Annotated in this window: 17 protein-coding genes (1 of these 17 running past the window's edge); 11 read left to right on the forward strand and 6 right to left on the reverse strand. The window is 74.0% G+C overall.

What is annotated here, in order from left to right:
• Positions 1-124: 124 nt before the first annotated feature.
• From ACGF4C_RS09295 to ACGF4C_RS09315, 5 genes are all read right to left on the reverse strand, one after another.
• On the reverse strand, positions 125-328 hold the full coding sequence (locus tag ACGF4C_RS09295; protein ID WP_030411649.1) for an MbtH family NRPS accessory protein: 204 nt from the start codon (positions 326-328) through the stop codon (positions 125-127).
• A gap of 73 nt (positions 329-401) precedes the next feature.
• Complete coding sequence (locus tag ACGF4C_RS09300) at positions 402-20,471, reverse strand: non-ribosomal peptide synthase/polyketide synthase (protein ID WP_393564659.1); 20,070 nt, start codon at positions 20,469-20,471, stop codon at positions 402-404.
• 11 nt (positions 20,472-20,482) lie between these two features.
• Positions 20,483-39,103, reverse strand: a complete 18,621-nt coding sequence (locus ACGF4C_RS09305) for a non-ribosomal peptide synthase/polyketide synthase (RefSeq protein ID WP_393564661.1) — start codon at positions 39,101-39,103, stop codon at positions 20,483-20,485.
• Between the two features lie 146 nt (positions 39,104-39,249).
• On the reverse strand, positions 39,250-40,599 hold the full coding sequence (locus ACGF4C_RS09310) for a serine hydrolase domain-containing protein (RefSeq protein WP_393564663.1): 1,350 nt from the start codon (positions 40,597-40,599) through the stop codon (positions 39,250-39,252).
• Positions 40,600-40,662: 63 nt separating this feature from the next.
• A complete protein-coding gene (locus tag ACGF4C_RS09315; protein WP_393564665.1) occupies positions 40,663-41,871 on the reverse strand; it encodes a cytochrome P450 in 1,209 nt (402 codons plus the stop codon).
• A 1,214-nt stretch (positions 41,872-43,085) separates the two neighbouring features.
• Between ACGF4C_RS09315 and ACGF4C_RS09320 the strand changes: the two genes are divergently transcribed.
• The 3 genes from ACGF4C_RS09320 to ACGF4C_RS09330 all read left to right on the forward strand — a co-directional run bounded on the left by ACGF4C_RS09320 (position 43,086) and on the right by ACGF4C_RS09330 (position 46,848).
• The gene (locus ACGF4C_RS09320; RefSeq protein ID WP_393564667.1) at positions 43,086-43,586 is read left to right on the forward strand and encodes a peptidylprolyl isomerase; all 501 of its coding nucleotides are present in this window, start codon (positions 43,086-43,088) and stop codon (positions 43,584-43,586) included.
• A gap of 154 nt (positions 43,587-43,740) precedes the next feature.
• Positions 43,741-44,700, forward strand: coding sequence for a LysR family transcriptional regulator (locus ACGF4C_RS09325; protein ID WP_393564668.1), 960 nt, complete (start codon positions 43,741-43,743; stop codon positions 44,698-44,700).
• Between the two features lie 183 nt (positions 44,701-44,883).
• Positions 44,884-46,848 carry a collagenase gene (locus ACGF4C_RS09330; RefSeq protein ID WP_393564669.1) on the forward strand — a complete coding sequence of 655 codons (1,965 nt, stop codon included), beginning with the start codon at positions 44,884-44,886 and terminating at the stop codon, positions 46,846-46,848.
• Between the two features lie 115 nt (positions 46,849-46,963).
• On the opposite strand, the gene rox is transcribed toward ACGF4C_RS09330, so the two are convergent.
• Entirely contained in the window at positions 46,964-48,391 is a 1,428-nt protein-coding gene (rox, locus tag ACGF4C_RS09335) for a rifampin monooxygenase (RefSeq protein ID WP_393564671.1), read from the reverse strand.
• Positions 48,392-48,780: 389 nt separating this feature from the next.
• Between rox and ACGF4C_RS09340 the strand changes: the two genes are divergently transcribed.
• The 8 genes from ACGF4C_RS09340 to ACGF4C_RS09375 form a co-directional block, all read left to right on the forward strand.
• Positions 48,781-50,136: an MFS transporter gene (locus ACGF4C_RS09340; RefSeq protein ID WP_393564673.1), complete on the forward strand. Its 1,356-nt coding sequence runs from the start codon at positions 48,781-48,783 to the stop codon at positions 50,134-50,136.
• Entirely contained in the window at positions 50,133-52,016 is a 1,884-nt protein-coding gene (locus ACGF4C_RS09345) for a S9 family peptidase (protein WP_393564675.1), read from the forward strand. Before ACGF4C_RS09340 ends, ACGF4C_RS09345 begins: the two co-directional genes overlap by 4 nt.
• Before the next feature lie 246 nt (positions 52,017-52,262).
• Positions 52,263-54,194 carry a RiPP maturation radical SAM C-methyltransferase gene (locus tag ACGF4C_RS09350; RefSeq protein ID WP_393564677.1) on the forward strand — a complete coding sequence of 644 codons (1,932 nt, stop codon included), beginning with the start codon at positions 52,263-52,265 and terminating at the stop codon, positions 54,192-54,194.
• 113 nt (positions 54,195-54,307) lie between these two features.
• Positions 54,308-54,985, forward strand: coding sequence for a DUF5825 family protein (locus ACGF4C_RS09355; protein ID WP_393564679.1), 678 nt, complete (start codon positions 54,308-54,310; stop codon positions 54,983-54,985).
• Between the two features lie 287 nt (positions 54,986-55,272).
• Positions 55,273-55,752 (forward strand): hypothetical protein, encoded by a 480-nt coding sequence (locus tag ACGF4C_RS09360; RefSeq protein WP_393564681.1) that lies wholly within the window; start codon positions 55,273-55,275, stop codon positions 55,750-55,752.
• 182 nt (positions 55,753-55,934) lie between these two features.
• Positions 55,935-56,594, forward strand: coding sequence for a class F sortase (locus ACGF4C_RS09365; protein ID WP_393564682.1), 660 nt, complete (start codon positions 55,935-55,937; stop codon positions 56,592-56,594).
• Between the two features lie 314 nt (positions 56,595-56,908).
• Positions 56,909-57,373 (forward strand): fluoride efflux transporter CrcB, encoded by a 465-nt coding sequence (crcB, locus tag ACGF4C_RS09370; protein ID WP_393565007.1) that lies wholly within the window; start codon positions 56,909-56,911, stop codon positions 57,371-57,373.
• Positions 57,370-57,671 carry the 5' portion of a DUF190 domain-containing protein gene (locus ACGF4C_RS09375; protein ID WP_393564684.1) on the forward strand. 52 nt of this gene lie beyond the right edge of the window, so 302 of the gene's 354 nt are visible here — the first part of the coding sequence; it begins with the start codon at positions 57,370-57,372; its stop codon lies beyond the right edge, outside the window. Before crcB ends, ACGF4C_RS09375 begins: the two co-directional genes overlap by 4 nt.

The following is a 57,671-nucleotide window of genomic DNA, read 5'->3' on the forward strand; positions in this document are numbered from 1 at the left end:
GGGGGGGGGGGGGGGCGGGGGGCGCGGCTGCGGCGGGGGGGGGGGGGGGGGGGGGGGGGGGGGGGGGGGGGGGGGGGGGGGGGGGGGGGGGGGGCCCCCCCCCCCACGGTGCCGGTGACGAGCGTCAGGCGTCGGCGCTCTCCATGCGCTCGCGGAGGCTGCGGGGGCGCATGTCGGTCCAGACCTCGTCGACGTAGGCGGAGCACTCGTCCTGGGTGCCCTCCTTGCCGACGGCGTGCCAGCCGGCGGGGATCTCCAGGTCGGCGAGCCAGAGCGAGTACTGGTCCTCGTCGTTGCGCAGGACCTGGTAGCGGGCGTTCTCGTCCATGTCGATTCTCCTTGAGTGAGGGTGGGTTGGGTGGTTGGGGTTGAGTGAGTGTGTGGTGGGTCGGGTGGGTGGTTCAGGGGCTGTTACGGGCGGCGTGCCTGGCTATCTGGTGGAGGGCCTCGGTGAAGTCCTCGGCGACGGCGCGGACGGTGGTCTCCTCGTGGGTGTCGGGGCGGTAGTGCCAGGTGAAGGTGAGGCGGCCGTTCTGGACGGCACCGACCGCCTCCAGGAGGTGGGAGCCGGGGTCGCGCGGGTCGTGGTCCTGGCCGAAGCTGCCGTGTTCGGTGCGGATCAGGCCGCCGTCGGTGTCGGTGCCGGTGCCCGTGCGGCGGGAGTCCCATTGGCCAAGGTAGTTGAAGACGAGTTGGCCGTGGCCGGTGCGCTCCAGGCGTTGGCGGATGTCCGGGCTGCCGTAGGTGCGCAGGGCGCCGAAGCCGAGGCCGTTGCCGGGGACGGTGCGGAGTTGCCGTCGGACGGACTTGACCAGGGCGCGCCAGTCCCGGGTGGGGCCGAGGTCGGTGCGGTCGGGGATGTGCAGGCCGACCGGGTGGACGGTGGTGAACCAGCCGACGGTCCGGGAGAGGTCGACACCGTCCAGGACGTCCTCGCGACCGTGCCCTTCAAGGTCCACGGAGACCCGGTCGCGGTCGGTCCAGCGGGCCAGCGCGAGGGCGAGGGCGGCGAGCAGGACGTCGTTGATGCGGGTGCGGTAGGCGGTGGGGGCGGCCCGGAGGAGTGCGGTGGTGTCGGGTTCGTCCAGGCCGATGGTCAGGGTCCTGGTTTCGGCGGCGGTCGCGGGCTCCGGGGTGTGGTCCACGGGGAGCGGGGCGGAGGCCAACGCCTCTTCCCAGTACGGGAGTTCGTGGTCCAAGGCGCCCGCGGCGACGTGTGCGGCGAGGCCGCGTGCCCAGTCGCGGAAGGAGGTGGTGCGGGCGCCGAGCGTGACCGGGTGGCCCTGGGCGGCCTGGTGGTAGGCGGTGTCCAGGTCGTCCAGGAGGATCCGCCAGGCCACCGCGTCGATGACGAGGTGGTGGGCCACCAGGAGCAGGTAGCTGGGCCGGTCCTGGCCGCCGGTGAAGAGCGCGGCGCGGAGCAGCGGGCCCCGGCCGATGTCGAAGCCGGTGTGCAGGGTGTCGGCGGTCGTGCGGAGGGCGGTGTCGGTCTGGTCGGGGGTGAGGCCGGTCAGGTCACGGTGGGAGAGGACGCGGTCCGGGGTGGCGGGCGGGGGCGGGTTGTGCTGGTGCCAGCGGCCGTCCTGTTCGGTGAAGCGCAGCCGGAGGGCGTCGTGGTGGGTGAGGAGGGCGGTGAGTGCCGCTTCCAGTGCGGTGGGGTCGGGTGCGCCGGCGAGTTCGAGCAGTGCGGACTGGTTGAAGTGGTGGTGGTTGGCGCGGGGGGTGGTCAGGAACCAGTGCTGGATGGGGGTGAGGGGCAGGTCGCCGGTGACCGGGCCGTCGTCGGTCCGGTGGGGTCCGGTGGTCACCACGGTGGCCAGTTCGGCGACCGTTTGATGGGTGAACAGGTCCTTGGTGGCGAGGTGCAGTCCGGTGCGGCGCAGTCGTGAGACGACCTGCATGCTGAGGATGGAGTCGCCACCGAGGGCGAAGAAGTTGTCGTCGGCGCCCACGGTGTCGAGGCCGAGGACCTCGGCCCAGATCTGGGCGATGCGGCGTTCGGTGTCCGTGCGCGGGGCGACGTGGTGGGCGCTGGGGGCGGTGGACGGGGCGGGTGCGGGCAGGGCCCGGCGGTCGGTCTTGCCGTTGGGGGTGAGGGGCAGCTCTGTCAGTGGGACGAACACCGACGGCACCATGTGGGACGGGAGGGTGTGGGCGAGGTCGGTGCGCAGTTCCTGCACATCCAGGGCCTCCGGTGGCCCGTCGGCGGGGACGACGTAGGCGACCAGCCGGCCGGGGGCGGCGGGCCCGGCGCCTGACTCGGCGCCTGAGGTGCCGGTGGTGCGGACCACGACGGCGGCGTCCCGGACCTGCGGGGCGCGCCGCAGTGCGCTCTCGATCTCGCCGGGTTCGATGCGGTAGCCGCGGACCTTGACCTGGTCGTCGGCGCGTCCGGCGTAGCGCAGTTGGCCGTCGGCGCCCCACCGCACCAGGTCTCCGGTGCGGTACATCCGGCTGCCGGGCGGGCCGTACGGGTCGGCCGCGAAGCGGGTGGCGGTCAGTCCGGGGCGGGCCAGGTAGCCGCGGGCGAGTCCGGCTCCGGCCACGTACAGCTCGCCGGTGACGCCGACCGGTACGGGGCGCAGGGCGCCGTCCAGGACGTAGGCGCGGGTGCCGGCGACGGGGTGGCCGATGGGCGGGGCGCCCGCTCCGGGGGTGAGTGGTCCGGTCCAGGTGGCCACCACGGTGGCTTCGGTCGGGCCGTAGGAGTTGATCATGCGGCGGCCCGGGGCCCAGTGGTCGACGAGGTCGGCCGGGCAGGCCTCGGCGCCGACGATGAGGGTGCGCAGGTCCGGGAGGGTGCGGGCGGTTCCGGGCGGGACGGTGGCGAGTGCGGCGGGCGGGATCAGGGTGTGGGTGATCCGCCGGTCGGCGAGCACCTGGGCGAGCCGGTCGCCGACCAGCGGTCCCTCCTCCCCCGCGATCAGGGTGGCGCCGGCGAGCAGGGAGATGCACAGCTCCAGGACGGAGGCGTCGAAGCTGGGCGAGGCGAACTGGAGGACCCGGTCGCCGGGGTGTACGTCGTAGCGGTCGGCGGCGGCCGCGGCGAAGCCGGCGAGGCCGGTGTGCGGGACGACCACGGCCTTGGGGGTGCCGGTGGAGCCGGAGGTGTAGATGACGTAGGCGGGGTGGCCGGTGGTGAGGGGGGCGAGGCGGTCCGCGTCGGTGGGGGAGGTCGCGGGGCCGTCGGGGCACCACACGTCCGCCGGGTCGTCGAGGACCAGGGCCGCCGCGGAGTCGCGGACCATGAACTCCCGTCGTTCGGCCGGGTAGGCGGGGTCGACGGGCAGGAACGCGCCGCCGGCCTTCGCCACCGCCAGTTGCGCCACGACCATGTCGGCGCCGCGCGGCAGCGCCAGTGCGACCAGGCGCTCGGGGCCGACCCCGCGGGAGATCAGCCGGTGGGCCAGGCGGTTGGCGGCGGTGTCCAGCTCGGCGTAGGTCAGCACGCGGTCGCCGTCGGCGACGGCGGGGGCGTCGGGGTGCTGAATGACCTGCCGTGCGAACAGCTCGGGCAGGGTGGCCGGCGGGACCTGGGGGGCGTCGCCGTGCCGGTCGGTGAGCAGGCGCCGCAGTTCCTCGGCGGGCGCCAGCGGGAGCGCGCCGAGGGGGCGTTCGGGGTCGTCGGCGAGGGCGGTGAGCAGGGTGGTGAGCTGGTCGGCGATCCGGCGGGCGGTGTCCGCGTCGAACAGGTCGGTGTGGTAGGTGAGCAGCCCGTGCAGGGCGCCGGAGTCCGCCTCGGCGAACTCCAGGGTGAGGTCGAAGGGCGCCTCTTCACGCTCGGGCTCGATGTCGCTGACCTGGAGGCCGGGCAGGTCCATCGGCGCGCCGGGGGCGTTCTGCAGCACCACCATGGCCTGGAAGAGCGGGGTGCGGCTGGTGTCGCGGTCCGGCTGGACCTCGTCCACCACCCGCTCGAACGGCACGTCCTGGTGGGCGAAGGCGTCCAGCACGGTGTCGCGGACGTCGGCGAGGAAGTCCGGGAAGGACCGCTCCGGTTCGACGGTGGAGCGCAGTACCAGGGTGTTGACGAAGAAGCCGATCAGCCGCTGGGTCTCCGGGCGTTCGCGGCCCGAGGTGACCGTGCCGACGGCGATGTCCCGCTGTCCGGAGAGCCGGGCGAGGAGCGTCTGGACCGCGGCGACCAGGGTCATGAACAGGGTGGTCTGCCGGGTCCGGCCGAACTCGGTGAGCCGGCGGGCGGTTTCCGGCGGCAGGACGAGCCCGGTCGTGGCGCCGTGCCGGGTGCGGACCGGCGGCCGGGGCCGGTCGGTGGGCAGTTGGAGCGGTTCGATGCCGGTCAGCCGGTCCTTCCACCAGCGCAGTTGGTCCTCGGCGGCCGGGCCGGTGAGCGCGGTGCGCTGCCACTGGGCGACGTCGGCGTACTGCACGGGCAGCGGCGGCAGGGTGGCCGGGGTGCCGGTCAGCGCGGCGCGGTAGAGGTGGGCCAGGTCGCCGGTGAGGATCCCGGTCGACCAGCCGTCGGTGACGATGTGGTGCAGGGTCAGGGTCAGCACGTGGTGGTCGTCCGCGAGCCGGATCAGCCCGGCCCGCAGCAGGGGCCCGCGGCGCAGGTCGAAGGGGCGGGTGCGCTCGTCGGCGAGCAGCTGCGCCAGCCGCGCCGGGCGGTCGGCGGGCGGCAGTTCCGTCAGGTCGTGCAGCGGCAGCGGGACGTCCTGCGGCGGGTGGACGATCTGGACGCCCTGGCCGTCGACGGAGTCGAAGGTGGTGCGCAGCGACTCGTGCCGGGCCACCAGTGCGGTCAGGGCGGCGGTGAGCGCGGTGGTGTCCAGCCGGCCGCGCAGCCGCAGGGCGAGCGGGGTGAGGTACTCGGTGCTCTCCGGCGCGAACGAGTCCAGGAACCACAGGCGTTGCTGGGCGAAGGACTGCGGCAGCGGGGTGTCGCGGCCGACCGGGACCAGGGCGGTGCCCGGCCGGTCGGCGGGCTGTTCGGGCGCGGTGAGCAGGGCGGCGAGGGCGGCCGGTGTCGGGTGGGTGAACACCGCCCGCGGGGTCAGCCCGGTGCCGAACGCCTCCGCCAGCCGTGAGGTGAGCCGGATGCTGAGGATGGAGTCGCCGCCGAGGGCGAAGAAGTCGTCCGTCACGCCGACCTCGGGCACGCCGAGGACGTCGGCCCAGATGGCGGCGGTGCGGCGTTCGGCGTCGGTGCGTGGTGCGACGGCTTCGGCTCGGCCGGTGGCGGCGTCGGGTGCCGGCAGGGCGGCCCGGTCGACCTTGCCGTTGGCGCTCAGCGGCAGCGCGTCCAGCGGGACGACGGCGGTGGGCACGAGGTAGTCGGGCAGGGTGCGGCGGGCGTGGGCGTGCAGCGCGTCGGGGTCGAGTCCGTCGTGTCCGACGACGTAGGCGACGAGCTGTTTGGCGCCGGACCGTCCTTCGCGGGCCACCACGGCCACGTCCGCGACGGCCGGATGGGCGGCGAGGGCGCCCTCGACCTCGCCGGGTTCGACCCGGAAGCCGCGGATCTTGACCTGGTCGTCGGCGCGGCCGAGGAACTCGACGGTGCCGTCGGGGTGCCGGCGGGCGAGGTCGCCGGTGCGGTACATGCGGGTGCCGGGCGGGCCGGACGGGTCGGCGAGGAAGCGTTCGGCGGTCGCACCGGGCCGGCCGAGATAGCCGCGGGCGACGCCCTCGCCGGCCAGGTAGAGCTCGCCGGCCGTGCCGGGCGGTACGGGCCGCAGCCGGGTGTCGAGGACGTGCACCCGCATGTCGTCGAGGGGGCGTCCGATGGGCACCGGGTCGGGCACCGCGGCCGTGTCGGTCATGGCGTGGGTGGTGGCGAAGGTGGTGGTCTCGGTCGGGCCGTAGCCGTCCACGACGGTCAGGCCGGGGCAGGCGTCCAGGACCCGGCGGACGGCCGTGGCCGGGACCACGTCGCCGCCGGTCCACACCTGGCGCAGCCCTGCGAAGCAGTCCGGCGCGTCCTGCGCCAGCAGCCGGAACAGCCCGGCCGTCAGCCACAGCGCGGTCACCTCTCCCCCACCGGCCAGCCGCCGCAGCAGGGCCGCGTCGACCGCGCCCGGCGGGGCGACGACGATGCGGCCGCCGTTCAGCAGCGGCGCCCAGACCTCGAAGGTGGCGGCGTCGAACGCCACCGGAGAGTGCAGCAGAACCCGTTGGCAGCCGGGGCCCCGGAAGCGGCTGTCGGTGGCGAGCGCGGCCACGTCGCGGTGGCGCACGCCGACGGCCTTGGGCTCGCCGGTCGATCCGGAGGTGAACATCACGTACGCGAGGCGGTCGGGGTCGGTGGCCGGTGCCGGCGGTGGGCCGGCCGGACCGTCGGTGCGGGCGTCGGTCACGTCCCGGTCGGTCAGCCGCACCGTGACCCCCGCCTGCTGGAGCAGGGTGCGGCGGCGCTCCTCGGGGGCGCGGACGTCCACCGGGACGTAGGCGCCGCCGGCCTTGAGGACCGCGAGCTGGGCCACGACGAGCGCCACCGAACGCTCCATGAGCAGCGCCACCCGGCCCTCGGCGGGCAGCCCCGCGGCAAGCAGGCGGTGGGCCAGCTTGTCTGCCCAGTCGTTGAGCTGACGGTATGTCACCTCCTGTTCGGGGTCGGTGACGGCGAGGGCGTCCGGGGTGCGGCGCACCTGCTCGGCGAAGCGGGACACCGGTGAACCGGGCGGCGTTCGGCGTGCCGGGGTGTTCCACCGGTGCAGCAGGGTGCGGTCGGCGTCGGTGAGCGGGTCGAGGTCGTCCAGGGTACGGGCGGTGCCGTCGGCGAGGGCGGTGAGCAGGGCCCGCAGCCGGTCCGCGGTGTGCTCCACGGTGGTGCGGTCGAACAGCGCCGGGTCGTAGGCGAGGCCGAAGCCGAGGCGGTCGGCGAGGTAGGCGCGCAGGCACAGCGGGAAGGTGGGGGCGTCGTCGGCGCGCACGTCGGTGATGCGGATGCCGGCGCCGGCCGCGGCGGTCTCGTCGAAGGGGTAGTTCTCGAAGACCACCATGCTGTCGAACAGCGGCTCCCCCGCGGGGAGTTCGCTCAGTGCCTGGATGCGGGCGAGTGAGACGAAGTCGTAGCGGCGGGAGTCGCTCTGCTGCTCCTGGAGGTCGCGCAGCCAGTCCGGTACGGTCCGGGCGCCGTCGATCCGGGCCCGGGTCGGGACGGTGTTGATGAACATGCCGACCATGGAGGCCACACCGGCGAGCTCGGCCGGACGGCCGGAGACGGTGGTGCCGAACACGACGTCGCGGCGGCCGCCGGAGCGGGCCAGCAGCAGCGCCCAGGCGCCCTGGACGACGGTGTTGACGGTGAGGCCGTGGCGTTTGGCCATGGTGCGCAGCCGGTCGGAGACCTCGGGGGTCAGTTCGACGGCGACGCTGTCGGTCGCCCGGGCGCGGTGCGCCTCGGTGGGCCGCCGGTCGTACGGCAGCGGGGTGCGGGCGGTGCATCCGGCCAGCGCGTCGGCCCAGTGCCGCTCGGCCTGCTCCTCGTCCTGGTCCGCCAGCCACTGGAGGAAGTCCCGGAACGGGCGGCGGGCCGGCGGGCGGACGGTGGCGCCGCGGGCCGCGGCGGCGTACTGCGCACACACGTCGGTGAAGATCTGGCCGGTGCTCCACCCGTCGAGCATCAGGTGGTGCGAGGACCACACCAGGACGATCTCGTCGTCGGGGAGCGCGGCCACCGCGATCCGGCTGAGCGGGGCGCGGGTGAGGTCCACGCCGGTGGCGCGTTCCTCGGCGAGCAGCCTCTCCAGCGCCCGGTCGCGTTCGCCGGGCGTCAGTGCCCGCCAGTCGTGGTGGGTGACGGGCAGGACGGCGTGCCGGTGGACGACCTGGACGGGGTGCGGCAGGCCGTGCCAGTGGACGCTGCTGCGCAGGGCCGGGGTGTGGTCGGCGACCCGCTGCCAGGCGGCGGCGAAGGCGTGCGGGTCGGCGATGCCGGCGATCCGGACCGCCATCTGGTCGAAGTAGGCGCCGGCGTCGTCGACCAGCTGGTGGAAGAGCATGCCGGCCTGGAGCGGGGTCAGCGGATGGATGTCCGCCACGTCGCGGCCGTCGCCGGCGAGCAGGTCCACCTGGTGCTGGTCGAGTCCGGCGAGCGGGAAGTCGGAGGGGGTGCGGCCGCCGGTGTCCGGGCGGGCGCAGTGCGCGACGATCTCGTGCAGCGCCGTGAGGGTGTCCTCGGCGAGGCGGCGCACGGTGGACTCGTCGTAGACGGCGGGCGGGTAGGTCCAGCCCAGTTCGAGCCGGCCGTCCTGGACCACGCCGGTCACGTCCAGCAGACAGCTGCGTTCCTCGGCGGGGTCGGTGTCCTGGCCGGCGGGCGGCAGGGCGGCGCGGTAGAGGCCGTCGTCCGCCGGCCGGTCCGTGGCGGCGACGTCCCACCGGCCGTGGTAGTTGAAGCCGATGCGCGGCCGGGGCGCGTCGGGCAGCGGGGCGTCCGGGGCGAGGTGGCGCAGCGCGCCGTAGCTCAGTCCGCGCCGCGGGACGGCGCGCAGTTGTTCCTTGACGGACCGGAGGGTGTCGCGCCAGTCGGCGTCCGGGTCGACGGTCAGCGCGAGCGGGAATTCCGCGGTGAACCAGCCGACGGTGCGGGACAGGTCCAGGTCGTCGAAGAGGTCCTCGCGGCCGTGTCCCTCGATGCCGAGGAGGACGGTGTCCCGGCGGCTCCAGCGGCTCAGGGTGCGGCCGAGGGCGCTGAGCAGCACGTCGTTGACCTGGGTGCGGTAGACGTCCGGTACCTGGCGCAGCAGGGCGTCGGTCGCGTCCCGGTCCAGGCGGACGGTCACGGTGGCGGCGGCGCCCTGCGGGCGGGCGCCGGGCCGGTCGACGGGGAGGGCGGCGGGCGTGCCGCAGACCCGGGTCCAGTACGGCAGGTCGTCCGCGAAGGCGCCGGCGCGGGTGTGCCGTTGCAGGCGGTCGGCCCACTGTGCGTAGCCGGTGCTCGCCGGGGGCAGGCCGGCCGGGTGGCCGGCGGCGGTGTTGCGGTGGGCGGCCTCCAGGTCGGCCAGCAGGATGCGCCAGGACACCCCGTCGATGACCAAGTGGTGTGCGGTGAGCAGGAGTTGGGGCGGGTGTACGGGGCCGCGGTCGAAGAGGAGGGCGCGTACCACGCGGCCCTCGGTGGGGTCCAGGGAGGTCTGTGCGTCGGTGGCCGCGCGCTGGACGGCGTCCTCCTGCGCGCGGTCGTCGAGGCCGGTCAGGTCGTGGTGCGCGAAGACGTCCCCCGGGGCGGCGGGCAGCACCTCCTGGTGCCAGGTGCCGTCGGTGTGCCGGAACCGGGTGCGCAGTGCCGGGTGGTGGGCGATCAGGGCGTCGACGGCGCGGCGCAGGGCCTCCGGGTCGGTGCCGGGGGCCAGTGCCAGCCGCTGGGTCATGGTGAAGTGCATCCGGTCGCCGGGCCGGCGGCCGTCGAGGTACCAGTGCTGGATGGGCGTGAGCGGCGCCGGTCCGGCCGGGGTGGCGGCGTCGGCCGGCGGGGCGGCCACCGATGCGGTGCGCAGGGCGAGTTCGGCGACGGTCTGGTGGCGGAAGACGTCCTTGGAGGTGAGGGCGAGGCCGGCCTGGCGGGCCCGGGAGACGATCTGGATGCTGAGGATGGAGTCGCCGCCGAGGGCGAAGAAGTTGTCCTCGACGCCGATCCGGGGCGTGCCGAGCACCTCGGCCCAGATGCCGGCGAGCAGGGTCTCGGTGTCGGTGCGCGGGGCGACGTACGGGGTGTCGGTGTCCGGCTGGAGCGGGGGTGCGGGCAGGGCGCGCCGGTCGGTCTTGCCGCTGCTGGTCCGGGGCACCCGCGCGAGCGGGACGAAGGCCGCGGGGACCATGTAGTCGGGCAGCGTACGTCGCAGGTGGACGCGGAGTTCATCGGCGGCGGGCTGCCGGGTGCCGCTCGGCACGACGTAGGCCACCAGCATCGTGCGGCCGGTCTGGGTGCGGGCCGCGACGACGGCGTCGCCGACCTCGGGGTGGTCGAGGAGGGCCGCCTCGACCTCGCCGGGCTCGATGCGGAAGCCGCGGATCTTGACCTGGTCGTCGGTGCGTCCGAGGAACTCCAGGAGTCCGTCGGGGTGCCGGCGGGCACGGTCGCCGGTGCGGTACATCCGGGTGCCGGGCGGGCCGAACGGGTCGGCGACGAAGCGCCCGGCGGTCAGGCCCGGCCGGCCCCGGTAGCCGCGGGTGACCTGCGCGCCGGCCAGGTAGAGCTCACCGGGCACGCCGACCGGTACGGGGCGCAGCGCGCCGTCGAGGACGTAGGCGCGCAGGTTGCGGCCGGGCCGTCCGATGACCGGGTGCGCGGCGTGGTCGGTGAAGCGTCCGTAGACGGCGTCGACGGTGCATTCGGTGGGGCCGTAGATGTTGTACGCGGTGACGCCGGGCAGCGCGCGGAGCTGCTGCCAGGCGGCGGTGCCGACGGCTTCGCCGCCGATCAGGACGATCCGGGGGCGGTGGCCGTCGGTGGTGAACAGTCCGGCGGCCAGCAGCTCGTGGAGGAAGGACGGCGTCACGTTGAGGCAGTCCAGGCGCTGGGCGGTGATCTGTGCGACGAACGCGGCCGGGTCGAGCCGTACGTCCTCGTCGATCAGGTGCACCTGCTGTCCGAGGGCCAGCAGCAGCGGGCCCTCCCAGGAGGTGTCGAAGGAGAAGGCGGCGCTCAGCGCGGCGCGCAGCGGGGTGCCGTCGGTGGTGTGCGGGGCGACCAGCCCTTCGCGGTGGTCGTGGCAGAGGTTGACGAGCTGGCGGTGTTCGACGGCGACGCCCTTGGGGCGGCCGGTGGAGCCGGAGGTGTAGGTGAGGTAGGCGGTGTGGGCGGGGTGGAGCGGTGCGATGCGGTCGGCGTCGGTGGGGTTGTGGGTGGGCTGCCGGTCCAGCGGGGCGTCGCGCAGCGCGTCGGGGGTGAGGACGGTCCTCGGTGCGGCGTCCGCGAGGAGGTAGGCCACCCGGTCCGGGGGCAGTTCCGGGTCGACGGACAGCTGGGTGCCGCCGGCCTTGAGGACGGCCAGCAGCGCCACGAACATCTCGGTGGTGCGCGGGAGTTGGACGGCGACCACCCGCTCGGGGCCGACCCCGAGCGAGATGAGGTGGTGGGCCAGCCGGTTGGCGCGGGTGTTGAGCTCCGCGAAGTCGAGGGTGGCGTCCCGCGCCACCAGTGCGGTGGCGTGCGGGGTACGGGCCACCTGGGCCTCGAACAGCTCCGGGAACGTGGCGGCGGGCACCGGCAGAGTGGCGCCCTGCCACTCCTCCAGCACCTGGTGGCGCTCCGCGTCGGACAGCAGCGGCAGCTCGCCCACCGGGCGTCCGGGGTCGTCGGCGACCGCTTCCAGCAGCAGGCGCAGCCGGCCGGTCAGCCGCTCGACGGTGTCCCGGTCGAACAGGTCCGTGTGGTACTCGACGAAGCCGGTGAGGCCGCCGCCGTCCTGCTCGACGAAGTCGAGGCCGAGATCGAAGGCGGCGCTCCGGACCGGCGGCTGGACCGTCTCGACGTCCAGACCGGGCAGGTGCGGCGCCCGGCCGCCCAGGTTGTGCAGGGCGACCATGACCTGGAACAGCGGGGTGCGGCTGGTGTCCCGTTCCGGCTGGAGCGCGTCGACGACCCGCTCGAACGGCACGTCCTGGTGGCCGAAGGCGTCCAGGACGGTGCCGCGTACCTGCGAGAGCAGCGCGTCGAACGGCTCCTCGGCGCGCACCCGGCTGCGCAGCACGAGGGTGTTCACGAACATGCCGACCAGATGCTCCAGTTCGGGGCGTTCGCGGCCGGCGGTCACGGTGCCGACGGCGATGTCCTCCTGGCCGGCCCAGCGGGCGAGGAGGACCTGGCAGGCCGCGAGCAGGGTCATGTAGAGGGTGGCGTCGGCGCGCCGGCCGGTCTCCCGCAGCCGTTCGGTCAGCGCGGCGGGCAGCGAGAACTCCAGCAGTGCGCCGTTCTTGCTGCGCACCGCGGGCCGGGGCCGGTCGGTGGGCAGCTCCAGCGGGGCGAGGTCGGCCAACTGCTCACGCCAGTAGGTGAGTTGCTGCTCGGCGTCGGCGGACCGGGCGCGTTGCCAGGCGGCGTAGTCGGCGTACTGGACGGGCAGCGGGGGCAGGTCGGGGCGGCGGCCCTGCAGGGCGGCGGCGTACAGCTCGCCCAGGTCCCGGCCGAGGACGGCGGTGGACCAGCCGTCGGTGACGATGTGGTGCAGGGCCAGGGTCAGTACGTGCTCGTCCGCGGCGAGGCGGATCAGCCGGGTGCGCAGCAGCGGTCCGCGGCCCAGGTCGAAGGGGGTGGCGGCCTCGTCGGTGAGCAACTCGTCGAGGGCGCCCGGGCGCGCGTCGGCCGGGACGGCGGACAGGTCGTGCGTCGGCAGGTCCACCGGGCGGGGCGGGTGGACGTGCTGGCGGGCGCGGCCGTCCTGCTCGGCGAAGGTGGTGCGCAGTGGTTCGTGCCGGGCCACCAGGCCGTCCAGGGCGGTGTGCAGTGCGGCCTCGTCGAGCCGGCCGCGCAGGCGCAGCACGAAGAAGGTCAGGTATTCGGTGCTGCCGGGCTCGAAGTGGTCGAGGAACCACAGGCGTTGCTGGGCGAACGACAGCGGGAGGGCGCGGTCGCGGTCGGCCGGCGGGATCGGGTCGGCCGGTGGCCGGCGGTCCGCGGCCGGGTCGGGCAGTGCGGCGGCCAGGGCGGCCACCGTCGGCCGGGTGAACAGCAGCCGCGGTGAGACGTCCACGCCGAAGGCGGCGCGCAGCCGTGAGGTGACGCGGATGGCGAGGATCGAGTCGCCACCCAGCGCGAAGAAGCTGTCCTCGACGCCGATCTCCTCGGTGTCCAGGACCTCGGCCCAGACGCCGGCGACCAGCCGTTCCGCCGCGGTGCGCGGGGCGGTGCGCTGCTCGCCGGCGGCGAAACCGTCCGGGCCGGGGGCGGGCAGCGCCCGGTGGTCGAGTTTGCCGTTGACGGTCAGCGGCAGCGCGTCCAGGGCCACATAGGCCGCGGGGACCATATGGGCGGGCAGGGTCCGTTCCAGGTGGGCGCGGAGTGCGGCGGCGGACGGCGGGGCCTGCCGGCCGGCGCCGACGACATGGGCGACCAGCCGCCGCACGCCGGGGGTGTCCTCGCGCACGGAGACCACGGATGCGCCGATCGCGGGGTGGGCGTTCAGCGCGGCCTCGATCTCGCCGGGTTCGATGCGGAAGCCACGGATCTTGACCTGCTGGTCGGCCCGGCCGAGGTACACCAGCGTGCCGTCGCGCCGCCACCGGACGCGGTCGCCGGTGCGGTACATCCGGGTGCCGGGCGGCCCGAAGGGGTTGGCGACGAACCGGGCGGCGGTCAGGCCGGGGCGGTTCAGATAGCCGCGGGCCAGGCCCTCGCCGGCCACGTACAGTTCGCCGACGGCGCCGGGCGGCACGGGGGCGAGAGCGCCGTCGAGCACATGGAGCCGCAGGTCGGGCAGGCCGGAGCCGATGGCACTGCCGGTGGCGCCGGTCACCGTGGCGCGGTCGAGCGGTGCGTGGGTGACGTGCACGGTGGTCTCGGTGATGCCGTACATGTTGACCAGGGCCGGGGCGGTGTCCGGGTGCCGCTCGTACCACTCGGTGAGCCGGCCGAGGTCGAGGGCTTCGCCGCCGAAGATGACGTACCGGAGCGTCAACCTGCCGCTGAGTTCCGGGTGTTCGGCGTCGGCACGCATCAGCGGGTAGAACGCGGAGGGCGTCTGGTTGAGCACGGTGACCCGCTCGTCCGCCAGCAGGCGGAGGAGGTCCGCCGGGGACCGGGCGATGTCGTGCGGGACCACGACGAGGCGGCCGCCGTGCAGCAGGGCGCCCCAGATCTCCCACACGGAGAAGTCGAAGGCGTAGGAGTGGAACAGGGTCCACACGTCGTGCGCGTCGAAGCCGAAGCTCTCGCGGGTGGTGGAGAACAGCCGCACCACGTTGGCGTGCGGGACGACCACGCCCTTGGGCCGGCCGGTGGAGCCCGAGGTGTAGATGACGTAGGCGGGGCTCTCCGGCAGCGGGCGGTACTCCGGCGCGAGGCCGGTGGCGGGGCGCCGGGCCAGGTCGGCGCGGACCTCGGGGTCGTCGAGGAGGAGTCGCGGCACGGCGTTGCCGCCGAGTCGTCCGGCGACCGCGGTGGTGGTGACGAGCAGGGCTGGGGCGGCGTCGGTGAGCAGGTGGGCGATGCGGTCGCCGGGAAGATCCGGGTCGACGGGTACGTACGCCCCGCCGGTCTTGAGCACCGCCACGAGCGCCACCAGCAGGTCCGTCGAGCGGGGCAGGGCGAGCGCCACGAAGCGCTCGGGGCCGGCTCCGGACGCGGCCAGCCGGTGCGCCAACTGCTGTGCCCGGTCGTTGAGCTGGGCGTAGCTGAGGGTGTCGCCGGAGCAGGTCACGGCGGGGGCGTCGGGGGTGCGCGCCGCCTGCTCCTCGAACAGGTCGACCAGGGTCCGCTCGGGCCGGCCGTGCGCGGAGCCGTTCCAGTCCACCAGCATCCGCCGGCGTTCCTCGGCTGTCGTCCAGGCCAGGTCGCGCAGCGGCCGTTCGGGATCGGCGGCGATCTCGTCGAGCAGCAGGCACAGCCGGTCGGCGAGGGAGCGGACGGTGTCCGCGTCGAAGAGGGCGGGGTCGTAGGCGAGGTCGAAGCCGAGGCGGTCGCCGTGGTGGGCGCGGAGCGCCAGCGGGAAGTTGGTGGCGTCCAGGGAGGAGACGTCCAGGATGCGCACACCGGCGCCGGAGGTCCGGGCCTCGTCGAAGGGGTAGTTCTCGAAGGCGACCATGCTGTCGAAGAGGGCGGTGCCGGCCGGTACGTCGCTGAGCGAGGTCAGCTGGGCCAGCGAGACGGTCTCGAAGCGCCGGGACTCGGACTGGGCGTCCTGGAGGTCCCGCAGCCAGTCGGCGGCCGTGCGGTGGCCTTCGACCCGTACCCGGGTGGGCAGGGTGTTGATGAACATGCCCACCATGTCTTCGACGCCGGGCAGTTCGTCGGGGCGGCCGGAGACAGTGGTGCCGAACACCACGTCCGGCTCCCCGCTGTAGCGCGCCAGCAGCAGGGCCCAGGCGCCCTGCACCACGGTGTTGAGGGTCAGGCCGCTGCACCGGGCGGCGTCCTCCAGCGCACGGGACCGTTCGGGGGTCAGACCGGCGGCCAGGACGTCGGCGGAGCGGGCGCGGTGCGCCTCGCGCGGCGGGCGGTCGCAGGGCAGCGGGGTCGGGGTGGCGAAGCCGGCGAGGACGGTGCGCCAGTGCTCCTCGGCGGCGCGGCCGTCGCGGGTGGCGAGCCGGCGGACGTGGTCGGCGAAGGGGCGGCGGACCGGCGGGGTGACGTCCCGGCCGGTGCTGAGGGCGGCGTACTCCTCGCAGACCTCGGTCAGCACCTGCGCCAGGCTCCAGCCGTCCAGGATCAGATGGTGCGAGGTCCACAGCAGCCGCAGCTGCCCTCCGGGCAGCCGGATGAGGGTGAGCCGCATCAGCGGTGCGGTGCCGAGATCGAGGCCCTGCGCCAGGTCGTCGGCGCGGAGACGGGCCAGCCGGTCCGTGCGGGTGGCCTCGTCGAGGTCGCGCCAGTCCAGGTGGACGACCGGCACGGTGGCCCGGCGGTGGACGATCTGCAGTGGGGCCGGTACGCCCTCCCAGACGACGGAGGTGCGCAGTACGGGGGTCCGGTCGGCCACCCGCTGCCAGGCCCGGGCGAAGGTCTCCGGTTCGGTCACCCCGTCGAGGAGCAGGGCGGCCTGGTCGAGGTAGACATCGCCGCCCGCGCCCGCCCCGTCGTCCCCTCCGACGAGGCGGTGGAAGAGCATGCCCTCCTGGAGGGGCGTCAGGGGGTAGAGGTCTTCGATGCCGCGGCCGTCGCCGATGAGGCGGTCGAGGCCGGCCTGGTCCAGTCCGGTGAGGGGGAAGTCGGAGGGGGTGCGCCCGCCGGCCTCGGGCCGGGCGCAGTGGGCGACGATCCCGGCCAGTGCGCGGACCGTGCCGTCGGCCAGATCGCGGACCGTGTCCTCGTGGTGCACCTGGTCGCTGTAGTGCCAGGTCAGTTCCAGCACCCCGTCGGCCACTACGGCGGAGACGTCCAGCAGGTGGTCGAGCCGTGCGTCGGCGGCCAGGTCGCGGCCGGGGGCCGGGCCGGCAGGCGCGAAGTCGGCGTCCTGCGGGGTCTCCCACTGGCCGTGGTAGGTGAAGCAGACCTCGGGCAGCGGCCGGTCGCGCAGGGCGCGGGCGGCCGGGTCGGGTGAGCCGAGGCGGGCCAGCGCCTCGTAGCCGAGGCCGCGGCGCGGGACGGCCCGCAGCTGCTCCTTGACCGCCTTGAGAGTGCCGCCCCAGTCCGGGTCGCCCGCCGGTCCGGCCGGGGTGAGGGTGACCGGGTACTGGGTGGTGAACCAGCCGACGGTCCGGGACAGGTCGGGGGCGTCAGCGGCGGCCGGGTCGCCCTCGGCGTGGAGGTCCTCGCGGCCGTGCCCCTCCAGCGCCACCGTCACCCGGTCGGTGCCCGCCCAGTCGGCGAGGACCCGGCCCAGTGCGCTCAGCAGCACGTCGTTGACCTGGGTGCGGTACACGCCGGGGACCCGGCGGAGCAGGGCCTCGGTGGTGTCGCGGTCGAGGCGGGCGCGCACGGTGCGGACCGACCCGGCGACCGGGGTGCCGGTGCGGTCGGCCGGCAGCGGGGTGCGCGGTACGGCGGTCTGCGCGCTCCAGTAGGCGAGGTCGTCGTCGAGGCCGCCGTTTTGGACATGGTGGACGAGGGTGGCCGCCCAGGTGGTGAACGGCGTGCCGGCGGGCTCCAGTTGGACCGGCCGTCCGGCGGCGGCCTGGCGGTACGCGGTTTCCAGGTCGGCGAGGAGGATGCGCCAGGAGACGCTGTCGACGGCCAGGTGATGGGCCGTCAGGAACAGCTGGGGACGCTCGTCCGGGCCGGGCAGGAACAGGGCGGCGCGCAGCAGGGTGCCGGCGGCCGGGTCCAGGGCGGCGCGGGCGGCGTCGGCCGCCTCGGTGCGGGCGGTGTCCCGGGCGGTGCCGCCGGTGCCGGACAGGTCGTGCCGGGTCAGCAGGCCGGGGGCCACGGGCGCTCCGGGGTGCTGGCGCCAGGTGTCGCCGGTGCGGACGAAGCGGGTGCGCAGCGCGGGGTGGTGTGCGGCGAGGGCGTGCAGGGCCTGTTCCAGGGCGGCCTGGTCGAGGTCGTGCGGCAGGTCGAGCAGCATCGACATGGTGAAGTGCCGCTGCGGCCCGTGGGTGGCGAAGAACCATTCCTGGATGGGGGTGAGCGGGGCCGGGCCGGCGTGCTGCTGCGGCCGGGGCGCGGTCGACGGGGCGGTGCGCATGGCGACCGCGGCGGCGAGGTCGGCGACGGTCTGGTGCCGGAAGACGTCCCGGGAGGTCAGCTGCCAGCCGGCGGCGCGGGCCCGGGAGACCGCCTGGATGCTGAGGATCGAGTCGCCGCCCAGCTCGAAGAAGTTGTCCGTCACGCCCACCCGGGCGAGGCCGAGGACCTCGGACCAGATGGCGGCCAGTTCGCGCTCGGCCGGGGTGCGCGGCGCGACGAACTCCCGCTCGCGCGGGGCCGCGTCGAGGTCGGGCGCCGGCAGGGCGCGCCGGTCCAGTTTGCCGCTGCTGTTGAGCGGCAGGGCGTCGAGGACGACGAAGGCGGCGGGCACCAGGTGGCCGGGCAGGGTACGGGCGAGGGCGTCGCGCAGGGCGGACGGGGTGGGCCGTCCGATGGCCGAGGGCGCCACGTAGGCGGCCAGCCGGGCGTGGCCCTGGCCGGTGTCGACGGCGAGGACGGCCGCTTCGGCGACGTCCGGCAGGGCCAGCAGAGCCGCCTCGATCTCGCCGGGTTCGATGCGGTGGCCGCGGATCTTGACCTGGTCGTCGGCGCGGCCGAGGTAGTCGAGCCGTCCGTCGGCCGTCCAGCGGGCGAGGTCGCCGGTGCGGTACATCCGGCTGCCGGGCGGTCCGTACGGGTCGGCGGTGAAGCGGGCGGCGGTCAGGCCGGGGCGGTGCAGATAGCCGCGGGCGACCTGGGCGCCCGCGAGGTACAACTCGCCGCCGACACCGGGCGGTACCGGCTGCAGCCGGTCGTCGAGGACGTAGGCGCGCACGTTGGCGAGCGGCCGGCCCACCACGGGTCGTCCGGTGCCGGTGATGCGGCCGGCCAGTGCGTCGACGGTGCATTCGGTGGGGCCGTAGAAGTTGTACGCGGCGGTGTCGGGCAGCGCGGCCAGCTCCCGCCACAGCGCGGGGCCGACGGCCTCGCCGCCGAGCATCAGCACCCGGGGCCGGTGGCGGGGGTCGCCGAGCAGTCCGGCGGGCAGCAGTTGGCGCAGGTAGGAGGGGGTGAGGTCGAGGAAGTCGAGGCGGTGGGTGACGACGTACTCGACCAGCGCGGCCGGGTCGAGCCGGGTGGTCTCGTCGATCAGGTGCAGGGGATGGCCGTCGGCCATCAGCAGGACGCCCTCCAGCGAGGTGTCGAAGGAGAACGACGCGGTCAGGGCGACCCGCAGCGGTCCGCCGCCGGCCTCGGCGACGAAGCCGTGCCGGTGGGCGGCCAGCAGGTTGGTCAGGGACCGGTGCTCGACGGCGACGCCCTTGGGACGGCCGGTCGAGCCGGAGGTGTAGATGACGTAGGCGGTGTGGCCGGGGTGCAGCGGGGCGCGGCGGTCGGCGTCGGTGGGGTTCGTCGCCGGCAGGTCGCCGGGCACGGCGCGCAGCGCGGGCTCGTCGAGCACCAGCATCGGCCGGGCGTCGGCGAGCAGGAACTCCACGCGTTCGGCGGGCAGTTCGGGGTCGATGGGCAGGTAGCCGGCACCGGACTTGAGGACGGCGAGGAGGGCCACGATCATGTCGGCGGTGCGCGGCAGCCGCAGCGCGACGAGCCGTTCGGGGCCGGCGCCCCGGCGGATGAGGTGGTGGGCGAGCCGGTTGGCACGGGCGTTGAGTTCGGCGTAGTCCAGGGTGGTGGCGCCGGCGACCAGTGCGGTGTGGTGCGGGGTGCGGGCGGCCTGCGCCTCGAAGACGCCGGGGTAGGTGGCGGGGGCGACGGGCAGGGCGGTGTCGTTCCACTCGGTGGTCAGCCGCCGCCGGTCGTCCTCGGCGAGCAGCGGCAGCTCGCCCAGCGGCCGGTCGGGTTCGGCGGCCACCCCGTCGAGCAGCAGGAGGAGTTGCTCGGCCATCCGCGTCACGGTCGGGGCGTCGAAGAGGTCGGTGCGGTACTCCAGCAGCCCGGTCAGGCCGTCCCCGTCGGGCACGAATTCCACGCTGAGGTCGAAGGTGGCCGAGCGGCGGGGCACGGTGACGTTCTCGGCGGTCAGTCCGCGCAGGCCGGCGGCGGCGGGCGGGGCGGGGTGGAGCAGGACCATCACGTCGAAGAGCGGGTTGCGGCCGGCTTCCCGGGTCGCGCCGACCGCCTCCACCAGCCGTTCGAAGGGGGTGTCGTCGTGTGCGAAGGCGTCGAGGACGGTGGCGGCCGCGGTGTCCAGCAGGTCGCGGTAGGGGCGGGCGGTGTCGACCGGGCAGCGCAGTACGACCGTGTTGACGAAGAAGCCGACCGCGCGCTCCAGTTCGGTGCGGCCCCGCCCGGGGGTGAGGGATCCGAGGGTGATGTCGTCCTGCCCGGACCAGCGGGCGAACAGCGCCTGGCAGCCGGCGATCAGCGCGGCGAAGAGGGTGGTGTGCTGGTCGGCCGCCAGCTTCCTGAGGCGGGCCGTGGTCCGCGGCGGGACGTGGAAGGTGTGCACCGCGCCGCCGGCCGGTTCCGCCCCGTCGCGGGGGTGGTCGAGCGGCAGCTCCAGCGGGACGACTCCGTCCAGTTGCTTGGTCCAGTAGGACAGCTGCTCCTGGAGCAGGGCGCCGGACAGCCGGCCGCGCTGCCACACGGCGAAGTCGGGGTACTGCGTCGCCACCGGCGCCAGGGCGGGCGTCTCCCCCACGGCGAAGGCGTCGTGGAGCGTGCGGAGTTCCTCCAGCAGCACGCCCATCGACCAGCCGTCGGTGACGATGTGGTGCGCGGTGAGCAGCAGGACGTGCTGGTCGGTGCCGGTGCGGATCAGCAGGGCCCGCAGGAGTGGCCCGGTGCGCAGGTCGAACGGGCGGGAGTACTCGGCGAGCAGCAGCGCGTCGAGCGCCGCCTCCGGACCGGCCCCGGAGGCGCGGTCCGGCTCGTCCGCGAGGTCCCGCAGCGGCAGCGGCACGGGGGCCGGGGCCCGCACGGTCTGTACGGGCCGGCCGTCCTGGTCGTCGAACGTGGTGCGCAGTGCTTCGTGGCGCTCGACCACGGCGTCCAGCGCCCGGGAGAGCGCGGCCCGGTCCAGGTTGCCGGTGAGCCGCAGCGCGACCGCGCTGTTGTAGCGGGCGTCGCCGGGCCGCAGCTGGTCGAGGAACCACAGCCGCTGCTGGGCGAAGGACAGCGGCAGCGGCCCGGACCGGTCCGCGCGGGGGATCGCGGTCCGGGCGCCGGCGGCCGGGCCGCCGGCCTTGCCGGCGAGACGACGGCGCAGGGCTTCCTGGAGGTCCTGCGGCAGGGCCGCGGCGCGGCCTTCCTTCGAAGACGTCATGTCGTCGGTCCTCACCGTTCGTCGGGGTCGTGGTCGCCGCGTGCGGCGTCTTCGAGTTCGCGCAGGACGTGCTCCTCCACCAGCTCCGCGAGGGCGGCGACGGTGCGGGAGGCCAGGACGTCCCGGGGGGTCAGGGCCACGCCGAAGGTCTCGTTGGCGCGGGCGGCGATGTGCAGGCTGCGCAGGGAGTCGCCGCCGAGGGCGAAGAAGTCGTCCTCGACGCCCACGGCCGTTTCCAGGGTCTGGGCCCAGATCTCCGCGAGGACCTCTTCGGTGGGGGTGCGCGGGGCGGTGTGCTCGGTGGGCCCTTCGGGTTCCGGTTCGGGCGCGGGCAGGGCGGCGCGGTCGGTCTTGCCGTTCTCGGTGAGCGGGAAGCGCTCCAGGACGGCGAAGGCCGCGGGGACCATGTGGGCGGGCAGCGTACGCGCGGCGAACGCCCGTAGTTCCGGCCCGGTGGGGGTGTCGGCCCCGGCTGCGGCGAGCAGATGGGCCACCAGTCGCGGCTGTCCGGGCTCGTCCTCCCGCAGGGTCACCACGGCGTCCCGGACGGCCGGGTGGCGGGCGAGCGTGGCTTCGACCTCGCCCGCCTCGATGCGGTGGCCGCGCAGTTTGATCTGGTGGTCGGTGCGGCCGAGGTGGTGCAGGTCGCCGTGGGCGTCGCGGCGCACCAGGTCGCCGGTGCGGTACATCCGGGTGCCCGGCGGGCCGTAGGGGTCGGCGAGGAAGCGTGCGGCGGTCAGGCCGGGGCGGCCCAGGTAGCCGCGGGCCAGGGAGGGGCCGCTGATCCACAGTTCGCCGGGGACGCCGTCGGCGACCGGCCGGAGCCGGGCGTCGAGGACGTACACGCCGGTGGCGGGCAGCGGCCGGCCGATCGGAGGCGTACCGCCGTCGTCCCGCAGCGGATCGGACCAGGTGGCGACCACGGTGGCCTCGGTGGGCCCGTAGGAGTTGATCATCCGGTGGTGCGGGGCCCAGCGGGCGGCCAGTTCGGCGCCGCAGGTGTCCGCGCCGACGATCAGGGTGCGCAGGTCCGGCAGGGTGCCGGGGGTGTCCGGTGGCACGGTGGCGAGCGCGGCGGGCGGCAGCAGGGTGTGGGTGATGCGGGCGGTCCGCAGGACGTCGGCGAGTTGCGCGCCGAGCAGCGGGCCGGGCGGCGGTACCACCAGGCAGGCGCCGGCCGGCAGTGCCATGCACAGCTCCAGCACGGAGGCGTCGAAGCTGGGCGTGGCGAAGGCCAGTACCCGGTCGCCGGGCCGGACCTGGTAGTGCTCGGCCTCGGCGGCGGCGAAGCCGGCCAGTCCGCGGTGGGTGACGACGACGCCCTTGGGGGTGCCGGTGGAGCCGGAGGTGTAGATGACGTAGGCCGGGTCGTCGAGGTCGAGCGGGCGGGTCCGGTCCTGGTCGGTGGGCCGGTGGGACGGGGTGCCGTCCGGGCCGGCCGCCAGCAGGTCTTGGACGTCCGCGGCCCGCAGGGTGACGGCGGGTGCCGCGTCGCGCAGCATCAGGGCGATCCGCTCGTCGGGGTATCCGGGGTCGACGGGCAGGTAGGCGGCGCCCGCCTTGGCGGTGGCCAGTTGGGCGACGACCATGTCGGCCGAGCGGGGCAGCACCAGCGCGACGAGGTCGCCGGGGCCGGTTCCGCGGGCGATCAGGCGGTGTGCGACCCGGTTGGCACGGCTCTCCAACTCGGCGTAGCTGAGCTGCAGTTCGGGCTCTTCCAAGGCGGGTCGGTCCGGCCACCGGTCCACCGCGGCCTCGACCAGCGCGGCAAGGGTGGCCGGCGGTACCGCCGCGCCGTGGGGCCGTTCGGTCAGCCTGGCCCGCTCCTCCGGCGGCAGCACGTCGATCCCGTCCAGGGAGGCCGTGCCGGGCTCAGCGAGCGCGCCGAGGGTGTGCACGAGTTGTCCGGCCAGGGACCCGGCCGTGGTCTCGTCGAAGTACCGCGGGTCGTAGCCGAGTTCGACGGTCAGCCGGTCACCGGGCGACACCACCACGGTCAGCGGGTAGTTGGTGGCCTCCAGTGCGTGCAGATCGCGGATCCGCAGGCCATGCGCGGTGGCGGCCGTGGTGGTGATCGGGTAGTTCTCGAAGACGACCAGGCTGTCGAACAGCGGGGTCCCGGCGGCCAGTTCGCTCCAGTCGTGCAGGTCCGAGAGCGCGACGTGTTCATGTCCGCGGGCGTCGGCCTGGGCGGCCTGGACGCCGCGCAGCCACTTTTCCGGGGGCGTGTCGCCGGTGACGTCGAGGCGGACCGGCAGGGTGGTGATGAACAGGCCCGGGATGGCGTCGGCGCCGGGCAGGCCGGCGGGCCGGCCGGAGACCGTCGAGCCGAAGCAGACGTCCCGTTCCCCGCTCCAGCGGGAGAGCAGCAGGCCCCAGGCGCCCTGGACGACGGTGTTGAGGGTGAGGTGGTGGCGCCGGGCGAAGTCCTGGAGGGCCGCGGTGTGTTCCTCGTCGAGGTGGAGCGACAGCCAGGTGCCGGAGCGGGTGGCGGCGCCGGGGGCCGGGCGCCGGTCGTAGGGCAGCGGGGTGGGGGCGGTGAGCCCGGCCAGCGCCCGGCGCCAGTGCGCCTCGGCCGGGGCCGGGTCCTGGGCGGCGAGCCAGGCGACGTGGTCCGCGAACGGTCTGCGGTCCGGCAGGTGGGGCTCGGTACCGGCGGTGAGCGCGGCGTGGCAGGCGAAGACGTCGGCGAGCACCTGGAAGACGCTCCAGCCGTCGAGCAGGACGTGGTGGAAGGTCCACACGACCCGCACCTCGGCCGGGGCGAGCCGGATCAGCGTGAGCCGCAGCAGCGGCGCCCGGTCCAGGGCCATACCGCGGGCCCGGTCCTCGGCGAGCAGCCGTTCCAGCGCGGCCGCCCGCTCGACCGGTGGCAGCTCGCTCCAGTCCAGCTCGGTCACCGGCAGGGTGACGGCGCGGTGTACGGCCTGCAGCGGGGCGGGCGCCTCGTGCAGCAGCACCGCGGTGCGCAGGACGGGGGTGCGGTCGACGACGTGCTGCCAGGCCGCGGCCAGCCGCCGCGGGTCGCGCACGCCGTCCACGACGAAGGTGGCCTGTTCGACGTAGAGGCCCTCCTCGGGGGCGTCGAGGCCGTGGAAGACCATGCCGGTCTGGGTGGGGGTCAGCGGGTAGAGGTCGGTGATGTCCCGGCCGTTGCCGGCCAGCCGGTCGACGGTGTCCTGGTCGAGGCCGGCCAGCGGGAAGTCGGAGGGCGTGCGGCCGCCGGCGCCCGGTTCGGCGCAGTGCCGGACGATGTCCCGCAGCTCGGCGGCCATCTCCTCGGCCAGCCGGGCCACGGTGGACCGCAGGTGCCGCTCGGTCGAGTACGACCAGGTGAACTCCAGCCGTTTGTCGGTGACCCGGCCGACCACGTCGATCAGCTGGGGCCGTTCGGCCGCCGGGTCCATGCCGCCCTCCAGCGGACCGTACGGCGCGTGCAGCAGGCCGTCGCCGGCGGAGGCGTGCCAGTCCTGCTGGCCGAGGTAGTTGAAGCCGATCTGCGGGGCCTCCGGGAGGCCCGGGGCCGAGGGGCCGCGCAGGTGGCGCAGGGCGCCGTGGCCGAGGCCGTGCCGGGGCAGCGCGCGCAGGCCCTCCTTCACCGACTTCAGGGCGGTGGCGAGTCCGGCCCCGGGCGGCACGTCCAGCGCGACCGGGAACATGGTGGTGAACCAGCCGACCGTGCGGGACAGGTCGACGTCGTCGAAGATCTCCTCACGGCCGTGGCCCTCCAGCCCGACCAGCACCCGGTCGCGCCCGGTCCAGCGGGCCAGTACGCGGCCCAGGGCGCACAGCAGGACGTCGTTGATCCGGGTCCGGTAGGCGTCGGGGACGTCCTGGAGCAGCCGGCGGGTCTCCTCGGCCTCCAGGCGGACGGTCACGCTGTCCTCGGAGGCGGCGGTGTTGCGGCCGGTGCGGTCGGTGGGCAGGGCGGCGGGCGCGTGTGCCCTTGCCCAGTACGGGAGTTCGTCGTCGAAGCCGCCGGCGGCGGTGTGGTCCCGGAGCCGCTGCGCCCAGTCGCGGAAGGAGGTCGTCCGGGGCCCGAGCCCGGCCCGGTCCCCGGCGCGCACCGCGCGGTAGGCGGTGTCGAGGTCCTCCAGCAGGATGCGCCAGGACACCGCGTCCACGACCAGGTGGTGGGCGGCCAGCAACAGCACCGGGCGGGCCTCCTCGTCGTCGGACGGACGGCACAGCACGGTCTTCAGCAGCGGCCCGTGGGCCAGGTCGAAGCCGGCGCAGAGCTCACCGGACAGGGTGCGCAGTGCCGCGGCCCGGTCCTTGGGGTCCCGGCCGGGCAGGTCGCGGACCTCCAGTGCGGGCGCCGCGCCGGGGGCTTCGGTGTGCTGCCGCCACCGGCCGTCGGCGGCCGGTTCGAACCGGGAGCGCAGCGCGTCGTGGTGTTCCAGCACCGCGGCCAGCGCGGTGCGCAGCGCGGCCTCGTCGGTGTCGGCGGCGAGTTCGTAGGAGAGCGACTGGGTGAAGTGCGCCGCGGTGCCGGGCAGGGTCTCGAACAGCCAGTGCTGGACGGGGGTGAGCGGCACCTCGCCCACCACCGGGCCCCGGTCGGTGGGGGTCGCCGGGACCGGCAGTTGCCCGACGGCGGCGGCCAGGGCGGCGACTGTCTGGTGGACGAACAGGTGCCGGGGTGCCAGGTCGAGGCCGGCACGGCGGGCCGCGGAGACGATCTGGATGCTGAGGATCGAGTCGCCGCCGAGGGTGAAGTAGTTGTCCTCCACGCCGACCGTCGCCACGCCCAGCACCTGGGCCCAGATGGCGGCCAGGGTCCGTTCGGTGTCGGTGCGCGGGGCCACGTGGCCGCCGGTGGGGGCGGTCCAGTCGGGGGCGGGCAGGGCGCGCCGGTCGAGCTTGCCGGTGGTGCCCAGCGGCAGCCGGTCCAGGGGGACGACGACCGCGGGGACGAGGTGGTCGGGCAGGCGCGCGGCGAGGAAGGCGCGGACCGCGACGGGGTCGGGGCCGGTCCCGCCCCGGCCGACGGCGTAGCCGATCAGGCGCTTGTGGCCGTCGGTCTCGACGACCCGCGCGGCGGCCTCGGCCACGTCGGGGTGGCGGGTCAGCGCGGCCTCGACCTCGCCGAGTTCGATCCGGAAGCCGCGCACCTTGACCTGGTCGTCGGTCCGTCCGAGGTACACCAACTGGCCGTCGGCGTCCCGGCGTACGAGGTCGCCGGTGCGGTACATCCGGGCGCCCGTGGGGCCGTACGGGTCCGGGAGGAACCGGCGGGCGGTGAGGCCGGGCCGGGCGAAGTAGCCGCGGGCCACGCCGGTGCCGGCGAGGTAGAGCTCGCCGGGTACGCCGACGGGTACCGGTCGAAGCCGGGCGTCGAGGACGTAGGCGCGGGCGCCGCCGACGGGGCTGCCGATGGGCGGGGTGCGGTCCGGGTCCGCGGGGTCGCAGGTCCAGGCGGTGGCGTAGACGGTGGCCTCGGTGGGGCCGTAGATGTTGGCGACCGTGCAGCCGGGGACGGCCGCGCGGACGTCGCGGACGGTGCGGGCGGCGAGCCCTTCGCCGGCGAGGACCACCGTGTCCGCGGTGACGTGGACGGTGTCCTCGGCGAGCAGCCGGCCGAGGGCCGAGGGCACGGCGCTGAGCAGGCTCGCGGTCCAGGGCTCGGTGCGTTCGGCCAGCGCCAGCAGGTCCGGTACCAGGTCGATGCAGCCGCCGCAGAGCAGCGGGCAGAGCAGCTCGAAGACCGAGACGTCGAAGTTGAGCGAGGTCGAGGCGACGACGTGGGACAGTCCCCGGCTGCCGAACGCGGTGGCCGCCCAGTCGGCCAGCGCCACCACCGAGCCGTGGGTGACGACCACGCCCTTGGGGCGGCCGGTGGAGCCCGAGGTGTGGATGACGTAGGCGGGGTGGGCGGGCAGCAGGGTGCCGGCCCGTTCGGCGTCGGCGGGGTCGGTGGCGGGCTGCTCCGCCAGGCGGCCGGCCAGCGCCGGGTCGTCCAGGGCGAGGCGGACGGTGGGCCCGTCGGGCAGGCGGGCGGCGAGTTCGGAGGTGGTCAGGAGGATGTCGGGGCGGACGTCGTCGAAGAGGAAGGAGATCCGCTCGGCCGGGTACGCCGGGTCGACCGGCAGGTAGCCGGCGCCGCTCTTGAGGACGGCCAGCAGGGCCACGGGCAGGTCGGCGGTGCGCGGCAGGGCGAGGGCGACGAACCGTTCCGGGCCGGCGCCGGAGGCGATCAGCAGCCGGGCCAACCGGTTGGCCCGGGCGTTGAGTTCGCGGTAGGTGAGGCGTTCGGTGCCGGCCAGTACGGCCGGGGCGTCGGGGGTGCGGGCCGCCTGTTCCGCGAAGACCTCCGGCAGTACCCGCTGCGGCGGCGTGGCGGCCGGGGTGCCGGACCGGTCGAGGAGGCGTGCGCTCTCCTCCGCGGTGAGCAGCGGCAGGTCCGCGAGCCGACGCTCCGGGTCGGCGGCCATCTCGGTGAGCAGCACGCGCAGGCAGCCGCCGAGCCGCTCGACGGTGGCGGCGTCGAAGGCGGCCGGGTCGTAGTCCAGGGCGATGGTGAGGCGCTCGCCGGGGGCGACGACCACGCTGAGCGGGTAGCTGGTCGGCTCCAGCTCGCGTTGCTGGGCCACCCGCAGGCCGTGCCGGGCGAGGGCGTCGCGGTCGAACGGGTAGTTCTCGAAGACCACGATGCTGTCGAACAGGCCGACGCCGCCGGGGAGTTCGCTCCAGTTCTGCAGTTGGGCCAGGGAGACGAAGTCGTGCCGGCGGGACTCCGACTGGGCGTTCTGCACCTCGCGCAGCCAGTCCAGCAGCGGGCGGTCGGCGTCGATCCGCACCCGGGTCGGCAGGGTGTTGATGAACACGCCGACCATGGACTCCACGCCTGGCAGGTCGGCGGGCCGGCCGGAGACGGTGCTGCCGAAGACCACGTCGTCGGTGTTGCCGTAGCGGCCGAGCAGCAGGCCCCAGGCGCCCTGGAGCACGGTGTTCATGGTGAGGCCGGCCCGCTGCGCCGTCTCCCGCAGCCGTGCGGAGTCCGCCGCGTCCAGCGTGAGGTGCACGGTGTCCGAGGACGCGCTGCGGTGGGCCTCCAACGGCGTGCGGTCGCGGGGCAGTTCGGTGGGCGCGGTGAAGCCGGCCAGGGTGCGGCGCCAGTACTGCTCGGCGTGGGTGTCGTCCTGCTCGGCCAGCCAGCGCAGGTAGCCGGCGAACGGGGCCCGCGAGGGGACCTCGGGGCGGCGCCCGCCGGTGAGTGCGGCGTACCGCTCGAAGACCTCGTCGACGACCTGGGCCGCGCTCCAGCCGTCGAGCAGGATGTGGTGGAAGGTCCACACGAGGCGGACCTGGTCGGCGGAGAGCCTGATGAGTGTCAGCCGCATCAGGGGTGCGGTGGTGAGGTCGAGGCCGGCCGCCCGGTCCTCGGCGAGCAGGGCGGTCAGGGCCTCCTCGCACCGCTCGGCGCTCCGGCCGGTCCAGTCGTGGTGGGTGACGGGGACGGTGGCCCGGCTCTGGACGATCTGCAGCGGTTCGGGGGTCTCCTGCCACACCAGCCGGGTGCGGAGCATGGGGTTGGCGTCGGCGGTGTGCTGCCAGGCGGTGGCCAGCGCCGCGGGGTCGGTGACGCCGGTCAGCAGCAGCTGGACCTGGTTGAAGTAGGCGTCGGAGGACGGGTCCATCAGGCCGTGGAAGAGCATGCCGGCCTGCATCGGGGTCAGCGGGTAGACGTCCTCCACGGCGCGGCCGTCCGCCACGACCCGGTCCACGGCCGCCTGGTCGAGGCGGGCCAGCGGGAAGTCGGAGGGGGTGCGGCCGCCGGCGCCCGGTTCGGCGCAGTGCGCGACGATCTCGGTCAGCGCGGTGCGCATGCCCTCGGCCAGGGCGGTGACCGTCTCCTCGCGGTGCACCTCGCGGCTGTAGTGCCAGGTGAGTTCCAGGCTGCCGTCCTCGACCCGGCCCACGACGTCGAGCAGGTGCGGCCGTACGGACTCGGGTGCGGCGGCGCCGCCGAGTCCGCCGCGTACGCCGCGGATCAGCCCGCCGCCGTCGGCGGACCAGTCGAACCGGCCCAGGTAGTTGAAGCTGATCGGGGGCAGGGGCGCGGCGGCGCCCCCGGCGGTCGGCGCGAGGTGGCGCAGCGCGCCGTGGCCGAGGCCCCGGCCGGGGACGGCGCGCAGCTGCTCCTTGACCGCCTTGAGCGCCTCGGCCCAGCCGCCGGCCGGCACGTCGAGGGCGACCGGGAACAGGCTGGTGAACCAGCCCACCGTGCGGGACAGGTCGACGCCGTCGAAGAGGTGGTCCTCGCGGCCGTGACCCTCCAGGCCGAGGGCCACGGTGCGGCGGCCGGTCCAGTCGGCCAGCACCCGGCCGAGTGCGGTGAGCAGGACGTCGTTGATCTGTGTGCGGTAGGCGCCGGGCACCTTGTGCAGCAGGTCGGCGGTGTCCCGCGGGTCCAGGCGGACGGTGACCGAGCGCAGGTCGGCGACGGTGTTGCCGCCGTCGGCGTCGACCGGCAGCGGGGCCGCGCAGTGCTCGGCCACCGCGTCCCAGTGGGCACTCTCGCCACTGAATCCGCCGGCTTCGGTGTGGGCCCGCAGCCGCCGGGCCCATTCTTGTACGGAGGTGGTGCGGGCGGGCAGGCGGACCGGCTCGCCGGTGCGTGCCTGGCGGTATGCGGTCTCCAGGTCCTCCAGCAGGACCCGCCAGGAGACGCCGTCGACCACGAGGTGATGTACCGTCAGGAACAGCCGGGCCGCGCCGAGTTGTCCGCCGACGAAGAGCCGGGCGGCGAGCAGCGGACCGACCGCGAGCCGGAAGCCGCCGTCGGCTTCGGCCATGGCCGCGTCGGCCTCGGCGGTGCGTTCCTCGGCGGTGTGCCCGGTCAGGTGGTGGATCCGCAGCAGCTGCGGATCCGGCCCGTCCGGGCCGGGGCAGTACTGGTGCCAGGTGCCGTCCGGGCGCCGGTCGAAGCGGGCCCGCAGCGCGTCGTGGTGACGCCACAGCGCGTGCAGTGCCGTCTCCAGCGCCTGGGGATCGGGGTCCTCGGCCAGGTCGATGACGACGGACTGGTTGAAGTACCCGGGGCGTTGCGGGTCGGCGTCGAGGAACCAGTGCTGGATGGGGGTGAAGTCGACGTCCCCGTCGACCGGGCCGGTGCCGGTGACGGGCGCGGTGGAGCCGGTGGCGGCCGCCAGGGCCGCGACGGTCGGGTGCCGGAACACGTCCCGGGGCGTGAGGGTCAGGCCCGCCTTCCGGGCGCGCGAGACGACCTGGATGCTGAGGATCGAGTCGCCGCCCAGCGTGAAGAAGTTGTCGTGGACACCGACCCGTTCCACGCCCAGCAGGGTGCGCCAGATCCCGGCGAGGATCCGCTCGGTCCCGGTGCGGGGCGCCACGTGGTCCCCGGCATCGGCCGCGGACCGGTCGGGGGCCGGCAGCCGGCGGTGGTCGACCTTGCCGTTGGCGGTGAGCGGCAGTGCGTCCAGGGTGACGAACGCGGCCGGGACCATGTAGTCGGGCAGTTCGGCGGCGAGCGAGGCGCGCAGTTCGTCCGCCGGTGGCACGCTCGCGCCCGCGGCAGGCACGAGGTAGGCGACCAGCCGTTTGCGGCCGCCGTCCGCGGGGACGGCCACCACGGCCTCGGCGACGGCGTCGTGGCGGATGAGCCGGTCGGCGATCTCGGCCGGTTCGACGCGGAAGCCGCGGATCTTGATCTGGTCGTCGGCCCGTCCCACGAAGTGCAGTTCGCCGTCCGGGCTCCAGCGCACCAGGTCGCCGGTGCGGTACATCCGGCTGCCGGGCGGGCCGAAGGGGTCGGCGAGATAGCGTTCCGCGGTGGCGCCGGGCCGGCCGTGGTAGCCGCGGGCGAGTCCGGCCCCGGCGATGTACAGCTCGCCCGGGATGCCCGGCGGCTGGGGCTGCAGGGCGCCGTCGAGGACGTAGACCCGGGTGTTGTCCAGCGGGCGCCCGATGGGGAGGGTGGCGGGCAGCGGGTCGCCGGCCCGGAAGACCCGCCGGGTGGCGAAGGTCGTCGTCTCGGTGGGGCCGTAGCCGTCGACCACGGTGAGGTCGGGGCAGGCGGTGAGGACGCGGCGCACGGCCCCGCCCGGTACGGCCTCTCCCCCGGTCCACACCTCCCGCGCGCCGCGCAGGCAGCCGGGGTCCTCCTGGGCCAGCAGCCGGAACAGCCCGGCGGTCAGCCAGAGGCAGGTCACGCCCTGTTCGGTGATCGCCCGGCGGACCGTGGTGGCGTCCACGTCCGCGGGCGGTGCCAGGACGACCCGGCCGCCGCGCAGCAGCGGCACCCACAGCTCGTAGGTGGCGGCGTCGAAGGCCTGCGGGGAGTGCAGCAGGACCCGGTCGTGTCCGGCGAAAGCGCGGTCCGCGGCGAGCGCCACGACGTCCCGGTGGCGCACCGCGACGCCCTTGGGCCGCCCGGTGGACCCGGAGGTGAACATCAGCTGGAGCACCTGGTCCGGGTGCACCGCGGGTGCGGGCGCACCGGCCGGGACGGGGTCGGCCGACTCGCCGGTCACCAGCAGGGTGCGCCCGCCGGGTGCCACCGCCGCGGCGGTGTCCTGCCAGGCGGCGTCGGTGAGGACCAGGTCCGCGGTGCTCTCCGCCAGCACCTGCCGCAGCCGCTGCTCGGGCGCGCGGCCGTCCAGCGGGACGTACACGCCGCCGGTCCGGGCGAGCGCCAGCTGGGCGACGACCAGAGCGGCCGAGCGGTCCATGAGGACGGCAACGGGGCGCTCGGGGCGGACCCCGTGGGCGGTCAGCCGCCGGGCCAACTCCTGTGCTCGGGCGTCGAGTTGGCGGTAACTCAGGATCTCGTCGCCGGTGTCCAGGGCGGGGGCGTCGGGGGTGCGCCGGACCTGGGCGGCGAACAGCCCGGCGACGGTGTCCTCGGGAAGTGCGGTGGCGGTGTCGTTCCACTCCTCCAGCACCTGCCGGCGGCGGGCGGCGCCGAGGACCGGCAGCCGAGCGGGCGGGCGCTCGGCGTCGGCGGCCATCTCCGCCAGCAGCACGGTGAGGTACTCGGCCATCCGCTCGACCGTGGCGGCGTCGAACAGCTCCGGGTCGTAGCCGAGCCGCAGGGCCATTTCGGGGCCGGGGTAGGCGACGAGGCTGAGGGGGTAGTTGGTGGTCTCGATGCCGTCGAGCCCGGTCAGCCGCAGGCCGTGCGCGGCGGCGAGGTCGTCGCCCACGGGATAGTTCTCGAAGACCACGATGCTGTCGAACAGCGCGGTCTGCTCGGGGAGTTCGGTGAGGGCCTTGAGCCGGGCGAGCGGTACGTGGTCGAAGCGCCGGTCGTCGGTCTGGATCTCCTGCACCCGGCGCAGCCAGTCCCGCACGGTGCCGTCGGCGGGGACCGTCAGCCGGGTCGGTACGGTCGCGATGAACAGGCCGTTCATCGCCTCGACGCCGGGCAGCTCGGGCGGCCGGCCGGAGACGGTGGTGCCGAAGACGACGTCCGGCCGGCCGGTCCGGCGGGCCAGCAGCAGCGCCCAGGCGCCCTGGACGAGGGTGTTGACGGTCAGGCCGGCGCTGCGGGCCAGGTCGTCCAGGCGGCGGGAGGTGGTGGCGGGCAGGGTGACCCGTACCGCCGCGGAGGACTCCGCGCGGTGGGTCTCGGTGGGTTCGCGGTCGTAGGGCAGCGCGGTGGGTTCGGCGAGCCCGGCGAGGCGGTCCTGCCAGTGCCGTTCGGCCTCGGAGCGGTCGCGGTCGCGCAGCCAGGCGACGTAGTCGCGGAACGGCCGGCGGGCCGGCAGGCCGGTGTCGGTCGCGGTGCCGTCGTCGCCGGCGGCCGGGTCGCGCAGCAGCGCGTGGCAGCGGAAGACGTCGGACAGCACCTGGAACAGGCTCCAGCCGTCGAGTATCAGGTGGTGGAAGGACCACACGACCTGCACTTCGGTGGCGGACAGCCGGGCCAGGGTGAGGCGTTGCAGCGGGGCGGTGTCCAGGTCGATGCCGCGCCGCCGGTCCCGGTCCGTGAGGTCCCGCAGCCGCTGCTGCCGTTCGCCGTCCGTGAGGCCGCGCCAGTCCAGGTGGGTGACCGGCACCTCGGCGCGGTGTGCGACGACGAACAGCGGCTCGGACACGTCGTGCCAGACGACGTGGCCGCGCAGCACCGTGGTCCGGTCGGTCACCCGCTGCCAGGCCGCCGCCAGCGCCTGCGGGTCGGGCACGCCGTCGAGCACGAAGGTGAGCTGCTGGTGGTAGACGCTCTGGTCGTCCTGGGACAGCCGGTGGAAGAGCATGCCGGCCTGGGTGGGGGTGAGCGGGTGGATGTCCTCGACGGTCCCGCCCTGTCCCACCAGCCGGTCCACGGTGGGCTGGTCGAGGTCGGCCAGCGGGAAGTCGGACGGGGTGCGCCCGCCGGCCCCGGGCCGGGCGCCGTGCCGGGCGATCTCCTCCAGCGCCCCGGCGAACCGCCCGGCCAGCTGGGCGACGGTCTCCTCGTGATGCAGGTTCGCCGAGTAGAACCAGGTGAACTCCATGGCGTCGCCGTCGAGTTGGCCGACGACTTCCAGTGCGTGCGGCCGTGCCGCGGCCGGGTCGGCGTCCAGGGACAGTCCGCGGTGCAGGCCGCGGTAGAGGCCGCCCTCGCCGCCGGGCAGGCCGAACTGGCCCAGGTAGTTGAAGCTGAGGCCGGCGGCCGGTGCGTCGGGCAGACCGGCCGTGCCGCGCAGATGGCGGTGGACGCCGTGGCCGAGGCCGCGGCGGGGCACCCCGCGCAGCTGTTCCTTGACGGACTTGAGCACGGTGCCCCAGTCCGCGTCCGGCGCCACGGTCAGGGCGACCGGGTAGCGGGTGGTGAACCAGCCGACCGTACGGCTGAGGTCGACGTCCTCGAAGAGCTCCTCGCGGCCGTGGCCCTCCAGGTCCACCGGGGTCCGGTCGCGGCCGGTCCAGTCGCGCAGCGTCCGGCCCAGCGCGCTCAGCAGCACGTCGTTGACCTGGGTGCGGTAGGCGGCGGGGAGGGTGTGCAGCAGGACGGCGGTGGTCTTCGGGGTGAGGCGGACGGTCACCGAGCGGGCCGAGCCGTAGGTGTTGGGACCGTCGAGGTCGGTCGGCAGCGCGGGGTCACAGCCGGCGGCCAGGTCCGTCCAGTAGCCGGCCTCGTCGTCGAAGCCGCCGGAGTGCGCGTATTCGGTCAGCCGTCGCGCCCAGTGGCGCAGCGGGGTGGACTTCGGCGGCAGCGCGGGGGGCCCGCCCTTGCTGCGGGCCCGGTAGGCCTGGTCCAGGTCCGCCAGCAGCAGCCGCCAGGAGACGCCGTCGACGACCAGGTGGTGGACGGTGAGGTGGAGGACGGCGGGGCGGTGGTCCCCGCGGTCGTGCAGGACGGCGCGCAGCAGCGGGCCCCGGGCGAGGTCGAACGGGCCCAGGTGAGGTGCGTCGTCCTCGGGCCCGGTGTGCCGGTGCAGGACGAGGTGGGGCGGCTCGGCGTCGATCTGCTGCCGCCACCGGCCCTCGTGGTCGCGGTCGAAGCGCGAGCGGAGCGCGTCGTGGTGGGCGACCACGTCCCGCAGGGCCTGCTCCAGCGCCAACGGGTCGTGGTCGACGGGGAGTTCGACGGACAGCGTCTGCCCGAAGCGGCCGGCCCGCTCGGCGTCGCTCTCGAAGAGCCAGTGCTGGATCGGGGTGAGCGGGGCGTCGCCGGTGGCGGCCTCGTCGGCACGGGCCGGCCCGGCGGGGCGGCCGGCGGCGTCCAGGCACTGGGCGAGCGCGCCGACCGTCTGGTGCCGGTAGACGTCGCGCGAGGTCACGGCCAGGCCGGCCTGCCGGGCCTGGGCGACCACCTGGATGCTGAGGATCGAGTCGCCGCCCAGCGTGAAGAAGTTGTCGTCGACGCCGACCCGTTCGACCCGCAGCACCTCGGCCCAGACCGCGGCCAGCGCCCGCTCGGTGGCGGTGCGCGGCGCCACGTAGTCGGTCGTGGCCTCGGCGGACCAGTCCGGGGCGGGCAGCCGGTCGCGGTCCAGCTTGCCGTTGGGGTTGAGCGGCATCGCCGGCAGGACGACGACCGCGGCGGGCACCATGTAGTCGGGCAGCCGACGGCCGAGCGCGCGGCGGATCGCGTCCGGGTCGGCCTCGGTTCCGGGCGCCGGGACGACATAGCCGATCAGCCGCTTGTGGCCGTCGCCCTCCCGGGTGGTGGCAGCGGCCTCGGCGACGTTCTCGCAGGCCAGCAGCGCCTCCTCGACCTCGCCCAGCTCGATCCGGAAGCCCCGCACCTTGACCTGGTGGTCGGCCCGGCCCAGGTACTCCAGCTCGCCGTCGGCGGTCCACCGCGCCAGGTCGCCGGTGCGGTACATCCGGCTGCCCGGCCCGGCGAACGGGTCGGCGACGAACCGGGCGGCGGTGAGGCCGGGCCGCCGGAGGTAACCCCGGGCCAGCCCGCCGCCCCCGAGGTACAACTCGCCTGTCACGCCCGGTGGTTGGGGCCGCAGTCGGGCGTCGAGGACGTAGGCGCGGGTCCGGGCGACCGGCCGGCCGATCGGCGGGGCCTGCTCGGGGGTGCCGTCGCCGGCGAACCACGCCGTGGCGTACACGGTGGCCTCGGTCGGGCCGTAGATGTTGGCGATCTCGCAGGCCGGCATGATCCGGCGGATCTCCCGTACGGTCTGCGCGGGCAGCGCCTCGCCGGCCAGGACCACGGTGCCGGCCCGCACGGCGGCGTCCCGGGTGAGCATCCGGGACAGCACCGAGGGCACGCCGCTGATCAGCCCGGCCTGCCGCGGAGCGCCCTCGGCCGGCCCGTCGGCGAGGGCCGGCAGGTCGGGCACCACGTCGATGCTGCCGCCGGAGAGCAGCGGGCAGAGCAGTTCGAAGACCGATACGTCGAAGTTGAGCGAGGTGGAGGCCACCACGTGCGCCAGCCGCTGCGGGCCGAACCGCTCCCCCGCCCAGGCCGCCAGGTCCGCCACGCTGCGGTGGGTGACCAGCACGCCCTTGGGCCGGCCGGTCGAGCCGGAGGTGTAGATGACGTAGGCGGGGTGGCCGGGGTCCAGCGGCCGGACCCGTTCGGCGTCGGTCAGGTCGTGCGCGGGGCAGGCGGCGAGCGCGTCGGCGGTGCCAGGCTCGTCCAGTACGAGTGCCTCGGTGCCCTCGGGCAGGCAGCCGGCCGTCCCGCGGGTGGTGAGGACCACGGCCGGGCGGGCGTCGGCGAGCATGAAGCGGATGCGGTCGGCCGGGTAGCCGGGGTCCACCGGGAGGTAGCCGGCGCCCGCCTTGAGCACCGCCCACAGGACGGTGACCAGGTCGGCCGAGCGCGGCAGGGCCAGCGCCACCAGGGACTCGGGGCCGGCTCCGCGCGCGGCCAGCAGCCGCGCCAGCCGGTTGGCGCGCCGGTTCACCTCGTCGTAGCTGAGCCGGGTCTCACCGCAGACCACGGCGGTGCGGTCGGGGGTACGGGCGGTCTGCTCCTCGAAGAGCGCCGGCAGCGTCGTCTCGCGGCCGGGCGCCTGCGGGGTGTTCCAGGCGTCGAGCATGGTGCGCCGCTCGTCGTCGGTGAGCAGCGGCAGTTCGGCGACGGTCCGGTGCGGGCCGTCGGCCATGCCCTCCAGCAGGAGGTGCAGATGGCGGGCCAGCCGGGCCACGGTCGGGGCGTCGAACAGGTCGGTGTTGTACTCGACGGTCAGCCCGAACGACCCGTCGCCGCGCGGCAGGAACTCCAGCACCAGGTCGAAGCGGGCGGCCGGGCGCGGCAGTGGGTGCTCGTCGATCCGGACGCCGCCGGCCCGCCCCGGAGGCACCATGGCGGTCTGCTGGACGACGAGGACCTGCACCAACGGCGTGCGGCTGGGGTCGCGGGGCGGCGCGAGCTCCTCGACGACCCGGTCGAAGGGCACCTGGTCATGGGCGAAGGCGTCCAGCAGCGTCGCCCGCATGGTGTCCAGGAAGCGGTCGACGGTGGCGCTGCCGTCGACGTCGCTGCGCAGCACCACGGTGTTGACGAAGAAGCCGGCCACCTCCTCCAGTTCCCGGCGGTCGCGGCCGTTGGTGACGGTGCCGAAGACGATGTCCCGCTGGCCGGTGTAGCGGGAGAACAGCACCGCGGCCGCGCCGGAGAACAGGGTGAACAGGGTGGTGCCCTTGGCCCGGGCGAGCCGGGACAGGCGGTCGGTGAGGTCGGCGGGCAGCTCGTGCCGGTGTGCGGCACCCGCCGTGGTGCGCACCGGCGGCCGGGGCCGGTCGGCGGGCAGGTCGAGCTGTGGCAGGCCGGCCAGCTGCCGCTTCCAGTACGCGAGGTCGTCGGCCTGCCGCTCCGGGGCCGGCCGCCCCTGCTCCCAGAGCGCGAAGTCCGGGTACTGCAGGGCCGGTTGGGGCAGACCATCGGGGGTTCCCCCGGCCTCCGCGGCGTAGAGCGTGGCCAGTTCGCGGACCAGGAGGCCGACCGACCAGCCGTCGGTGACGATGTGGTGCTGGGCCAGGAGCAGCAGGTGCTCGTCCTCGTCCAGCCGGATCAGCAGGGCCCGGGTCAGCGGTCCCTGCTCCAGGTCGTAGGCGCGCTGCAGTTCCTCGGTGAGCAGGCGCTCGGTCTCCTCGGGGCGCCGGGCGGCGGGCAGGGTGCGCAGGTCGGCGGTGCGCAGCGGCAGGGACGCGGGGCCGTCGACCCGCTGCACCACGCGTCCGTCGACCGTCGTGAAGGTGGTGCGCAGCGCGTCGTGGCGGGCGGCGAGCCGGTCCAGGGTGCGGCCGAGCGCACCGGTGTCCAGCGGGCCGTGCAGCCGTAATCCCACGCCGGTGTGGTACTCGGTGCCGCCGGGGGTGAGGTCGTCGAGGAACCACAGGCGCTGCTGGGCGCGGGAGAGCGGCAGCTGGCCGGTGCGCGGGGCCGCGGTGACCGGTCCCGACGGGTCGTGGGTGTCCGCCGCGTCGAGGAGGGCGGCCAGCCCGGCCACCGTCCGGGCGGTGAACAGGTCGCGGACGGTCAGCCGGACGGCCCGTTCGTCCCGGATGCGGGACAGCACGCGTACGGCCACCACGGAGTCGCCCCCGAGGGCGAAGAAGTCGTCGTCGGCGCCGACGGGTCGGACGCCCAGGACGTCGGACCAGATGCCGGCGACGGTCCGCTCGGCGGACGTGCGGGGCGGGGTGTGGCCGGTGCCGTGGAGCGGGCCGGGCGCGGGCAGGGCGCGGCGGTCGACCTTGTGGTGCGCGGTGAGCGGGAGGGTGTCGAGGACGACGACGGCGGACGGGACCATATGGGCCGGCAGGGTGCGGGCGAGTGCCGTCCGCAGCGTCCCGGGCCGCGGGGGCCCGGCCGGGTCGCCGGCCGTGACGTAGCCGACCAGCCGCTGCCGTCCGGGCTCGTCCTCGCGCACCACGACGACGGCCTCGCCGACCCCGTCCTGACGCGCCAACGCCGCCTCGACCTCGCCGAGTTCGACGCGGAAGCCGCGGATCTTGACCTGGTGGTCGGTCCGCCCGAGGAACTCCAGCTCACCGTCGGGGTTCCGGCGCGCCAGGTCGCCGGTGCGGTAGAGCCTGCTGCCGGCCGGCCCGTACGGATCGGCGACGAAGCGCGCGGCGGTCAGGCCCGGACGGCCGAGGTAGCCGCGGGCCACTCCCTCGCCGCCGATGTACAGCTCGCCGGCGGCCCCGCCGGGCACCGGCCGCATCGCCTCATCGAGCAGGTGGACCTGGGTGCGGGGCAGCGGCCGGCCGATCGGCGGGGTGCCGGCGCCGACGGCCAGCGGTCCGGTCCAGGAGGCGACCACCGTGGCCTCGGTGGGGCCGTAGGAGTTGATCAGCCGGCGGCCCGCCGCCCAGCGGTCGGCCAGGTCGGCCGGGCAGGCCTCGGCCCCCACGATCAGGGTGCGCAGGTCCGGCAGCGGATTGCCGTCCGCCGGGCCGGGCAGCGTGCCGAGCGCCGCGGGCGGGATCAGCGCATGGCTGATCCGGTGGTCCCGCAGCACCTCGGCGAGTTCGTCACCCAGCCACGGGCCGTCCGGCGGGATGACCAGAGTCGCGCCCGACAGCAGGGAGATGCACAGCTCCAGGACGGCGGCGTCGAAGCTGGGCGAGGAGAACTGCAGCACCCGGTCGCCCGGTTCGACGGCGTATCGTTCCTGCGCCGCGGCGGTGAAGGCACCCAGGCCGGTGTGGGACACCACCACGCCCTTGGGAACGCCGGTCGAGCCGGAGGTGTAGATGACGTAGGCCGGGTGCCCGGGGCGCAGCGGGGTGGGCCGGTCAGTGTCCTGCGGGGCGTGCTCCGGGCCGGTCGCGCGCCGGATCCGGGCCGGGTCGTCGAGGACCACCGCCGGCGCGGCGTCGGACAGCAGCAGCTCCCGGCGTTCGGCGGGGTACGCCGGGTCGACCGGCAGGAAGGCACCGCCGGCCTTGGCCACCGCGAGTTCCGCCACGATCAGTTCGGCCGAGCGCGGCAGCACCAGCGCCACCGTGCGCTCCGGACCCACGCCCTGCGCGATCAGCTCGTGCGCGAGGCGGTTGGCCCAGGCGTCGGTCTCGCGGTAGGACCAGGTCCGCCGGCCGTCCGTCACGGCGGGCGCCTCGGGGGTGCGGGCCACCCACGCGGCGAACAGCTCGCCGAGCGGGGATTGCGGCACCGGACGGACCGGGTCGGCCCCGGGAACCTGCGAAACGGTCCGGTCCTGCGCTGGCGCGGACGCGGGTACGGAGTTCTGGGGCTGGTCCGTCATGGAGGTCAGTCCTTCGAGGCGGGGACGGAAAGGGTGCAGCGGTGCGCCGAGCGGCCCGGGTGAGCGGTCCCGGACGAGTGGGGGGTTCTACGGGCGGGTCCGGCGCACGAAGGGGGAGGCGCGCGGAGCCGCCGGGCCGGTAGCGGTCAGCCGAGGTCGGTGCGGCGGGCCATCCGGCCGGAGATCTGGAGCCGGTCGATCGCGCCGGTGTCCGGATCGCGCAGGAAGCGTCCGCCGGGCACCCGGCGGCCGGTGGCGGGGTCCACCAGGTCGCAGCTCAGGTCCGGGTGGCAGACCAGCGGGGCGGGGCTGTCGCCGTTGACGGACAGGGTCAGGGAGCCCCGTTCGCCGGCCGTGACGCGGTAGTCGACGGTGCCGTTGCGGTACGTCCCGGCACACTGGGGAAGTGCGCGGACGGGGGTGCCGTCGCGGGGACCGGGGGCGGGCGGAACGCTCACGCCGGCGATCCGGTCGAGGTCGTCGGCCAGTTCGTGCCACAGGGCGGTGCCGCTGTTGGCGTTGCTGGTGAAGGCGACGACATCGCCGCTGTCCGGTTCGGCCCGCAGGAAGCAGGAGGTGCCCTGGGCGTTGCCGTCGTGACCGCACCACTGCGGCCCGCCGTCCTGGAACAGCGCCAGACCCAGGCCCCAGGCATCCGCGAGCACCCCGGGGTGGGCGCCGGGGACGGGGCGGCGCATCTCCTCGGCGTCCTCCTCCGTGAGCACCGTACGGGGGCCGTCACCGGTCAACGCCCGCCCCAGTGCGACCAGATCGAGCGCACTGGCCAGCAGCGCGCCGGCCGGTGCCTCCACCGGTGCCAGGGTCTGCTGCACCGGGCGGACGCGGCCGGTGAGGGCGTTCGCGGAATGGCCGCGCGCCACCGGTCTGACCGTTGGGGGGCCGGTGAGGAAGGCCGGGGCGGTGCCCAGGGGTTCGAGGAGGAAGGCCCGCACCGCCTCCTGCCAGGACATGCCGGTCACCTCTTCGATCAGCCGTCCGGCGGCGACGTATCCGGCGTTGGAGTAGGAGAAGCCGCTGCCGGGCGGGCACACGGTGTCGGTGGCGTGGCCGGACAGATAGCGGGCCGGGGTCAGCGCCGCCGCGTCGTCGGAGTCGGGGCCGGTCGGGAGCCCGGCGGTGTGGCTGAGCAGCTGCCGCACGGTCATCCGCGGCAACCGCGCCAGCTCCGGTACGTACGTGCCGACGGGATCGGTCAGCGACAGATCGCCGTCGGCGACGAGCAGCATGACCACGGCCGCGGTGTAGACCTTGGTGACGGACCCCAGCGGCACCGCGGTGCCGCTGCCCACCGGCTCCTCGGTGGTGACGTCCGCGACACCGGTGTGCACCGCGTACGTCAACCCGCCCGTGTGCACCGCGAGTTGGGCTCCCGGCACCTGGTGGGCGCGGGCGAGGGTCTCCAGACGCTCCTGTAAGAGGCGTCGTATCTGCGTCGGCTGCCTGGTGGTGACCGGAGCAGGCGTGGCGTAGGGCATGAGAAAGGGAACTCCCGTAATCGGGGACAAAGGAGGGGGTGTCGCGCGGGCCCGCCGGGCGGGCTATCGCCGCTGCACCTCCACCGGCAGTCGGCGCACGCTGACGATGACGGCCGGATTCTGCAGCTCGACCTCGTCGCGACAAGGGATCGCCAGAGCGGAGAAACGATCCATCAGCTGCCGCAGCGCGATCCGGGCCTCCAGCCTGGCCAGGGGGGCACCGAAACAGAAGTGGATGCCGTGCCCGAACGTCAGGTGGGGGTTGGGGCTGCGGGTCACGTCGAAGACGTCGGGGCCGGCGAACCGGTCGGGATCGCGGTTGGCGGTGGCCAGGTTCGCCATCACCACGGAGTTCGCGGGGATGGTATGGCCGGCGAGCTCGACCTCACGGGTGGTGCGGCGGCCCAGTTCGGGGAAGGGCGGGAGCCAGCGCAGCACCTCCTCGATGGCGTCCGGCAGCCGACCGGGCTCGGCCCGCAGCAGCGCGGCGGCCTCCGGGTACTGGTCGAAGCTCACCACGGCGTTCCCGAGCAGGGCGGTCGTGGTGATGTGCCCGGCCACCAGCAGCAGGGCCACGAACCCGACGATCTCCTGGTCCGTCAGCCGGGTGCCGTTCACCTCGGCGTCCAGCAGCCGGCCGATCAATCCGTCGCCCGGGTCCTTCCGTTGCTGCCGGATGTGGTCCAGGAAGTAGCCGTTCATCTCGCGGACGGTCGGCGCGATGGCGTCCAGCGCCTGCTCCACATCGGCCATGTCCAGCGCTTCGCCGATGCCGTCCCCGGCGAAGAGGGTGGTCGCCCAGTCCTGGAACATCCCGCGGTCGCTGACCGGCACGCCCAGCAGCTCGGCGATCACGATGATCGGCAGCGGGTAGGCCAGCGCGTCCGCCAGGTCGAACCGGTCGCGGTCCGCCACGGCGTCCAGCAGTTCCCCGGTGATGGCCTCGATCCTCGGCTCCAGCCCGGCCACCACGCGCGGGGTGAACGCCTGGCTGACCAGGGTCCGCAGGGTGCGGTGCGCCGGCGGGTCCATCCCGACGAAGTTGCCCCGGCGGAAGGTCTCGAAGTCCTCCTGGGTCGGGACCAGGCCCGAGAAGTCGGAGGAGTACGTCGCCGGGTCGGCGAGCACGGCGGTCACCCCGCGGTGATCCGCCACCTGCCACAGCTTCTGGTCCTCGTCGTAGCGGACCGGACCGCCCGCCCGCCGCGCTCTCCACCGGTCGACGAGCGCGTCGAAGGCGAAGGGTGCCGCTCTCACCTGCTCGCTGGTCACCGCTTCTCCCTGAAGGCCGCACGGAAACGGGGGGCCGGGCGGGAAAAGGAGCGTTTGCCGCGCGCGGGCGGCACCCCTATCGGTCGACAGCCGGGTATGCCGCCGGATAAGCACCTTTCCGCACGGCATGAGGAAGTCGAGGAACTCACTGTCACCAACTCCAGATCCTGTCGCTGCTGCCGAGTTGTGGTTATGCATGCGCTCCGCGCCGGGCCGCCCATGGCGAAATGACCGCAGCCGGAACGGCGGTAGCGGTATTCACGATGTCACCGGCGCCACCGGCCGAATGGCGCACCGTACGCGCCCGTCAGCGGCCCGGCCCGGTGGCCGACGGGTTTATGCGGATGTGCGGGTCGGGCGGTGCCATTGGCCACCCGCGACGGCCGCATATGCGGCCGGGCGCGGACAGCCGACGAGATACCGTCCAGGCCACGCCGTGTACCCCCTCCGCCTCGATGCACACATCCGATTCGATGCGGACATCTGCGGGGTCTTTTCCCCGCTCCACGTCCCCACGAGGACGCCCGGCGGCATATGCACCATGGCCCGGCTCGCTATCACAGACCCCCCACATAAGAGCTGCTGACAACCGACGCGCACGAGACTCCCCTCAGCACGTCGCAGCCCATTACCGACGAGCCGGCGGCACCCGAAAGGAGGAACGAGAGAAGCGTACGTATTACCGACAAGTACCGTTCGGCATTCTCCGCGATCCGTGCTGCAGAAGCTTTTTGCGCCAGTTCAACTTGGCCACAGTCTCACCCCCGGTCACGCGCTAGCAACCCCCACCAAGACTAACCGAGGGTAACTTTTACCCTCATTTACTTTAACGCCGGCCGACCCCGGAGACCTCCGTTGCACATGGGACGAGCGAATCGCCCGCCCGTTCGAACGAGGCCGCAGACCGGCCGCCGCATCGGGCTTCCCCGGCGGGCCGGAAGTGTACGCGAGCACAGATCTTCACGGGGCAGATTCTGCAGTGCCGGTCCGGCCAGAGAGAGGCTGCACCCGATGTCTGACTTTCGACGGCCTATTCATGGCCGAATTTCATGCATTGCCAGGACGCGGGCGCCGGAGTAGTGGTCGGGCGGCCGGATTTACCGGAATGCCCTGGCGAGGAGCGCTGCGCCGCAGGAGGGCGTCCGGAGGGGTCGCCCGCCGCGGAGGGTGGGCCCCGCGCGCGACCGGAGGCGGCGGGATGTGAAGATGCCACTATGAGCAACAACGACGTGTACTTCGACATCACCATCGACGGCGAGCCGGCCGGCCGGATCGTCTTCACCCTGTTCGACGACGTGGTCCCCAAGACCGCACGGAACTTCCGCGAGCTCGCCACCGGGCAGCACGGCTTCGGCTACGAGGGGTCCAGCTTCCACCGGGTCATCCCGGCCTTCATGCTCCAGGGCGGTGACTTCACGGCCGGCGACGGGACCGGCGGCAAGAGCATCTACGGCGAGAAGTTCGCCGACGAGAACTTCCAGCTCAAGCACACCAAGCCCGGTCAGCTGTCGATGGCCAACGCGGGCCGCAACACCAACGGCTCGCAGTTCTTCATCACCACCATCGTCACGGACTGGCTCGACAACAAGCACGTCGTCTTCGGCGAGGTCGTCGAGGGCATGGACGTCGTGAAGAAGATCGAGGCCCTGGGCTCGCGCAGCGGTGCCACGAGCGCCGACATCGTCATCGCCAAGTCGGGCGTGGTGGGCCAGTAGCCCCTCCCCCCAACGGAATCGAGCCCGAGCGCCCCTCACGCAGGGGCGCTCGGCCTTTCCCGCCCGCCCGATGGCCGGCAGGCCGTTCTCGGCTCTGGCGCCGGCGCCCGGAGCGCGATGAGGTGGCTTCCACACGGACGGGAGGAGTGCGGGCATGGAGTTGGAGCTTCGGCACCTGAGGGTGCTGTGCGCGATCGCCGATGCCGGGAGCGTGGGCCGGGCGGCCGCGGAACTGGGGTACTCGCAGCCCGCGATGAGCACCCAACTCCGGCGGATAGAGCGGTACTTCGGCCGTCCGCTGTTCGAGCGGCACCCCTCGGGCGTGGAGCTGACGCGGTACGGCACGGAGGTCCTGGCGCAGGCCCGTGACGTCCTGGCCCGTGCGGCCGCGATCGGGCGCCTGCCGACCGCGGGCGCCCGCGCCGGCCGGCCGCTCCGCCTCGCGGCGACCAACTCACCGGTCCTCGCCGGGATGCTCGTCCGGCTGCGCAGCCGGCTCTCCGATCTCGCGCTCACGGTGAGCAGCGTGTATCCGTCCTCGGAGATCGTCGAACTCCTGGAGCGCGGCGAGGTGGACGCCGCGATCGCCGCGGACTACCCCGGGCGCGAGCTGCGGCACTCCGCCGCTGTGGCGCACCGCGGGATCGTCACCGAGCCGAGCTTCGTCGCCCTGCCGTCCGGGCACCGGCTCCGACACTGCCAGGAGGTGACACTCGCCGACCTGGCCGACGACCCGTGGTTCCTCACCCCGGACGACGGTGCGGGCTGGCCGGGAGTCTTCTACGCGGCCTGCGACGCGGCCGGCTTCACTCCGGCAGCGGTGCATGAATTCCTCGGCGACCAGCAGCAGTTGCAGAACATGATCGCCGAAGGACTGGGCACGTCCATCGTGCAGGCGACGTTCCGGCCGATCCCCGGCGTCCTCGTCAAACCGCTGGCCGGCACGCCCCTGTGGTGCCGTTACGTACTGGCCTGGCGGCGCGGGAGCCCCGCCGACGAGGTCGCGGACACCCTCTTCACCTCCGCGGCCGCGGCGTACCGCGCGCTCATCGCCCAGTCACCGCACTTCCGCTCCTGGGCCTCGCGCACCTGGAACGTGACGACCAGACCGTAGCCGGACGGCCCCAACTCCTGTGAGCCGCTGGGGTTCTTGGGGCCCCTGGGTCCGAACGTTATGGCAAGGGTGTGCCATGTGCTATGTCACACCGTATTGTCGCGGCCGGTGTGCCGCTGAGAAGGTGCGAGCCGCGCCTCAGCCCTGTTCGAGGCGCATCTGACCCCCCACGAAGGAGCACGGATGCGCTACCGCTTCCCCCTGCCCAGATACGTGACCGGCGCCCTGGCCGCCTGCGCCACCCTGGCCGGCCTCCTGACCGCACCGGCACTGGCGGCACCGCCCGCGTCGGCCGTCCCGGACCAGCCCGGGTCCGCATCCCGGAGCGCCGCCCCCCACCCCGTACCGCCGACCGGTCCGACCGTCGGCGCGAACGAACGGCCCGCACTGCAGCGCCACCCCCTCCGTATCCCCCAACTCCCCCCGCTCAGCGCGAAGAAGCCCCCCATTTCTTCGACCGGCGCGGGACGGCACCACGCCCGGAAGCCGCGCCCCAAGGCCTCCTGCAGCCCGGGCGACTTCGGCAGCCGCACCGGGTCGGAACTGGTCACGTTCGTCCAGGCCTCGACCACGGAGTGCGTCAACACGCTGTTCAGCATCACCGGCGAGGACGCCCGCAAGGTCTTCCACGAGGACCAGATGGTCACCGTGGCCAACGCCTTCAAGAGCGGGGCGACGGCCTATCCCGGCGACAACTCGAACAACGTGTTGCAGCTCGTGCTGTTCCTGCGCGCCGGCTACTACGTGCAGTCCAACCATCCGGACGACGTCGGCGACTACGGCTCGAACCTGGCAGCGGCCAGCGAGGGCAGTCTGGACGCGTTCTTCGCCAACTCCCGTTCCAAAGACGTCACTTCGGGCAACGGCGACGTCCTGAGCGAGGTCGTCACCCTCACCGACAGCGCCAATGAGCAAGGCCGCTACCTGGACACCTACAAGCAGCTGCTCAGCGGCTACAACAGCTCCTACGACAAGATCCCCAGCATGCTGGCCGCCGTCAACAACGTCTACACCCCGCTGTGGCGGGGCAACTGGAACCCCGACTACGTCAAGGCGGTCACGGCCGATCCGAGCATCATCGACACCCTCAACAAGTTCGCGCTCGCCCATGTGGACCTGCTGGGCACCGACCGTTCCTACCTCGACTCCAACGCCGGGATGAACGTCGCGCGGTACGTCGAGCACCAGGCCCTCAGGGACAAGGTGCGGCCGCTCATGAAGGGGCTGCTGGACGCCTCGAAGATCACCGGTCCGACGGCGCCCCTGTGGGTCACCGTCGCCTCCCAGGCAGACTCCTACGACAAGGACAACTGCTCGTACTTCGGTGTCTGCGAGCTGTCCGACCAGCTGACCAAGGCGGCGCTGCCGGTCACCCACGAGTGCGATGCCACCCACACCATCAAGACCCAGGCACTGACCGCCGAGGAGCTCGAGGCCACCTGCGCCAGTGTCCTGAGCCAGGACGCGTACGTCCACGACCTGGTGAAGAACGACGGCCCGATCCCGAACCAGTACGAATCGACCGTTCAGCTCGTGGTGTTCGGCAGTCGCGGCGACTATCAGACCTACGCCGGGGCCATCTTCGGCGTCGACACCAACAACGGCGGCATCACCATGATCGGGGATCCCACCAAGCCGGACAACAAGCCCATGTCCATCATGTACCAGCGGAGCGACGACAACGGTTTCCCGGCCCGGATCTGGAACCTCAACCACGAGTACACGCACTACATAGACGCCCGCGACGACATGAAGGGCGACTTCGGCCAGCAGACGTCGGTGCCGGACATCTGGTGGGTCGAGGGCTTCGCCGAGTACGTCTCGTACGGCTACCGCAAGATCACCGACGACGAGGCGGTCAGTGAGGCCGGGAAGCACACCTACAAGCTGAGCACGCTCTTCGAGAGCACCTACGACAACAGCGACGTGACCCGGACCTACCCCTGGGGCTACCTCGCGGCGCGCTACATGATCGAGAAGCACCCCGACGACGTCGCCACCATGCTGGGCCACTTCCGCACCGGCGACTACAAGGGCGGCTACGCCGTCTACCACGACACCATCGGCACCCGCTACGACGCCGACTTCGACTCCTGGCTCACCGCTTGCGCCTCCGGCGCCTGCGCCGCCAAGGCGAAGCACCTCTGATCGACGCGGCACCTCCCACCGCGCGGATCATGCCGGCGCCCCTCCCGGCCGACCCCCGACGGAGTCGGCCGGGAGGGGCTGCTCACGGTCAGCCCTTCCGGCCGTGAGCGCGTTCTCAACCGACGGCAGTACCGAACCACTTGGGCAGGTGTCCGACCAGCTCCTCCTGGTCGTCACCGACCCACGCCACATGGCCGTCCGGCCGCAACAGCACCGCGGGCACGTCCAGTTCCTCGCCGGTGCCGACGACGTGGTCGACCCGGTCCGCCCAGCCCGCCACCGAAAGCCTGCCGGTCCGGTCGAGCAGCAGTCCGCGGCCGCCGTGCATCAGCTCGTAGAGGCGCCCCTGCTCCAGCTTCACGTCGCGCAGCCGCCGGCCGAGCAGTTCGTGACCGTCGCCGAAGTCGTAGCGGACCCCGATCGCGATGATCTTCTCGATCAGATACCGGTTCACGTTCTCGAACTCGATCAGTTGCGACAGCAGCCGGCGCACCGCCTGCGGCCCCGGCTCGGTGGACATCAGCTGAATCTGCGCACGGGTGTTGTCCAGGACCTCGGCGGCCACCGGGTGCCGTTCGGTGTGGTAGCTGTCCAGCAGCCCCTCCGGCGCCCAACCACCCACCTCGGCCGCCAGTTTCCACCCGAGGTTGAACGCGTCCTGGATGCCGAGGTTGAGCCCCTGTCCACCGGTCGGCGGATGGATGTGCGCCGCGTCGCCGGCCAGCAGCACCCGGCCGACCCGGTAGCGCTCGGCCAGCCGGGTGGCGTCGCCGAAGCGGGAGAGCCGGCTCGGTGAGTGCACGCCGAAGTCGGTGCCGGCCACCGTTTGCAGCTGCTTCTTGAACTCCTCCAGGGCCGGCGGGACCGTGCGGTCCTCGGTCACCCCCTCGGCGGGCACGACGACGCGGTACACCCCCTCCCCGAAGGGCATCAGCCCGAACCGCTTCTGGGTCTTGCGGACCTCGGCCACCACGGCGGCCACCGTCTCCGCCGGCACGCCCACCTGCATCTCGCCGATCAGTGTCTCGGTCGTGGTGGGCTCGCCGGGGAAGCCGACGCCGAGCAGCCTGCGCACCGTACTGCGGCCGCCGTCACAGCCGACGAGGTAGCGGGCGCGCAGCTGCGTCCGGTCGGCCAGCTCGGCCGTCACCCCGTCCTCGTCCTGGTTCAGCCCGATCAGTTCGCTGCCGCGCCGGAGCTCGGCGCCGAGCTCCGCGGCCCGCTCTTCCAGCAGGCGGTCGGTGGTGGTCTGCGGGATGCCGAGGACGTACGCATGCGTGGTGTCGAGGTGGGCAGGCCAGGTCGTGCCGAGGCCGGCGAAGAAGCCGCCGACCTCGTGCTTCTGACCGTGTGCGAGGAACCGGTCCAGCAGACCGCGCTGGTCCATCACCTCGATGGTGCGCGCGTGCATGCCGAGCGCGCGGACGAAGCCGGTCGGCTCCGGCTCCTTGTCCAGCACGACCACCTGCACACCGTGCAGCCGCAATTCGGCGGCCAGCATCAAGCCGGTCGGTCCGGCGCCGGCAACGATCACGTCGATCATGAAATCCCCGTCTGTTTCCGCAGGTCATGGCTATGAGACGAGGATTGTGCGGTATGCCGGGGGCCTTGCCGCAAGGCCCCCGGTGCGCTATATGTTGGTGATGGCAAGGAGCGGTTGCGCCCCTTGCCTTTCTTGTTGGCGCCTTTCGTGTTGGCGCCTTTCCTTGTTTGCGCGGCTGTTTTCTGCGCCCTTCTCTTGTGGCGCGCTGCGGACGGACCACCTCCTCGCGACGCGGCGGATCGGTACCGCCAAGACTCCCCCTTCGGGGCCTTGTGGCCTGCGTCACGGTGTGGCTAAGCTCCGGCACGCTTCGAGCACATTTCCTTCGCAAGTTGACCTAAACGTGTATCGATCTTCACGATCGGCACACAGATGTGGGGTGGCTTCGCATGGAACGAAGACCAGCGGGGCCCTCTACAGGCGACTCCCCGTACGGCTTACCTCAAGGCGCCGGTCCGGACGCCCGCACCGGCGCTGCGCCGTATGCCCGTCGCGACATCCGGCTCTTCTGGTGGGCCGGCACCGCCGACGCGCTGGGCAGCCAGGCGTCCGGGCTCGTCCTGCCGTTGCTGCTGCTGAGCCTGGGCCACTCGCCCGCCGAGGTCGGCACCGTCGCGGGGCTCTCCGCGGCAGCGACCCTGCTGCTCGGCCCCCTCGCCGCCGTTCCCGCCGACCGCGGGGCGCGCAAGCGCGTCATGGTGGGCTCCGCGGTGGTATCTGCTGCCTCGATGACCGTCGTCACCGCGGCGGCATGGTCCGGCTCGGCCCCGCTGGCCGTGCTCCTCGCCCTCGTGCTGGTCGAACGGGCGGCGACCGCCTGCTACGAGACAGCCTCCCTCGGCACCGTCGCCCTGGTGTGTGCGCCCGCGGACCACCGCCGCGTCCTGGCGCGATTACAGGCGGGAGAACGGGCCGCCCTCGTCCTGGGGCCCGCGCTGGGCGGACTGCTCTTCCACGCCGGGCGCTGGCTGCCGTTCCTCGTGGACGCGGTGTCGTACGTCGTTGCCGCGGCCTGCGTCGCGGCCATGCGGGCCGGGCTGTCGCCGCAGCACACCGGACGCCCGGCGGCCGGCGGACCGTCCCGGCCCTGGTGGGCGCCGGCCGCCGAAGCCGGGGCGGGACTCGGCGTGGTGCGCCGGGAGCCGTTCCTCCGGCTGGCGCTGTTATGGATCGCGACCGTCAACGCCGTGCTCGCCGCGCTGTATTACACGGCGGTCTTCGCCCTGCAGGACCACGGCCGGGGCGCGGCTCCGCTGGGTCTGGTCCTCGCGCTGGCCGGCGCGGCCGGTCTCGCCGGTGCGCTCGCCGCGCCCCGCCTGGCCGCCCGGCGGTCCGCGACGCAGGTGCTGGGGACGGTGTCCTGGCTCTTGGTGCCGCCCGCCGCGGCCCTGGCGGTGGCCCGCGACGCCTGGCAGTTCGGCCTGCTCTTCGGTCTGCTGTGTGCGCTGACCCCGCTCGCCACCGTGGCGCTGCAGGCCCGCGTCCTGCACGTGGTCCCGCCCGAACTGCAGGCCCGTACCGGGACCGTGCTGGCCACCGCGTCGGGCGGGGCCGCGGCCGCGGCGCCGGCGGTCGCCGGGCTGGTCACCGAACAGGCCGGGCCCGTCGCCACTTTCACCGGCTGCGCCGTGGTGCTGGCCGGGCTCGCGCTGTACGCACACTGCGCCCCGGCGTCCCGTCGCGCCCCAAAGGCGTCGCGCCCCGGCCCGCAGGGGTCCCCCGCCACCCCGAAGGAGCGGGCATGAACGCGTCCGCGGCACATGCCCGCCCGCTCCAGGCCCCCGGGACGGGCTTCCAGGTCTACCGGCCGGCACTCCCCGAGGTCTGCCCGCGCGACCCGGCGCGGATGGCGCTCGCCGCGGACGCCGACGGCCGGTGTGAGATCTTCACCTGGGACGCCCGTACCGGGGCCACCCGCCGGGTCACCGACAGCCGTGACGGGACGCTGCACTGCGCGGTCGACGCGGACGCCCGGGTGTGGTGGTTCGCGGAGGACCGGGGCGGCCGGGGCCGGTGGTACTTCCAGGACTTCGACGGCGGGCCGGCCGTCCCGGGCCTGGCCGGCCTCCGGCCGGGCCTGCCGCACGGCCTCGCCGTCAGCGACACCGGGACGGCGGCGATCGGCCTGGGCGACGGCCGCCGGACGACCGTGCACCTCGGCCCTGCGGGCGGCCCCGGCCGACCGGTACTGACCGTAGACGGCCCCGCGCTGCTCACCGGCATCTCGCCGACGGGCCGGCTGCTGGCGGTGTCGGGACCGGCCGGTTCCGATCGGGCGGTCACCCTCGTGGGCTGCTCCGGTGGCCAGGTGGCGGAGGTCGCCCGGCTGTCCGGCAGGGGCGGGCGGCTGTGGGCGCTCGGTTTCGCCCCGGGGGCGGCGGCGGACGGCGAGCTGCTGCTCGTCCAGGAGGCCGACGAGGGCTATCTGCTTGCCAGTTGGCTCCCCGGCACCGGACTGCGGAGCCACCACTGGTGCTGCTTCGACACCGAGATCACGGCGCGTTGGTACCCCGCGGGACGCCGGGTCCTCGTCCGGCAGGACCGGCACGGCCGCTCCACCCTCGCCACCGCCGACCTCGACCGGTGCACCCTCACCACGGTGCCCACGCCGCCCGGCACCCTGCTGGACGCCGCCCCGCACCCGGGCGACGATGTGCACTACCTCTGGACCGACACCACCACTCCCCCGCGGCTGCGCTCCACCGCCGGCACCCGGCTGCCCGCGCTCGGCGGCCTGCCCGCGCCGGTACCCGGCCGGCACCGCGACCTGTGGACGCCCGGCCCGGACGGCCCGGTGCACACCCTGCTGAGCCACCCGGACCCGGCACCCGGCCCGCCGCCCCCGCTGGTCTTCCTCGTCCACGGCGGCCCCGCCGACCACGACCGCGACGCCTACGACCCGCAGGTGCACTCCCTGGTCGCCTCCGGCTTCGCGGTCGCCCGGGTCAACTACCGCGGTTCCACCGGCTACGGACCCCGCTGGCACACCGCGTACACCGAGGGCGTCGGGCTCGCCCAGGTCGCCGACCTGGTCGCGGTACGTGCCGACCTGCTGCGCCGCGGTCTGGCGCGCGAGGACGCGCTCGGCGTGTGGGGCAGTTCCTGGGGCGGCTATCTGACCCTGCTGGCGCTCGGCACCCGGCCCGGTCTGTGGCAGGCGGGCGTCGCCGTCAAACCGGTCGCCGACTGCGCGGCGGCGTACCGGGCCGGCACCCCCGCGTTACGCGCCCTGGACGAGCGGCTGTTCGGCGGTACCCCCGAGACCGTGCCCGACCGCTACCGGCGCAGTTCGCCGCTGCACTACGCCGCCGAGGTCCGGGCCCCGTTGCTGGTGGTCGCCGCGAGCCTCGACGCCAAGTGCCCGCCCGGCCAGGTACGCAGCTATCTCACCGCCCTGCGGACGGCCGGCATCGCGCACGAGTCGATGTGGCTGGAGACCGGACACGACGGTTACACCGGCGCCGACCACATGGCCGTACTGCGGCGCGCCCTGGGCTTCCTCGACCGGCACCTGCGCCCGGTCTTGACGGCCCCCCAAGCTCCCCGCTTCCCCGAGGGCGGGGTATCCGGAAGCACCGGCCCGTCCGGTGCTCGCGGATCGCACGACCCGAACTCCGTTCACTGACAAGGAGAGTCAGCCATGCAGAAGGACATCATCCACAACGACCCGCTCGCGGGTGACGAGGAGAACCGCAAGCCGGGCATCGGCATCACGGTGACCGTCCCGTTCCGCACCGCGGAAGACACCGAGGAGGAGTGACCTCCCCGGCCGGCCCGGTACACCACCGGGCCGGCCGGACACCTCGCCCCGCCGGCCCGCTCGCACCCGCCGGCCACCTCACGTCCCCGTCACCGCCCACGAGGAGCCGACATGCGCGTCCTGCTGGTCAACATGCCCTGGTCCCCGATCGATCTGCCGTCCCTGGCGCTCGGCATCCTCCGACGCAGCGTCGACGAACGGACCACGGGCCGGGCCGACGTCCTGCACGCCAACCTGGAGTTCACCGACTGGATCACCCGGCGCACCGGCTTCACCGGCGACGACTACCAGTTCTACGCGCTCTCCTCGTACTTCATGGGGTGCGGCGACTGGGTGTTCTCGTCCGCGCTCTACGACGATCCCGAGTGGCGCACGGCGGAATTCAGCGCCGCGATGCGCGGCAAGCTCAAGGCCGAACGGCTGCGCATGTCGCACGAACTGCACCGCGTGGTACCGGAGTTCGTGCAGGAGATCGCCGAGCGGATCGTGGCCGCCGGGCCCGATGTCGTCGGCTTCACCTCCACCTTCCAGCAGAACACCGCCGCGCTCGCCGCCGCCAAGTACGTCAAACGGCTCGCGCCGCACATCCGGACCGTCATGGGCGGTGCCAACTGCGACGCCGAGCAGGGCGCCGCCGCCCACCGCAACTTCCCCTTCCTCGACTTCGTGGTCCGCGGCGAGGGCGAGGCCGCCTTCCCCCAGCTGCTGACCGCACTCGACGAGGGCACGGACCTGGCGGCGATTCCCGGGCTGTGCCACCGGAGCGCCGACGGCACCAGCACCGCCAACCCGATGAGTACCAGCCCGTTGCCGCCCGCGGACATCCTGCCGCCCGACTACAGCGGTTACTTCGAGCGCCTGGCCTCCTCGGTCGCCCGTAACTGGGTGGAGCCCAAACTCGTCGTCGAAGGGGCACGCGGCTGCTGGTGGGGCGAGAAGCACCACTGCACCTTCTGCGGCCTCAACGGCTCGTTCATGCAGTTCCGCAGCAAGAGCCCGGACACCTTCTACACCGAGATCATGGACCTGGCGCGCCGGCACCGCGTCCTCGACATGTACGTCGTCGACAACATCCTCGACATGGGCTACCTCGGCACCGTCCTGCCGCGCATCATCGACAGCGGCTACGACCTGCGGATGCACATCGAGATCAAGGCCAATATGCGCCGCCCGCAGCTGCGTACCCTCGCCGACGCGGGCATGATCTACGTGCAGCCGGGCATCGAGAGCCTGAACAGCCGGGTGCTCGACCTGATGGACAAGGGCGTCAGCGGCTGCCAGAACGTCCGCATGCTCCGTGACGGGGCCGAGACCGGACTCTCCGTCTCCTGGAACTATCTGCACGGCTTCCCCGGCGAGACCGCCGCCGACTACGAGCCGGTCATCGCCCAGATCCCGGCGCTGGAACACCTCAACCCGCCGGTGGACCTGTCCGCGCGGATCGCCATCGAGCGCTTCAGCCCGTACTTCAACCGGCCCGAACTCGGCTTCACCGGGCTGCGCCCCGAGGAGCACTACCGCTTCACGTACGACCTGCCCGAGAGCGAACTCCTCGACCTCGCCTACGTCTTCGAGGCCCCGGAACGCGGCATCGGCGAGCCCACCGTCACCGCCCTCAACGACGCACTGGGCGCCTGGAAGAAACGCCACGTGGACAGCAGGCTCACCCATGCCGACCTCGGTGACCGGATCGTGCTCGTCAGCCGCCGGCACGCCTTCGACTGGGGCACGCGGGAACTCACCGACCCGGTCGAGACCGAGGCCTTCCGCCTCCTCGACCAGCCGCACGCACCCGCCGCGCTGGCCCGCAAGCTCGCCGCACGCCTGCCCGAGCACACCGCCGACGCCGCCACCGTGCACGCCCTGCTCCAGCACTGGGTGACGCTCGGACTGGTCTTCACCGACGGCGGCCAGTACGTGCACCTCGCGCCCGCCGCGGTCAACGAGGACCTGCTCCGGCTCGACTTCATGCGGCACAGCCAGGGGGCGGCCACCGCACGGCCGGAGCCCGGCGCGAAGACCCCCGCCACGGCCCGCGCCTGAGCCTGAGTCCTGAGCCTGAGTCTGGGTCCTGAGCCTGAGTCTGGGTCCTGAGCCTGAGCCGCCACCCTCCGTTCTCCCGCCGAGCACTTCGCACTGCCTTCCCAGGAGACCGCATGCCCCCCGTCCTCACCGCCACCCACCGACCGCTGACGCTGCACGCCTGGCGCGACTACGACGAGCAGGCCTGCGCCCTGCCGGGAATGAGCCTGGGCCGGCTCGATCTGACCGGTCCCGCCGAGGCACAGGCCGCGCAGTTGTGGGAACTCGGCGCCCGTCGCGTGCAGTTCACCGACGAGATCGACCTGACGGCGGTGGAATCCCCCGACGCCGCCGCGCACGCCGTCCGCCGGCTGTGCCTGATCCGCGACCTCACGGCGCACGCCGTACTCGTCCACTGGCGCCTACGGCTGCCCGCCGGCCCCGGCGACGACGCCTGGCGTGACCTCAGCCACCTCCAGCCGCCCACGGCGCTGACCGGGCCGGACGGTGCCGAGGCCGCACTGACGCAATGGCGCGACGAGCACTACCTCTGCAAGTGCCTGTGGCGGCAGGGCCCCGGATTCGTGCAGATCCGCGACCGCCGCTGGGGCGACCTGCGCCGCTTCACCGCCGACGAGCCCGCCTACCACGAGTCGATCGCCCGGCTTTCCTACGGGGCGCCGTCGTCCGCGGTCCCGGAAGCCATCGCCGCCGACTTCCTGGCCGAACGCCTGGTCTGCCGCACCGGTCCATTCCTGTGGTGGCTGCCGTACCGGGTGAACCGCTGGATCCAGGAGGCGATGGCGATCTGACCGGCCCGCCCTCGGGTCCCGCGGGGCCATGCGGGTGACACGCGGCGAGGGCGGCAACCCACCGGTAGGGCCGATCCCGCGCGGGCTCTCGCCGCTCCTCTCAACCACGGGAAAGCCCCTGCTCATCCCCTGTCCGGGCCACCGTAGGCCCCGCCGCGCAGGCTCCTCGGCGGGGCCTTCCGCGGTGGCCCGGTCCGCGCTTCGGCCAACTGGCGGACGGAACGCAGAACGCATGTCCTGAAGGTGGGAGACGCCCTCCCGCAGTCTCATCCCTCTTGGAGGAACTCATGCGTTCCATTTCCGCTCTCTGCGGTGTTGTGGTCGTCGGCGGTGCGCTGGCCCTGAGCAGCCCGGCCGTACATGCCGAGACGGCCAAGGGCTCGTGCTCCGGCGCGATGAGCACGGCCAAGAAGGCCAGGTCCATGTACGACTCCTACGACAGGGAGCTCAGGGACCTCACCAACCGGGGCGGACACCCGGACCGGTCGCAGCGCGACCACCTGGGCATGCTCAGGATGAAGTCCGACAACGCGTCCTCCATGGCGAACCGGACCTGCGGGAAGCCCAAGAAGTCCATGCCCAAGAAGTCGATGCCCGCCAAGCCCCGCCCCAAGGTCATGCCGCACGGCAAGGTGAAGGCCGGCTCCGGGGCCATGAGTGTCGCGTCGGGTCCGTCGGACCTGGCCCTGCCCACGTCCGCAGCGCTGGTCGCGGGTGCGGCCGGGGTCTGGCTGCTGCGCCGCCGGGACGACGAAGAGCTCGGCTGACCCGGATTCACCGGTCACAGGAGCTCTGCCCCCACCGCCTGGCCGTGGCACCCGCCACCGGCAGCCGGGGGCAGGGCTCCGCCCCGTAGCCACCGACCGCGCCGGTGATCCGTCGAAACACATCGCTCGGAACACATCCCTCGGAACACATCGCTCGAAAAGCCTCTCGTGAAAGACACCTCGTGAAACGCCTCGCGCCTGCGTCCCTCCCTCGTGGCACCGCCCGCATCGTGGCCCTCTTCCTGGCCGCCGCCGGCATCGCCTGCCTGGTGTGGGGATGGCACAGCCCTCGTTCCACCCCGCCGCCCCAGCCCTCGCGGGCCGAAACCCTGGCCCGGCAACCGGACACCGAAGCCGGGAGCCGCCCGGGTCCCGCGCCGCTTCCGGAATCGGAACCGGTACGCGTGCGGATCCCGCGCACCGGCGTGGACGCACCGTTGATGAGGCTCGGACTGGACCGCGACCGGCGCCTCGACGTCCCGCCTCCCGACGACCGCAATCTGGCCGGCTGGTACCAGGACGGCGTGACCCCCGGTGACACCGGAACCGCCCTGATCACCGGACACGTGGACACCAAGACCGGCCCCGCGGTCTTCTACTCGCTCGGTGCGTTGAAGAAGGGCGACACCATCCGCGTGGTCCGCAAGGACGGTCGCACGGCGGTCTTCACGGTGTATGCCGTCGAGGTCTTCAGCGGCACCCACTTCCCCGACGAAAAGGTCTACGGCGCCTCGGCACACCCCGAACTCCGCGTCCTGACCTGCGGCGGCGGCTACGACCGGACCCACCACGAATACCTCGGCAACGTCGTCGTCTTCGCCCGCATGAGCGCCATCGCCTGACCCGCCCCCGCCCTCAACGCCTCCGTTCAGTGCCCGTTGATGCTTTCCCGGCAGGATCCTCCGCACCAGGTCCCACCACCGATGCGAGGGGAGCAGCCCATGGCTGCCGTGAAGTTCCCCCGGATCCCCCGCACAGGCCGGAAGGTAAGCTGGCCCGCGACGGTGGCCTCGTGCTCACCGTTACGGCGGTGGGGCCCGCCGGCCCCCAACCGCGGCGACGACGCCGCCAACGGTCCCTACTTGCGACCCGCATGTGGGCAATCCCGCCCATGCCTGGCGAGTAGGAGACGTACGTGCCGAAGCCCCGCCCCTCGATGCTGAACGAACCCGTCGATCCTGACGTCGACCTCCGTGAGCCCGTCCGCCGCAAGGGTCTCCCGGCGCGGCAGGGCCCGGTGGTTGCGGCCGTGGCGATCGGCGGGGGCGTGGGAGCGGCCGCGCGCTACGGGGCGGCTCTCCTGTGGCCCACGGCACCCGGCGGTTTCCCCTGGACGACGCTGGCCGTCAACGCCGTCGGCTGCGCGATCATGGGTATCTTCATGGTCGTGATCACCGACGTGTGGGCAGCCCACCGGCTAGTGCGCCCGTTCTTCGGCACCGGTGTCCTCGGCGGCTTCACGACGTTCTCCACCTACGCCGTGGACCTCCAGCGCCTGCTGGCCAGGGGCAGGGCCGGCGCCGGGCTGGCGTACCTGGCGCTCACCCTCGCCGCCGCGCTGGCCGCCGTCTGGATCACGGCCACGTTGACCCGCCGCATCGTCGAGTGGAGGCAGCAGTGAGACTCACCGGCCCCGCCCTGCGCGTCACCGTCTTCATCGGGGAGAACGACACCTGGCACCATAAGCCGCTCTTCACCGAGATCGTCCACCGCGCCCATCAGGCCGGCCTGGCCGGCGCGTCCGTCTTCCGCGGCATCGAAGGGTTCGGGGCCTCGTCCCTGATCCACACCACCCGCCTGCTGTCGCTGAGCGAGGACCTCCCGGTAGCCGTCGTGATCGTCGACACCGAGGACCGGATCCGTGCCTTCCTCCCGCAACTGGACGAGCTCGTCGGCGAAGGGCTGGTCATCCTCGACGA

The sequence above is a fragment of the Streptomyces sp. NPDC048197 genome, from assembly GCF_043202395.1.
GTDB lineage: Bacteria > Actinomycetota > Actinomycetes > Streptomycetales > Streptomycetaceae > Streptomyces > Streptomyces siderophoricus.

Excerpts from the sequence above, each read along its gene's own strand:
- ACGF4C_RS09295 (WP_030411649.1), bottom strand. The coding sequence starts at position 328 with ATGGACGAGAACGCCCGCTACCAGGTCCTGCGCAACGACGAGGACCAG.
- ACGF4C_RS09300 (WP_393564659.1), bottom strand. The coding sequence starts at position 20,471 with ATGACGTCTTCGAAGGAAGGCCGCGCCGCGGCCCTGCCGCAGGACCTC.
- ACGF4C_RS09305 (WP_393564661.1), bottom strand. The coding sequence starts at position 39,103 with ATGACGGACCAGCCCCAGAACTCCGTACCCGCGTCCGCGCCAGCGCAG.
- ACGF4C_RS09310 (WP_393564663.1), bottom strand. The coding sequence starts at position 40,599 with ATGCCCTACGCCACGCCTGCTCCGGTCACCACCAGGCAGCCGACGCAG.
- ACGF4C_RS09320 (WP_393564667.1), top strand. The coding sequence starts at position 43,086 with ATGAGCAACAACGACGTGTACTTCGACATCACCATCGACGGCGAGCCG.
- ACGF4C_RS09325 (WP_393564668.1), top strand. The coding sequence starts at position 43,741 with ATGGAGTTGGAGCTTCGGCACCTGAGGGTGCTGTGCGCGATCGCCGAT.
- ACGF4C_RS09330 (WP_393564669.1), top strand. The coding sequence starts at position 44,884 with ATGCGCTACCGCTTCCCCCTGCCCAGATACGTGACCGGCGCCCTGGCC.
- rox (WP_393564671.1), bottom strand. The coding sequence starts at position 48,391 with ATGATCGACGTGATCGTTGCCGGCGCCGGACCGACCGGCTTGATGCTG.
- ACGF4C_RS09340 (WP_393564673.1), top strand. The coding sequence starts at position 48,781 with ATGGAACGAAGACCAGCGGGGCCCTCTACAGGCGACTCCCCGTACGGC.
- ACGF4C_RS09345 (WP_393564675.1), top strand. The coding sequence starts at position 50,133 with ATGAACGCGTCCGCGGCACATGCCCGCCCGCTCCAGGCCCCCGGGACG.
- ACGF4C_RS09350 (WP_393564677.1), top strand. The coding sequence starts at position 52,263 with ATGCGCGTCCTGCTGGTCAACATGCCCTGGTCCCCGATCGATCTGCCG.
- ACGF4C_RS09355 (WP_393564679.1), top strand. The coding sequence starts at position 54,308 with ATGCCCCCCGTCCTCACCGCCACCCACCGACCGCTGACGCTGCACGCC.
- ACGF4C_RS09360 (WP_393564681.1), top strand. The coding sequence starts at position 55,273 with ATGCGTTCCATTTCCGCTCTCTGCGGTGTTGTGGTCGTCGGCGGTGCG.
- crcB (WP_393565007.1), top strand. The coding sequence starts at position 56,909 with ATGCTGAACGAACCCGTCGATCCTGACGTCGACCTCCGTGAGCCCGTC.